Raw genomic sequence first — 56,748 nt, 5'->3', positions numbered from 1 at the left:
CCGGCCAAGCCGTTCCCGCAAGTAGGCCTGAACATCCAGTCCGATCCAGCCGGCGTCCATGTTTGCTGCCGACCTGGCCACTCCGTGTTGGACTATCGAGGGGATGGCGACGCCGACAGCAGGGGCGCTATGGCCGAGGCTTTCGGATTCGAGCTCGTCGATGAGCTGGTCCAGCGTGTTTGCGACTGCATCAACCGTGCCGCAGGCAGGTGTCCGGAGGCGACGGACGCCGCCAACCGGGGTGCCGCTGCCCATGTTGATGATTGCGCCCTTGATCCACGTCCCGCCGACATCGATGCCGATCCCGAAATCCAGTCCGGACGGCACGTCCGTGGCATCGCTCGAGGGTCCTGTCATCACGCTTCCTGGAGCCAGGCCGTGGCTGCTCCCGGCAGGGAACCTGCCGTGAGCGGCGAACTGGAGACCAGTACCTTGCCGGCGGGCAGTTCGAAGGCTTCCGTGCCGAAGTTCGTTACGGAGGTCCAGCCGTTGGGGCGCCGGAAGGCCAGGACGTCAGGCCGGCCGGTTTCCAGCCATTCCAGCGCTTCGGTGGTCCGCAGCCGTGACCGCAGGGCCAGCGCCCTGCGGTAGAGGGACAGGGTCGACTCTTCCCGGGCCTCCTGGGCTTCCACTGAGTAGCCTGCGAACCATTCCGGTTGCGGCAGGTGGGCACCGCCGCTCCCGAAACCGAACGAGGTGCCCGAGCCTGTCCAGGGCAGCGGCACGCGGCAGCCGTCGCGGCCGATTTCCACGCCTTTGTTGCGGAAGAAGGCCGGGTCCTGGCGTTCTGCGTCGGGGATTTCGCTGCCGACTTCCTGCAGGCCCAGTTCCTCGCCCTGGTAGAGGTACGCGGAGCCTGGAAGGGCGAACATCAGCAATGAGGCGGCTCGGGCGCGGCGCAGGCCGAGTTCCACGTCGACGTCTTCCTGCCTGCCGCCGGCCAGCAGCCACTGCTTGCCTGCCTCGCCGGCCATGATCCCGCCCTCGGCCGAAGGTCCGGAGACCGGCAGCCCGTAGCGTGTGGCGTGCCGGACGACGTCGTGGTTGGAGAACACCCACGTGGAGGAAGCGCCGGAAGCCTGGGCCTCGGCGAGGTTCTTGGTGATGATCTTCCGGTACTGGGCGCCGTCAAAGTCTGCCTGCAGCAGGTCGAAATTGAAGGCCTGGCCGAGGCCCTCCGGGCTGGCGTAGCGTGCCCGGCGGTCTGCGTGGACCCAGGCTTCGGCAACAGCGGTGCGCGGCGGGTTGTACTCGTTGAAGAGCTTGCGCCACTCGGCATAGATCTCGTGGACTTCGTCGCGGTCCCAGTACGGATGCGCACCCGCAAGGTACAGCGCTTCGCCCTGGGTTTCGAGGTCTGCCTTGGTGGGCAGGGACTCTTCGAGGTTCTTGGTCAGGGCATGGGCGACGTCAATGCGGAAACCGTCCACTCCCCGGTCGGACCAGAAGCGCAAGGTCTTCAGGAAGTCTTCGCGAACCTCGCGGTTGTCCCAGTTGAAGTCCGGCTGTTCCTTGGCGAAGATGTGCATGTACCACTGCCCTGGAGTTCCGTCGGGTTCTGTGATGCGGTCCCAGGCGGGACCGCCGAACACGGAGTCCCAGTCTGACGGCGGAAGTTCACCGTTGTCGCCGAGTCCGTCGCGGAAGATGTAGCGGTCGCGGGCGGGGGATCCCTTCGGGGAGGCGAGGGCTTCCTGGAACCACTCGTGGCGGTTCGAGGAGTGGTTGGGCACGATGTCCACGATCAGCTTGATGCCGGCGGAGTGCAGGGCGGAGGCCATGTCGTTGAAGTCCTCGAGAGTGCCGAGCCGCGGGTCAACGTCACGGTAGTCGTCCACGTCATAGCCGCCGTCGGCGAGGGCTGAAGGGTAGAACGGGCTCAGCCAGACCGCATCGATTCCCAGGGCCTTCAGGTAAGGGACCTTGGCGGTGATGCCGTTGATGTCACCGATACCGTCGCCGTTGGAGTCGGCGAAGCTGCGGGGGTAGACCTGGTAGACCGAGGCCTGGCGCCACCAGTCGGGGTCGGTCATCTGTTTGGGCCCGGTGCTGGTTGCCTTGGTGGCGATAGAGGGCAAGACTTGGTCCTTTACTTTTGTGTCTGTGGTCGGTTGGGCCGCTGGGGTCACTTGACTGCGCCCTGGGTCAGGCCGGACATTACCCAGCGCTGGGTAAAGAGGTAGACGACGATCGCCGGCGCCATCGCCATCAGGTACGACGCGAAGGCGACGTTGTAGCTGTTGCTGAACTGCGTCTGGAAGATCTTCTGCAGCACCGGGATTGTCTGCAGTTCCGGGTCGGAAATGATGAGTGACGGCATCATGAAGTCGTTCCATGACGCGATGAAGGCGAAGATGCCCACCGTTGCGCTCATCGGCCCGAGTAGGGGGAAGATGAGCTTCCAGAACACCTGCCACGTGCCGGCGCCGTCAATGCGCATGCTTTCCTCCAGCTCCAGCGGGATGGAGCGCAGGAAGGCCGTAAAAAGCATCGTGTTGAACGCCAGGGCAAAGACGATGTGCAGGATCGCAACGCCGAGTGGATTGTCCAGTCCGATAAGGCCCGTGAGCTGGATCTGCGGCAGCGCCACCACGGGGAACGGGATGAACATCGCCGCGAGCAGGTAGAAGAAGGACCAGCGGAAGAGCCGGCGGTCCCAGTTGCGGACGATCGCGTAGGCTGCCAGCGCCGACACGATGATTTCCCCCGCAACGGCGGTCACGGACACGAACACCGAGATTCCGAAGCCGCGCGGGAAGTTCGTGAGCGTCCATGCCTGGACGAAACTGTCGAAGGTCAGGGGGCTCGGCAGCGAGAAGGCGTTGCCGTCCACCGCCTGGCCGGTGGTTTTGAACGCCATGCTGATGGTGACGTACAACGGGACGAGCACGCTGAGCGTGCAGACGATAAGGACGATGGTCGCAGGCCAGTTGCTGCGTTCTTTGACGGCGCGGATCGGATGTTTCTTCCCGGCGGCCGCGGGTCCTGCTGTGATGGTGCTGGGTGCGCTGCTCATGCTGCGACCCCTCCTTTGCCACGAGTGAAGCGAAGCTGGATGAGTGCGATGACGATGCTGATGAGGAAGAAGATCACGGCATTGGCCATCTGGTACGCGTAGTCGCCGCCTTCGAAGCCGCGGAAGATCGACATCGCGACGCTGCGTGTGGCGACTCCGGGGCCGCCGTCGGTAAGGCCAACGATGATGTCGTAGGCGTTGAGGTAGTTCTTGAAGCCAAGGACCATATTGATCACCGCATACCCGGCGACGAGCGGCAGGGTGATGTGCCGCAGGTTGTGCCAGGGCGAAGCTCCGTCGATGGAGCTTGCCTCGTAGACCTCGGCAGGAACCGTGAGAAGCCCTGCGATGTAAATCAGCATCGCACTCGGAATGGACTGCCACGCCGCGACGAAGACGATCGCCAGCCACGCCAGATCGGGGTTGGCGAGGATGCTCGTCGCCAGCGGTTCGATTCCCATGCTTTGGCCCACAAGCGGCAGCGAGTTCGAGAAGAGGTACTGGAAGACGAACGCGATGACGATGCCCGAGATCACCATGGGGATAACGAATATTGTGCGCAGTGCAGCGCGGAAGCGGACACGGGACGTGAGTCCCAGCGCCAGGAGGAAGGCCACGGCGTTGACGGCGATGACGGTCACGAGCGCAAAGGCGAGCGTGAAGCCGTAGGCGCTGAGGACCCCTTCATCCTGGAAAACCGCTATGAAGTTCCGGATGCCGATGAAGTCGAAGTCGCCGAAGCCGACGGAGTTCGTGAAGCTGTAGACGAATCCGAGTACAGCAGGCAGCGTGACGGCGAGGGTGAAAATCGCCAGCGCCGGGAACAGGAAGAAGTAGTAGATCGGATCGGGGCGGCGCTTTCGCGCAACCGTCGCTCTGGTCGCTGCCGGGGCCGTCACCACCGCTCTAGTGGAAGGCTTAGTCGTCGATGACATGAATGGTCCTCGTTTCGTGCATTAGAACGGAAGTGGTGGTCACGCGCGGAAAGCCAGGCGCGCCCAGTCGGCGTCAAGCCGGCGCAGCGTGCTCTCGACGTCGGCGCCGCCGATGATCGACTGAAGATAGTTCGCGGCGGGAATGGAGTTCGGAATGAACTGTGAGGCTCCCATGTAGAAGCGGCCGTCGTCGTAGTACTTCTGCATCTCAACGATCCGGGGATCAGTCACCGCTGGCGCGTCCTTGGTGGTGCCGAAGCCCAGGAATTCGGCGTTGTAGGAGTTCTGGATCTCCGGCTCCATGAGGTATTGAAGGAAGTCGCGGGCACCCTCCTGGGCGTTGGCGACTTCGGGAACCCAGAGCGAAAGGTCGATGTTAACGCGGACCTTCAGGTCGGCGGGGTCGCCGGTCATCGGCAGCGGAAAGGTGCCGAGATCCACATCTGTGCCGGCCTTTTCAATCTCTCCGAAGGCCCAGGGCCCCTGGAAGTACATCGCTGCCTGCCCCTGCGCCATGGCAGTGTTGCCGTCCCCGTAGCCGCGGCTGGACGCATCGGGGTTGACGTACGACGTCAGCTGGACCATGCGCTTCACTGGCTCAAGCAGCGTTTTCTGGAACGACACCTCGGAATCCGGTCCGACCTTCTCGCCGATCCGGTGCATTGCCTTGTAGAAGTCGCGCACGTCGACCATGCCGCCGACCGTGTAGTCGAACAGGCCCTGGGCAATCGTCCAGGGGTCGCGGAAAGTGCCGTAGATCGGTGTGATGCCGGCTGCCTTGAGCACCTCGCATACCTCGATCAGTTCATCCCAGGTTGTCGGGACGGACAGCCCGTTCTGCTCGAAGATGCGGCGGTTGTAGATGACTGAGGCAGCCATGACCGAGTAGGGGATGACGCTCGTACGGCCCGGGTAGGTGGGATACCAGTTCGTAAGGTCGAGGACGTCGTCCCGGATGGAAGCTGCTGCCGGAAGATCCGAAAGGTCCGAGAGTGCCCCGCGCTCCATGAACCTGGCCATCTCAAGGTTGTAGTTGAGGCAACCGAGATCCGGCGGACTGCTGCGCACAAAGCTGGCAGAAAGATTTGTCGCCATGTCATGCAGGACGCGGACCTGGTCCTGCGACGAAGAAAACTTTGCCGCCAGATCGCGGAAGTATGGGACAGCTTCAGGTTTGGACTGGTGGAACGTGACGGTGGGGCGTGTGCCTCCCGGTGCACAACCGGCCAGGGCGAAAGCGGCCAACGCGCCCCCGGAGGCGGCAAGGAAGGTGCGACGGGAGACTCGCGTCCCGGCGGACGTCAAAGGTGGCAACATCGGCTCCTAAGTCGAATTTATTTGGATCTTATATTTAGGTCCTATATGAGGATGAGGGATGCGGGCGATATCGTCAAGGGATGAATACGACGTCGGCGAGCTCAACGCAGCTGTTGCGGCAAATCAACTCCGATGCACTGCTTCGCTTCGCCCTCGAGGAACAGGTGTTCACAGCCGGGGAGGCCATGGCCGCGACCGGGTTGACACGCGCCACGGTACTCGGCGTCTGTGACGGTCTGGTCGACATTGGCTGGCTTGAGGAAGTGGAGGACGGGCAGTCCGATGGCCGTACTCATAAAGGCCGGCCGGCCCGCCGCTACCAAGTGCGTGAGGCTGCCGGCGTCGTTGTTGGGCTGGACGCGGGGGAGTCCTACTTCACAGCCATCGTCGCCGACCTGCGCGGCCGCGAGCTGAACACGCGTCGGCAAAGTATGGACTCGCATGCGCTGGGGCGTGCCGGCCGCGGTGCGAGTGCACGAGAGATGATCCGTCTGACCCTCCACGACATCGGACGCACCCTCGACGACGTTTTACTCACCGTCGTCGGCGTTCCCGCGCCGATCGACGCTTATGGCATGTCCCCTGAAGGCGACTTCTGGCATCTGATGAATTCCGGCTTCGCCTCCCATCTGACGGGCATGGTCATCGTCGAGAATGACGCCAACCTCGCCGCTATTGCCGAACGCGCCCACGACCCCTCAGCTAATCAAGCAACGTTGCTGACAGGCGAGCGATTCGGCGCCGGCCTGATCGTCGATGGGCACTTGCTGCGAGGACCGCGGGGCGGCGCAGGCGAGATGCGATTCCTCGACACTCTTACCGCCGGCAAGTTCGTGCCCGATGAAGGGGGCACGGACGGGTTTGGCGCACTTGCGCGGAAATGGGCACGTTCGCGCGTTCACTCATACGAGGGCAAAACCATGCTGCGGCATATCCCCGAGGGGGAAATCACCGCGGAGGACGTATTCCAGGCAGCCCGCGAGGGAGATCCGTTCGCAGCGGACATCATCGCCCGGCTCGGCGACCGACTGGCGCGGATTGCGGTTGTGCTCTCCAGCCTCCTGGACGTTGAACGCGTCATCATCGCAGGAGGGATTTCACGGGCTATCGAACCTGTCCTCGAACACGCACGCAGCCTGCTGCCCACGGATTCGGACCTGCCGCTGCCGGAACTCGTTGCGAGCACATTGGGAGCAGAGGTGGTGGTCAAAGGCGCCATCGAGTCCGCTTTGACACGGATCAAGCACGAACCTGGCGCGTTCCTCCCGCGGCCGCCCGTTCCTGAAGAGCTGCGGGGCAAACTCCGTTGAAACCGGTAGGCCGACGGCGGGAGGGGACCTTGGCCCTTTATCAACGGAGGCCCTGGAGGAACACTAAAAGAAGGGACGACGGCGGCACTGAGGTGAGTGCCGTCGTCGCCCCTTCCTTGAAGACCGTCAGCTGACGGTGTAGGACACTGGCCCTAATGCACTTTGGCGTCGACCGAGTCCAGTTCCGCCGGAGCCGCCGGAGCCGCTGGAACAGCCGGACCTGACGACGGGTGCGCCGCAACCGCGGCGGCATGCTCCGCCAGCACCCCCGTCTGGTGCCGGATTTTCAGCCGGTACAGCAGGGCCCCGCCGCCGGCGACCGCTGCCACAAAGAGCACCCCGCCCCACTGCAGGTACCACTCGAACGGCGGCACCGAGTTGTAGATCTCCTGGCGCGGCCACACCAGGTTTACCGTCATGGCACCGCCCCAGAGGACCGCCAGGATGTTCACGGGCAGTCCCCACTTGCCCAGGCTGAAGCCGGGCTCGGAGCCGTCGCTAGCCAACGGCCATTTCTTCAGGAACCGGTTGCGCAGCAGGGGAACGGTGACCAGCAGGTAGGACAGGTAGATCAGGACGATGCTGATGCTGGACATGATGGTGAAGATTGCCGGCTGCATCACGTTGACCAGCAGCGGGATGACGGCCATAATGCCGATCACGATGGCAGCGACAGTGGGGGTCCGGCGGACCGGACACACCTTGCCGAGCTGCCGGCTGAACGGCAGGTTGTTGTCCCGCGCCATGGCGAACATCATCCGGATCGCGGCGGCGTGGACGGCCAGGGTGCAGACCACCACGGCCACCACGATGCAGGCGAGGAAGGCCTTGCCGAAGGGGCCCCCGAGGACGGAGAGCACCAGGTACTGCAGCCCGCCGTCGGCGGCCCCGAGCTTGGGGTCGGCCAGGTCCGGAGCGGCGAGGATGCCAAAGAGCAGGATCAGCCCGCCCAGCACGAAGGACGCCGTGATGGCGCGCAGGATGGCCTTGGGTGCCGTGCGTTTGGGGTCCTTGGTTTCCTCGCCCAGGGAGCTGGCGGTGTCGAAGCCGTACATCACGTAGCCGGAGGCCATGGCGCCGATCAGGAACACGCCGAAGAAGCCGAGGTCGTGGCCTTCCCCGAAGCCTGCGGTGTCGAAGAAGACCTCAGGCCCCCGCACCACGTGCCACCCCAGGGCGAGGATCAGCAGCACGGCCGCGATCAGCTCCACGAAGACGCCGATGCTGTTGATCCTGGTCATCAGCTTCACGCCGAAAGCGTTGATCATGGTGGAAATGCCGATCATGATGCTCGCCAGCAGCACGCCGTTGAGGGCGAAGTCGTAGGTGCCGGTTCCGTCTCCGATGAGCTGGAAGCCGGACCAAAGTTGCGGCAGGGTGAGCTGCAGCGCCAGGGCCACGGCGCCGAGCGCCACGATGGACGAGATGAGCAGCAGCCAGCCGGCCAGCCAGGACCAGGTCCCGGAGGCCAGCCGCTTGGCCCAGTTGTACACCGACCCCGCCACCGGGTACCGGCCAGCCAGTTCGGCGAAGCACAGTGCCACCATCAGCTGGCCGGCGAAGACTAGGGGCCAGGACCACGCGTATGCCGGGCCGGCCATGGAAAAGCCAAAGTAGAACAGTTGAAATACGCCGGTGAGGATGGAGATGTAGCTGACCCCTGCCGCGAAGCTGGCAAACTTGCCGATGCTCCGGTCCAGGGTCTGCGTGTAGCCAAACTCGTCCATGCCGCTTGAATCAATACTCTTGCTGGGTTCCGCCATGTGGACTCCTAAATCAGAAAAGCACGATAGTGATGACCGGCCGGCTGTGGCGCATGGAAGGTTGATGCCCTGCCGCCGGAACCTTGCCGCTTAGGCGAGGGACGCGGTGAGCTCCATTTCTTCCATGGTCATGGTGTCGCCGGCCCGGCCGGCGCGGATGAGGTCCGCACAGCGTTCGCCGATCATCATGACGGTGATGTTGGGGTTGACGGTGACGTGTTCCGGCATGACCGACGCATCGGCCACGCGCAAGCCGGTGACGCCCTTGACCCGTAGCTCGGGATCGAGCGGTGACATGTCGTCGTCGGCCGGGCCCATCCGGACGGTGCCCACCGGGTGGTACACCGTGTTGTGGGTCTTGCGGATGTAATCCTGCAGTTCTTCATCCGTCTGCGCCTCGATGCCGGGCGAGAGTTCCCTGCCGGTCCATTCCGCCATGGCGGGCTGGGCGGCAATTTCACGGGCCTTGCGGATGCCGGCCACCATGACGCGCATGTCGTGGCCGTCGGGGTCCGTGAAGTAGCGCGGGTCCACCATGGGCTTGTCGCGGAAATCCCGGCTGCGCAGCCGGACGGTGCCGCGCGAACGGGCGTGCGTGACGTTCGGGGTGAGGCTGAAGCCGTTCTCCGTGGTGGGGTAGCCGTGCCGCAGGGTGTTCATGTCGAACGGGACAGAGCCGTAGTGCATCATCAGGTCCGGGCGGTCCAGGCCGTCCTCGGTGGGGGTGAAGATGCCGATCTCCCACCACTGGGTGGAGGTCTGCACCATCGACTGCTTCGCCTCGAACTGCACCACGCCTTCGGGGTGGTCCTGCAGATGCTCGCCCACACCGGGGGAGTCCACCAGGACCTCGATCCCGTGCTGCGCGAGGTGTGCTGCCGGGCCGATGCCCGAGAGCATCAGCAGCTTGGGCGAATCGATGGCGCCGGTGGACACGATGACCTCGCGGTGTGCGGCGAGCCGGTGCGTCCGGCCGAAGGCAGAATCCACCACGTCCACCCCGGTGCAGCGCTTGTCCGCGTCGAAGACCAGCTGGCGGGCGCGGAGGCCGGTCAGCAGGGTGAAGTTTTCGCGCTCCATGATGGGGTGGATGTAGGAGACCGAGCTGGAGGACCGGGTGCCGTCCGCGCGGCGGTTGATCTGGAAGAAGTTGGCGCCGTTGACCACGGTGGTCCCGGTGTTGAATTTGGCGCGGGGAATGCCGGCCTGTTCACAGGCATCGAGGAGAGCGACGCCGGCAGGATCCACCGGGGGCACGTTCATCAGGTGCACGGGGCCGGAGTCCCCGTGGTGGGGCGCGTCCGGCCCGGCGTCCTCATTGGTCTCCAGCCGCTTGTACAGCGGCCAGGCGGTGTGGGCGTTCCAGCCGGCGGCGCCGTACTTGGACTCCCACTCGTCCAGGTCTTCACGCGGGGCCCAGAAGGCGATGCAGGAGTTGTGGCTGGAGCAGCCGCCCATGACTTTGGCGCGGGCGTGGCGCATAAAGGAGTTGCCGTTCTCCTGCGGTTCCACCGGGTAGTCCCAGTCGTAGCCGGATTCGAGCAGCTCCATCCAGCGGTCCAGCTGCAGGATTTCGGGCAGGTTGCGGTCATCCGGTCCGGCCTCCACGAGGGCCACGGTCACGTCCGGATCCTCGCTCAGCCGGGCGGCAACAGCGGCTCCGGCGGATCCGCCGCCGATCACGACGTAGTCGAACCCGCGCTCGCTGAGGTCCTCGATGTTGTCGTAGTGCATCTAGTTCTCCTTGCCGTGGTCCGCGAACCAGCCGGTCACCTGGGGGCTGGTGTTCTGGTAGATGTGCTTGGCTTCCTGGTACTCTGCGAGGCCGGTGGGGCCCAGCTCGCGGCCGACGCCGGACTGGCCGAAGCCGCCCCACTCCGCCTGCGGAAGGTAGGGGTGGTAGTCGTTGATCCAGACCGTTCCGTGCCGCAGCCGGGATGCAACGCGCTGTGCCTTTCCGGCGTCCTGGGTCCAGACGGCGCCGGCAAGCCCGTAGATGGTGTCGTTGGCGGTGGCCACGGCTTCGTCCTCCGTGCCGAAAGTCTCCACGGTCACCACCGGGCCGAACGCCTCATCGATGACCACGGACATGCCCCTTGCCACGCGGTCCAGGACGGTGGGCTGGTAGTAGAAGCCGCCGTCGTACTTTTCCCCGGCCGGCGCCGCGCCGCCGCACCGCAACCGCGCTCCTTCCTGGATGCCGCGCTGGACGTAGGCGTGGACCTTGTCCCGGTGGGCCGCGGAGATCAGCGGCCCGGTTTCTGCAGCCTCGTCGAACGGGCCGCCCAGCCTGATGTCCTGTGCCCGCCGGACCAGCTCGTCCACGAAGCGCTCCGCGATGGATTCCTCCACCACCAGCCTCGCCCCCGCCGAGCAGACCTGCCCGGAGTGGACGAAGGCGCCATTCAGGGCGTTGTCGACGGCGGCGTCGAAATCCGCGTCCGCGAACACGACGTTGGGGTTCTTGCCGCCCAGCTCCAGTGCCGCCTTTTTGACAGTGCCGGCGGCGGCCGCGGCGATGCGCTTGCCGGTTTCCAGGCCGCCGGTAAAGGAAACGAGGTCGACGGCGGGATGTTCCGAGAGCGGTGCGCCCGCCTCCGCGCCGGGTCCGGTGACAAGGTTGGCGACGCCGTCCGGCAGGCCGAGGTCCTGCAGCAGCTGCATGGCCAGGATGGCGGTGGACGGGGTCAGCTCGGAGGGCTTGAGGACAAAGGTGCAGCCGGCGGCCAGGGCTGGTGCAATCTTCCACGCGGCCTGGAGCAGCGGGTAGTTCCAGGGAGTGATGAGGCCGCAGACGCCTACGGGCTCGTAGACGATTCTGCTGGCGACGGCCGGGTCCCCGGCGTCCACCACGCGGCCGGACTGCTGCCCGGCGAGCCGGCCGAAGTATTCGAAGCAGGCGGCGACGTCGTCCATGTCGATGCGGCTTTCGGCGATCCGCTTCCCGGTGTCCAGTGACTCGGCGCGGGCGAACTTTTCCCGCCGCTCACGGAGTTCCTCGGCAACCTTGAGCAGGAAGGAGCCGCGCTCGGGCGCCGGAACACTTGACCAGACTCCGGAGTCGAAGGCCGCCCGGGCCGCAGCGATGGCCCGTTCAGTGTCTTCCCGGCCGGCCTCGGAGGCTGTGGCGGCCAGTTCACCGTCGGCGGGGTTGTGGATTTGGCGCACTGCGCCGGACGCTGCCGGTTCCCACACGCCGTTGATGAAGAGGGTGGATGCTGTCTCGTCGTTGGACGGTGTGGCGTAAGTCATACGGAGGACAGTAGCGGAGGTTGAACGACTGTTCAATACCTATCTTGAACAAACGTTCAAGATTACGGAGAAGGGGGAAGCCGCCGGGACGGGATGTTCTTTACTGCCCCTGACGCGCGTCCTGGCTGCTCGCATCGCCCGGCGGTGCGAAGGCGATCTGCTCCGTGCGTGCGATGCTCCGCTGGATGGATTCCTTGTCCACGCCAAGAAGCGACGTCAACCACATGCCGTTTTGTATGACCACAATGTCGGATGACCGCGCGCGGCATTCCTCCCAGGAGAGCCCTGGCAGGGCGTTGGACACCAATGCCGCCAGGCCGTCGATATAGCGGTCGAAGGCGGCAGCATTGATCTGCGCATAGTCCTCGTCTGCCTGCGCGAGGGCCCAAAGGTGCAGGCGCAGGGACAGGTAGCGTGTGGTCAGCAGGTCGGCCCCTGCTACCCGCCGCAGGGACTTGCGCAGCTGCTCGTCCGGGGGAGACGAGGGATCCTGCGCAACCAGCAGGAGGTCGTGCTCGTCCACCCGGCGCAGGGCCGCGCGGATCAGGCTTGTCTTGTCGTCGTAGTAGTAGTTCACCAGGCCCAGGGCCACCCCGGCTTCGCGCGCCACCGCACGCATGCTCACCCCGGAAATGCCGTGGCGGGACAGCAGGTCAAGCGCTGCTTCGAGGATGCGGGACTGCCTGTCAGTCTGTTCGCCATTGTTCACTGTGGTTGTCCCCATCTGGCCAGACTATTGCCAAACCCGTCACGAGTGCACTTTCGGGTTCAAGCCGCGGGGCAGGGCCTGGGTCCTTCCTGGAATCCGGCGTGTGCGTTACAGCTGTTCCGCGATCTCATCGCCGGTGCCGATGGGTTGGTGGGACGTACCCCGGCCGCAGCTACCAGCTCACGATGAAGGCGGCAGACGGCTCCTCGATCAGCGCCAACTTCAAGTTGAAGCAGCGCCAGCAGCACCGGCGCCCAAGGACGTGCGCCGCACAGAAGGGGCCCGGTCACCAGACCGGGCCCCTTCTCTGTCTGCGGTGTGGGCTAGCCCAGCGCCTTGATAACTTCCTTGGCCACGTCCTCGCTGGACTGCGGGTTCTGGCCCGTGATCAGGTTGCCGTCCCGCACAACATTGGACGTCCAGGCGGCAGCGTTTTCGATGACCGCACCCTTGTCCCTTAGCGCGTCCTCCACCAGCCACGGCGTGTTCTCACCGGTGCCGCCGCCCAGTTCCTCCTCATTGCTGAACACCGTGAGGCGACGCCCCGCGAAAACGAAAGCGCCGCCGTCGTCCGTTGCGCTGAGCAGCCCGGCGGGACCGTGGCAGAAGGGCGCGATGACCTTGCCCTCCCTGTCCGCGGCGGCCAGCAGCCGGCCGAGGTCGGCGTCCTTGTACAGGTCGGCCATGGGCCCGTGCCCGCCCGGCAAGACCACGGCGTCGTAGGAGGAGAGGTCGACGTCGGCAAGCACCAGCGGGCGCGAGAGCTCGCCGTCGATCTTGGCCAGGTAGTCGCGGAAGCCCTCTGCGCGCCTTTCGCCGCCCGCGGACTCCGCGGCGAGGCTCACCTGGTCCACCGTGGGCCTGGCGCCCCCGGGGGTGGCGATGGGGACGCTGTGGCCGGCGTCCACCAGGGCCTGGTGTGCCACCACCAGTTCCTCCGCCCAGAACCCGGTGGGGTGTTCGCTGCCGTCCTTCATGGTGAGGGAATCGGCGGCCGATACAACCATCAGAATGCTTGCCATAATGCTGCTCCTGTCCGCGCTTCCCTACTCGCCCGCCGCTTCAAGTTCAGCGTAGGTGTCCTCGTCCAGCGTGACACCGGCCGCGGCCAGGTTTTCCTCCAGGTGCTTCACGGACCCGGTGCCCGGGATCGGCATCATCACGGGGGAGCGGCGCAGCAGCCAGGCCAGTGCCACCTGTGATGTGGTGGCACCCAAACGCGTGGCGGCCTCGTCCAGCGGCCCTCCCGGCTGCGCAAGCTCACCTGCGGAAATGGGAGCCCACGGAATGAAGCCGATGCCGTTCTCCTCCGAGTAGCGCAGGACGTCCTCGGAGCTCCGGTCCGTCAGGTTGTACCGGTTCTGGACAGTGGAGACGGTGAAGTGCTTGCCGGCCGCCTCAAGCTCCGCCACGCTGACCTGCGAGAGGCCCAGCGCCCGGACCTTCCCCTCATCCTGGAGCTCGCGGAGCACACCGAACTGCTCATCGGCGTCCACCTTGGGATCGATCCGGTGCAGCTGGAGCAGGTCCAGGGTGTCCACCTTCAGCTTCCGCAGGCTCAGTTCTGCCTGCTGGCGCAGGTATTCGGGGCGGCCCACGGGGATCCACTTGCCGGGCCCGGTGCGGGTGAAGCCCACCTTCGTGGCGATCTTCAGTCCGTCGTTGTACGGGTACAGCGCCTCGGCCAGGATTTCCTCGCTGATGTTGGGGCCGTAGGAATCTGCGGTATCGATGAAGTCAACGCCGAGTTCGACGGCGCGGCGCACCACCTCCACGGCGGCCCGGCGGTCCGCGGGTTCGCCCCAGACGCCGTCACCCACGATGCGCATGGCACCGAAGCCGAGCCGGTGCACGGTTCCCAGGTCCTTCAAATCGATCGTTTCGGACAGTTCCAACTGGTTCGTTGTCTCTAGGCTCATAGGGGCGGCAACATCCTAAGTTTGCTGAGTATTCCGCAGGTTCCAGAAATAAGCCGGGCGCCGCCGCCGTTATGCCTTTCGTGCCCGCCCGCGACCCGGCGGGCACATTCCTGCGAAACATTCCCGAAAGGCCGGCACTTACCGTGACTCTTCCCCTCTCCATCCTTGACCTGGCAACCATCGGCAAGGGCCAGACGGCGGCGGAGAGCTTCGCGGGCAGCGTGGCCATGGCGCAAAGCGCTGAAAAGCTCGGGTACCGGCGCGTCTGGTACGCCGAGCACCACAACATGTCCTCCATCGCGTCCTCCGCCACCAGCGTGCTCATTGCCCACGTGGCCGCCCACACCGAAAGCATCCGGCTGGGTGCCGGCGGCGTCATGCTGCCCAACCACTCGCCGCTGACCATCGCGGAACAGTTCGGCACCCTGGAAACCCTGCACCCCGGCCGCATCGACCTCGGACTGGGCCGCGCCCCCGGCAGCGACCAGAACACCATGCGCGCACTGCGGCGTGACCCCATGTCCGCGGACAGCTTCCCGCAGGACGTGCTGGAACTCCAGGGCTACCTCACCGGCCCCACCCGCATCCAGGGCGTTGAAGCAACGCCCGGCAAGGGCACCAACGTGCCGCTGTACATCCTGGGATCCTCCCTCTTCGGCGCGCGCCTCGCCGCCCAGCTGGGACTGCCGTACGCCTTTGCCTCCCACTTTGCGCCGAACGCCCTGCAGGATGCCGTGGCCCTGTACCGCCGCGAGTTCAAGCCCTCCGCCCAGCTGGATGCCCCGCACGTCATTGCCGGCGTCAACGTCATCGCCGCGGATTCCGCCTCCGAGGCGCAGGCCATGCTGCAGGCCACCAAGCGTGCCCGCGTGTCCCTGTTCTTCGGCGGCGGCCGCGAGTTCACCGACGACGAAGCGGACATGATCCTCGACTCCCCGCAGGGCCAGCACGTCAGCCAGATGATGATCTACTCCGCGGTGGGCACTCCCGACGTCGTCCTCGATTACCTGGACGGTTTCGGCCGGCACGCCGACGCCGACGAACTCATCGTGGCCCACCAGAGCACTGGCACCGAGGCGCGGCTGCGCTCCGTGGAACTCCTGGCCGAGGCTGCCGGGCTGGTCCGGGTGTAGCGGGCGGGGTCCTGCGCGTCACGCCCAGCACCCTTTTGGGGAGGCACGACGGCGGGTTCCCCGGTTCCGCGGGGCAGGCACCGGCGTCGTGGTCCAAGAAGCTGCCCTGCGTGACGCTGCCCTGCGTGAGCGCGGCGCGGTCCGTCGGACTTTTACACATACGCAATAAAGAGGACTTTCGGGGGAAACTGCCGGGGCTGACCATGGGAACTGCCCCCTCGGGAATTACTGGGATTCCCGGGAGGGGCACCAACCGGTAGTCCGCGGGCGATCCAGCGGCTGTAGTCCCGGCCTGGTCCGGCCTCAAAGGGGTACCCGCATGCCTACGCCGTTGAACCAAAGCGTGGCGGATTCCGCACTGCTCACCCGGTCCCTTCCGCTGGACATGCTCCGCGCCTTCATCCAGTCGGATGCGGCGGACAACGGCCTGACGCCTGCGCTGCTGGCCGAGCTGAAAGTGCTGGCGCGTGTTCCGGGATTGCTGGTGGCCTGCAACTACGGCGGGACCCTGTGCGACGCCGAAGGGATCTCCACCGAGATCCTGCCCCTGGGCAATGCGGCGATAGCTTTGCGCGCCTTGGCTGCCCTGCCGAATACCCACGCCGCCATCATTTCGGGGCGCTCGCTCCGCGACCTTGCGGCGGTGTCGCGGCTGCCCGTTGAGGTTCACCTGATTGGTTCGCATGGCGCGGAGTCGGACATGGGCTTCGCACACGCGCAGACCCTGGCCACCGAGTCGGTCCTGCAGAAGGTCAACGCGGCGCTCAACGAGGCCGTGGGATTCCAGAAAGGCATTTGGATTGAACGCAAACCCGTGGCCGTTTCCGTCCACACCCGCCCGGCGCCGCCGGACGTGGTGGAGTCCGTGACGGAAACCGCCCGGGAGATTGCCCGCGCCCACGGGCTGTTCTTCATTGTGGACGGTTCCGTGCTGGACCTGTCCGTCGTGGAACCGTCCAAGGCCGAGGCACTGGAAAACCTCCGGTCACGGCTCGGGGCAAGCGCCGCCATGTTCGCCGGGGACGCCTACAGTGACGAGCTGGCCATCGCCACCCTGCGCGGGCCGGACCTCGGACTTAAGGTCGGTCAGGGGCAGACCGCTGCGGCCCACCGCGTCCGCGATCCGGAAGCCTTCGCCCGGGTCCTGGCCCTCCTCTTCGAGCTGCGGCGGGCCTGGCTGTTCGGCGAGGACGCGGTGGGCCTTGAGCGGCACACGATGATCGGCAACGGATCCTCCACCGCGCTGCTGACGCCGGACGCGAAGGTCTGCTGGATGAGCCATCCGCTGCCGGATTCCGGATCACTTTTCGCCCACATCCTCGGCGGAGACGCGGCCGGCCACTTTTCCGTGGAGCCGGTCAAGGCCTCCCAGGTGCTGGGGCAGCGGTACGTGGACAGCACCATGATTGTTGAGACCCGGTGGGCGGACGTCACGGTCACGGACTACCTTGAGCCTGCGCCGGACGGCATCACCAGTCTGGTCCGGGTGCTGACCGGCCATGGAGCCGCCCGGATTACTTTCGCTCCCCGGCCGGACTACGCCAATGCCCCGTTCAGCATGGAGGCCCGCGGCGGGGAACTGCATGTGGTGGGGACCTCGGAGCCCATCATCCTGTTCGCGCCTGGCATCACCTTCAGCATCACCTCGGACGGGCGCCATGCCACGGCCACGGCGGCGGTGAACCTGCAGGACGGCCCGGTGGTGCTCAACCTGCGCTGCGGCGATACCGAACCGCAGCCCGCGGACCCCGGCGGGGAGACGGAGAGGCGGGCCGGAGTGGCCCTGCACGCACGCCAGTGGGTGCAGAGACTTGTCCTGCCGTCCGTCAAACCCTCCCTGGTGCGGCGGTCGGCCCTGGTGCTCCGCGCCCTGGTCCATGAACCCACCGGCGCCGTCCTCGCAGCCCCCACCACGTCACTGCCGGAGGGGATCGGCGGCACAAGGAACTGGGACTACCGGTACTGCTGGCTGCGGGACGGGTCCATGACGGTTAACGCGCTGGTGGACCTCGGCTCCACGGCGGAGGCCGCGGGCTTCCTGGCATGGCTGGGCCGGATCCTCGAACATGCACCCGGCCCCGAGTGGCTGCACCCCCTGTACTCGGTGACCGGCGCGCCGCTCTCCACGGAGGCCGTCGTCGACAGCCTCCCGGGGTACGCGGGCTCCCGTCCGGTCAGGATCGGCAACGCCGCGGACCACCAGGTCCAGCTGGACGTTTTTGGCCCGGTTGCCGAACTGATCCACGCCCTGAGCGAGCGGGAGGGTGCGCTCGCTGAGGGCCACTGGGACCTGATGGTCCAGATGGCCTCGGCCGTCCAGGCCCGCTGGCACGAACCGGACCACGGCATCTGGGAGGCCAGGCGCGCAGCGCGCCACCACGTCTATTCCAAGGTGATGTGCTGGGTGACGCTGGACCGGGCGCTGCGGACGGCCGCCCGCCACGGCCGGGAGCCGGACCCGGCCTGGGCTCCCCTGGCGGGCACCATCCGCGCGGAGGTGCTGCGCGAGGGCTGGGACGAGTCGGCGAGGTCCTACACCGTGGCCTACGACAGCCCGGACCTCGACGCCGCCGTCCTGCACATCGGGCTCTCCGGCCTGCTGGACGTTTCGGACCAGCGCTTCCTGGACACCGTCACCGCCGTGGAGCGGGAACTGCGCGTGGGTCCCACCGTCTTCAGGTACAGGTACGACGACGGCCTGCCGGGCCTGGAGGGCGGGTTCCACATCTGCACCACCTGGCTGATCGAAGCGTATGTGGCCGTGGGCCGCATCGATGAGGCCTGGGACCTGTTCGACCAGCTGGTGAACCTTTTCGGTCCCACCGGGCTGCTGCCGGAGGAGTACGATCCCGGCACGGAGACACACCTGGGGAACCATCCGCAGGCGTACTCGCACCTGGGCTTCATCCGCTGCGCGCGGCTCCTGGACGCACACCAGGGCAGGCGATAGCGGGCCCCGGTCGTGGGTACCTAGAGTGGTAGCAGGGACCCAAGACTGAAACGAGACTCATGAAGACCGCGCGCGCCCAGGGGGTGGGGTTCCGCTCTGAACGGGGCCCCATTCTCATTGCCCTGATGCTGTCCACCGGCCTGGTGGCCATCGATTCCACCATCGTGGCCACCGCCGTCCCGTCGATCGTCCGGGACGTGGGCGGGTTTGAGTCCTTCCCCTGGCTGTTTTCCGCGTACCTGCTGGCCCAGGCCGTCTCGGTGCCCATCTACGGCAAACTGTCCGACATGCTGGGCCGCAAGCCCATCATCCTGGCGGGAATTGGGCTTTTCCTGCTTGGGTCCGTCCTCTGCGGCATCGCCTGGAGCATGCCCGCACTCATAGCGTTCCGCGCCCTGCAGGGCCTCGGTGCGGGCGCCGTCCTGCCGGTCTCCATCACCATCGCCGGGGACATCTACTCGCTGGAGGAGCGGGCCAAGGTCCAGGGCTACCTGGCCAGCGTCTGGGCTGTCTCCTCCGTGGTGGGCCCGAGCCTCGGCGGGATCTTCTCCTCGCTGGGGATCTGGCGCGGAATCTTCCTGGTCAACATTCCGCTGTGCCTCCTTGCCGGGTGGATGCTGCTCAGGACCCTGCACGAAAATGTTGAACGCGCCAAGCACCGGGTGGACTACGCCGGGGCGGCCCTGCTGGCGGTTTCGCTGGGCCTGCTGATCCTTGGTGCCCTCCAGGGCGGCCAGGGCTGGGCATGGAATTCCCCGGTCAGCATCGGCCTCTTTGTTGCGGGCGCAGCGCTGTTGGCGGTGTTCCTGGCGGTGGAACGGCGGGCGGCGGAGCCGGTCCTGCCGTCCTGGGTGGTTTCGCGCAGGCTTTTGGGCACCACCACGCTGGTGTCCTTCGGCGTCGGGGCGGTGATGATCGGGCTGACCTCCTATGTGCCCACGTTCCTGGAAGGTGCGCTGGGAACCTCACCCCTTATCGCAGGCCTGGCGCTCGCGGCCCTGACCCTCGGCTGGCCCCTCAGTGCTTCACAGGCGGGCCGGTTCTACCTGCGAATCGGCTTCAAGGCCACGGCGTTGATCGGGATCTCCGTGACCGTGGCGGGACTCCTGGTCCTGGCCCTTACGGCCGCCACACCCAGCGTGGCTCTAGTGGCCGCCAGCTGTTTCGTCGTGGGGCTCGGCCTGGGGCTGGTTGCCACTCCCACCCTGATCTCTGCCCAGTCCAGCGTTGAGTGGAATGAGCGCGGCGTGGTCACCAGCACCAACATGTTCGCGCGGTCCATTGGGAGCGCGCTGGGTGTGGCCGTCTTCGGTGCGGTGGCCAACGCGGTCTACGCCACCACGGCCGGGGAAGGCGCGGCACCCGCAGTCGTGGCTGCGTCCGGTGCCGTGTTCCTGGCCGCGCTGGTGGGCGGCATCCTCACGGTGGCGGCCGTGCTGGCCATGCCGGCGGTGGGGGCGGGCGCCTCCGGAAAGGACGACGACGGCGGCACGGACGGGGAGCCGGCCCTCGCCGAAGCAGAGGACAAGACGCGGTAGGCGCATTTAGCGGGAAGCACGGAAGATCTCCGGCGCGGGACGGGTGCCTGTGGCGAGGTCGGCGAGGATGCGGCCAATCACGGGGGTGAACTTGAACCCGTGCCCGGAGAACCCGGCGCCGATCACCACGGGGCCGATCCGGTCCAGGATAAAGTCCTCGTCCGGGGTGGTGGTGTAGGTGCAGCTGATGGCCTCGAAGGAATCGGCGTCTACCCCGGGCAGCCACGTCCGCGCGTAGTCCTGCAGGGCGGCGAGCTGCCGGGGTTCGGGCTGGAAGGAGCGCTGGTCAGGATCAACGGGCGGTCCCACTCCGTGCCAGCCCGCCTTGATCCCCTCGCCGGGCGTCTCCATGCCGTACACGGGGGAATACCAGCCCCGGTAGTCCGCCCCGGTGCCGGGGTAGTGGTTGAAGCCGGGCCACACTGCGCCCGCGTCCGCCACCCGGAAGTGTGCCGGCTGCTCCTGCGTGACCCGCAGCCTGGGAATCCGCAGCCCGGTACCGGGGCTGTTGCTGAACACCCGGCCCAGGAGCTTCTCCGTCCAGCCGCCGGCCGTGACCACCACCTGCGCGGCGGTGACCTCCTCGATGCCGGCGGCGGACTCCAAGCCCAGCCGGACGCCGTCGTCCATCACCTGCAGGTCCACCACCTTGGTGTGGTGCCGGATCTCGGCACCGCGGGCTGCGGCGAGGCGCTGTAATGCAGGAAGCGCTGCTTCAGGGTTGAGCTGGCCGCCGTCGGGCATGTGCAGTGCCTGCTGGTCGAAACGGATGCCGCGCCAGCGCTCCCGGGCCGCGGCCGGGGACAGGAGCTCCGCCCGGATGCCCGCCTGCGTCAATGCCTCGGCGGTGTCCGGAAGCCGGGGGTCCGGTCCGTGGTTCACAACCCCCGTCCGCGCCAGCAGCGTCTCGCCGCTTTCCTGCTCAAGCTCATCCCACAGCGCCAGCCCCTCTGCCAGCATGGCCACGTATTCGGGACGGTGGTAACCGGGGTTCAGGTTGCGGGTGGTGCCGTGCGAGGCCCCGATCCTGTGCCCCGGCCCGAACTGCTCCACCAAAGTCACATGCCGGCCCCGGCGGGACAGCGCCCACGCGGCGGCCGAGCCCATGGCGCCGCCGCCGATCACCACGGTGTCCAGAACAGTATTCATCAGCCCTCCACGACTCGGGTCAGGTCAGCAGCAATGCCACGCCGATCATCGCCGGCACGGCCACAACGGTGGTAATCAGCACGGTGTCTTTCGCCACGGTGAGGCCGGTCTTGTACCGGCTGGCAGCCACAAAGACATTCTGCGCTGTAGGCAGGGCAGCGGTGACCACCACGGCGAACAGGACGTGGCCTTCAAGCCCCAGCCCGAACCGTGCAAAAAGATATGCCAGCGCGGGCTGGACGGCCAGTTTGAAGCCGCTGGCCAGCAGCGTGTCCAGGCGCCGGCCTTCCGAGGCTTGGAGCGGCCGGGTGCCGTTCAGGCTCATGCCAAACGCGATCAGCATGGCCGGAATCGCCGCGCCACCGATCAGGTGGATGGGCTCCATCACCAGTTGCGGGACCTGCCAGCCTGTCCCGGCCACGGCCAGGCCCAGCGCGGAACCCACGATCATGGGATTCCGGAGGATCATTACGATGAAGTTCAGCGGCGTGGTGCGGTGGGAGCTGGTGCTTGAATCCAGGAGCATCAGGAACAGCGGCGTGAAGAAGGCGAGCTGGAAGATGAGCAGCGGTGCCACGTAGCTTGCGTCGCCCAGGACGTACACCGCGATGGGGATGCCCAGGTTGGCGGAGTTCACCAGTGAGGCCGCCATGGAGGACATCAGGGACTCGGGCAGCGGGCGTTTGAGCCAGAACCGGGCGATGGCAAAGAAAATGGCCGCGGTGGCCACTGCCGAGACCGCAGCAACCAGCAGCGGCGCCGCGAAAACCTCTGCGAGGCGGGCCTTGCTCAGCGTTTCGAAGAGCAGGGCGGGGCTGGCCACGAAAAAGGTGAGGGAGCTGAGGACCTGCCGGGCGTTGTCACCCAGGATCTTCTGCCGGCCCACGAACCAGCCCACCAGGATGATGCACCAGACCACAAAAAACCCGGCGAGTACCCCTAGCAAGAGACAATCCGCAGGGAATCAGCCCGGGCCGTGCGGGGGAGCCGTCTGCCGGAAAGCACCCTCCGGTTACAGGGTGGCGTTGTTAAGCGCGAAAGGGGGCCGCATCATCCCCGGAGTGAGGCCCTCGGCCGGGTCATTGCCCAGCTGGATCACCCGGTTGTTTTCATCCACGTGGACCACCCGCGGTTCATAGGCCTTGGCCTCTTCGGTGGTCATCTGGGCGTAGGTAATCAGGATGACGACGTCGTTCTCGTGCATGAGGTGCGCCGCTGCACCATTGATGCCGATCACGCCGGAGCCGCGCTCGCCGGCGATGGTGTAAGTCTCAAGCCGCGAGCCGTTGGTCACGTCCACGATGGAGACGAGCTCGCCGGGAAGGATGTCGGCGGCCTCGAGCAGGTCCAGGTCAACGGTGACCGAACCTACGTAGTGCAGGTCGGCGTGCGTGACGGTGGCCCGGTGGATTTTGGACTTGAACATTGTGCGATTCATAACGGCATCAGTCTAGCGTTGGGGGCCCGTCGGCGCAGTGATGCAGGGAACAGTGACGCAGGGACGGCTCCTGCGCAGTGCCCGAGCCCCGTCGCTACGCTGGGCGGCGCCAATTTTGGAAGGACACAGCACGACGGCGGCTGGTCACCCGGCGTCCTGCTGTGCCACGGCCGCTGCAGTGGCCGCCAGGGTCTCCCGGGCTGCGAGGATCGCGGGCCGCTGGGCGCTGGAACGGCGGACGGAGGTGAACACCGTGCGGTGCGGCTTGCCCGGCAGGTCAAGGAGCCGGGCGGTGGTGCCGCGCCCCGTCCACACCAGGTCCGGCATCAGCGCCACCGCGTTCCCGGACTCGATGAGGCGGATCTGGGCCTGGAGGTCGGCGGTTTCAAAACGCACGTCGGGCTCGAACCCCGCGCTCCGGCAGGCCTGCTCGGCCCAGTGGCGGGACGCCGCCCCCCGTGGTTCCATGACCCAGGCGAGTTCCGCGGTGTCCTCGATCGAGGAGATGGCGGGGCCGCCGTCGGACGCGGGGGGAACGGCGAGCCGGATGGCGTCGGTAGTGAGCTTGACGCGGTCCAGTTCGGGATAGCGCGGGGCGGCGTGGCCGGGGTACTGCTCGGCGATGACCAGGTCGAAGTCGCGTGCCCACGTCTCGTGCAGCGCCGTTTCCGGCTCACGCTGGATCATCTCGATGCGCACTTCGGGATACGCGCCGGCCATGCGGGTGAGGGTCTCGGGCATGAGCGCCAGCGCGGCCGACTGGAACACGGCGATCCGCACTGTCCCGGTCACGGTGGTCAGGGAAGCCGCAAGGTCCGCCTCGGCCTGTTCCATGGTTTCGAGCAGCTGCGCGGTGTGGGCCACCAGGACCTCCGCCTGCGGGGTGAGCTGCACCCGCCGCCCGGTCTTCCGCAGCAGCTCAACCCCCACTTCCTTCTCCAGCAGCGCGAGCTGCTGGGACACCGACGACGGGCTGTACTGGAGTGCGTCTGCCACCTCCGCCAGCGTCCCCCGGATGCTCAGTTCCCGGAGCAGGCGAAGCCGGCGAACATCAAGCATAAGGAAATCCTTACCGAAACTAATGAATATAGGTTAGAAGTAGTCACTTTATCTAACGCAACCCCGCTTGCATACTGTTGAGACCGAGTTACCCCCGTCACAAGCGATTTTTCGCGCGCCGTGACGGGGAAGCACCCCAAGCAGGAGTTCCTGATGAGCAGTAGAGACATGACCCAGTCGATCATGCGGCGCAAGCCCATTGACGACATTGAAGAAGAGAACAAACACAGTGGCCTCTTTAAGTCACTCGGGCTTTGGCAGCTGACGGCAATCGGCGTTGGCGGCATTATCGGCGTCGGCATCTTCTCCCTCGCGGGGCTGGTGGCCGCCGGTAGCGAAACCGCACCCGGGGTGGGGCCCGCGGTGCTGATTTCCTTCCTGGTGGCAGGCCTCGCCTCGGCGGCGGCGGCGCTCTCCTACGCCGAGTTTGCGGGCATGATTCCGCGCGCCGGTTCCGCCTACACCTACGGGTACGTGGCCTTGGGCGAGATCATCGGCTGGTTCATCGGCTGGGACCTGCTGCTGGAGTACATCGCCATCGTGGCTGTGGTGGCCATCGGCATCTCCGGCTACTTTGACGCCTTCCTCTCCGGCATCGGCATCCATATGCCTGTTTGGATGACCTCGACGGCGGATGAAGGCAAGGGCGGCATCGTCAACCTCCCTGCCATCCTGGTCTGCCTGCTGGTCACCTGGATCCTCTCCCGAGGCACCAAGGCGTTCGGCCGGTTCGAACTGGTGGCTGTGGCCGTCAAGGTCATCCTGATCCTCTTCATCATCGGCCTTGGCGTCTTCTACATCGACACCAACAACTACAACCCGTTCATGCCGAGCGGCTTCGGTCCCGTGCTGGCCGGCGCAGCCACGGTCTTCTTCGCAGTTTTCGGCTACGACGCCATGAGCACCGCGGCCGAGGAAGCCACCGACGGCAAAAAGCACATGCCCAAGGCCATCATCCTGTCCCTCATCATCGCCATGCTGCTCTACGTGGCCGCCACCCTGGTGCTGACCGGCATGCAGAATTACAAGGACATCGATCCCAAAGCCGGCTTCGCGTCAGCCTTCACCGGCGTGGGCCTTCCGGTCATCGCCACGATCATCTCGGTGTTTGCTGTGCTGTCCATCCTCACCGTGATGCTGACATTCCTCCTGGGCGTCACCCGCGTATGGTTCGCCATGAGCCGCGACGGGCTGCTTCCCGGCTGGTTCGCCAAGACGGACCGCCACGGAACGCCCCAGCGGGTCACATGGATCGCCGGCGTTGCCTCAGCGTTCCTGGCCGGGGTATTCCCCATCAAGGAAGTCGCGGACCTCACCAACATCGGCATCCTTGCCGCGTTCGTCGTCGTCTGCTTCTCCGTGATCATCTTCCGCTACAAGAAGCCGGACGCTCCGCGCACCTTCCGCTTGCCGCTGATGCCGGTCATCCCCGCATTCGGCGTCCTGGCCTCCGCGTTCCTGATGTTCCAGCTGCACTGGGAGACCTGGGTGCGGTTCGGCGTCTGGCTGGTCATCGGCCTGGCCATCTACTTCTTCTATGGCAAGAAGAACTCCCTGATGAACCCCAACAGCCCCCGGCATGAGGAGATTGTGGAGATGCACCGGCCCGTCGGCTGACGCTCTCTCACTTAACGTCGCCCGAACCGGGACGCTCTCTCACTTAACGTCGCCCGAACCGGGACGCTCTCTCACTTAACGTCGCCCGAACCGGGACGCTCTCTCACTTAACGTCGCCCGAACCGGGACGCTCTCTCACTTAACGTCGCCCAAACACGGACGCTCTATCACCTTCCTGTGGAGGGTGATAGAGCGTCGCCGTTTTTCCCGCATTAAGTGAGAGAGGGTTGCCCCGAAACGCGCAGGAAGTGAGAGAGGGTGCGTGGAGTTTCCGACCGGTCCGGCGGCGGGAAGAAGAGTTGGTTTTTCTAACCTGTATTGCTTAGAAAAGATCGCTTTATCTTATGTGATTGGAAGCTCATACTGGTTGCTAAGACCTCCTTGAACCCCAGAAAGATCGGGAAAACAATGACCCACGTTGCAATGGAACCCGCAGCCGCCGCCGGAACTGCGCCGCAGACCGTCGACGTCGATGTGCCGCAGGCCAAGGCCCTGGCAACCGACGCCGTGGCGCTGGTCCGCCACTGGCTGACCGAGGCATCGAAGGTGCCCGTGGACGCTTCCGCCCAGCAGCTCGCCGGCGTCCTGAAGGACCCCAACGGCCTGGAATTCACCGTTGGCTTCGTGGACGGCGTGGTCCGCCCCGAGGACCTGAACGTTGCCGCCCGCAACCTCGCCGCACTGGCGCCCAAGGTCCCCGCGTTCCTGCCCTGGTATATGCGCAGCGCCGTAGCATTGGGCGGAACCATGGCTCCGGTCATGCCGCAGGTGGTCATCCCCATTGCCCGCAAGGTCCTGCGCGAAATGGTGGGCCACCTGATCGTTGACGCCACCGACGCCAAGCTCGGCCCCGCGATCGCCAAGATCCGCAAGGACGGCATCAAGCTCAACGTCAACCTCCTCGGCGAAGCCGTACTGGGCGAGCACGAGGCCTCCCGCCGGCTCGAGGGCACGCACACCCTGCTGGCACGCCCCGACGTCGACTACGTCTCCATCAAGGTCTCCTCCACGGTGGCCCCGCACTCGCCGTGGGCCTTCGACGAGGCCGTTGCACACGTCGTCGAGAAGCTCACCCCGCTATTCGAGCGCGCAGCGTCATTTCCCAAGGCCAAGTTCATCAACCTGGACATGGAGGAGTACAAGGACCTGGACATGACCATCGCGGTCTTCACCAGGATCCTGGACAAGCCCGAGTTCAAGGACCTGGAAGCGGGCATTGTGCTCCAGGCCTACCTCCCGGATGCCCTGTCCGCGATGATCCGGCTGCAGGACTGGGCGGCTGAAAGGCGTGCCCACGGCGGCGCCGCCATCAAGGTGCGCGTGGTCAAGGGCGCAAACCTGCCAATGGAGCAGGTGGAATCCTCCCTGCACGACTGGCCGCTGGCAACCTGGGGCAGCAAGCAGGACTCGGACACCAGCTACAAGAGCGTCATCAACTACTCCCTGCACCCCGAGCGGATCAAGAACATCCGGATCGGCGTAGCCGGCCACAACCTGTTCGACATCGCCTTCGCCTGGCTCCTTGCCAAGCAGCGCGGCATCGCGGATACCGCACGGCAGAGCATCGAGTTCGAGATGCTCCTGGGTATGGCCCAGGGCCAGGCCGAAGCCGTCAAGAAGGACGTCGGCTCCCTGCTGCTCTACACGCCGGTGGTGCACCCGGCCGAGTTCGACGTCGCCATTGCCTACCTGATCCGCCGCCTCGAAGAGGGCGCCAGCCAGGACAACTTCATGTCCGCCGTGTTCGAGCTGGACAAGAACGAAGCCCTGTTCGAGCGCGAGAAGCAGCGCTTCCTCGCCTCGCTCGCCGAACTGGACAACCGTGTCCCGGCGCCCAACCGAAAGCAGAACCGGAGCCTGCCGCCCGTCCCCAGGCCGCACGACCACTTCGAGAACACCCCGGACACTGACCCGTCCCTGCCCGCCAACCGCGACTGGGGCCGGGCCATCCTGGACCGCGTCCCGTCCTCCACCCTGGGCAACGCCTCCGTGAAAGCAGCCTTCATCAATGACGAGGCAACCTTGAACGGCGCCATCCAGGCCGCCGTGGAGAAAGGCAAGGCCTGGGGCGCACTCTCCGGTGCCGAGCGTGCAGAAATCCTGCACCGCGCCGGCGACGTCCTGGAGGCGCGCCGCGCCGACCTGCTTGAGGTCATGGCCAGCGAAACCGGCAAGACCATCGACCAGGGCGACCCCGAGGTCAGCGAAGCCGTGGACTTTGCCCACTACTACGCCGAGTCCGCACGCAAGCTGGACGAGGTCGACGGCGCCACGTTCGTCCCGGCAAAGCTCACCGTCGTAACCCCGCCCTGGAACTTCCCGGTGGCCATCCCCGCCGGGTCCACCCTCGCGGCACTCGCCGCCGGCTCCGCCGTCGTGATCAAGCCCGCCAAGCAGGCCGCCCGCAGCGGCGCCGTCATGATCGAAGCGCTCTGGGAGGCGGGCGTCCCCAAGGACGTCCTGACCATGGTGCAGCTGGGCGAGCGGGAACTGGGCAAGCAGCTCATCAGCCACCCGGCCGTTGACCGCGTGATCCTCACCGGCGGCTACGAGACCGCCGAACTGTTCCGGTCCTTCCGCCAGGCTCTGCCGCTGCTGGCCGAGACCAGCGGCAAGAACGCCATCATCGTCACCCCCAGCGCGGACCTGGACCTGGCCGCAAAGGACGTTGCCTACTCGGCGTTCGGCCACGCCGGCCAGAAGTGCTCGGCCGCGTCGCTGGTGATCCTGGTGGGTTCGGTCGCCAAGTCCAAGCGGTTCCACAACCAGCTCATCGACGCCGTGACCTCCCTCAAGGTGGGCTACCCCGAGGACCCCACCAGCCAGATGGGCCCGATCATCGAACCGGCCAAGGGCAAGCTCCTCAACGCCCTCACCACCCTGGGCGAGGGCGAGAACTGGGCCGTGGAACCGAAAAAGCTGGACAACACCGGCCGGCTCTGGAGCCCGGGCGTGCGCTACGGCGTCAAGCGCGGCTCCTACTTCCACCTGACCGAATTCTTCGGACCCGTCCTGGGCGTGATGACCGCCGACACCCTTGAAGAAGCCATCGCCATCCAGAACCAGATCGAGTACGGCCTCACCGCAGGCCTGCACTCCCTGAACTCCGAGGAACTGGGCGTCTGGCTGGACAGCATCCAGGCCGGAAACCTGTATGTGAACCGCGGCATCACCGGCGCCATCGTGCAGCGCCAGCCGTTCGGCGGCTGGAAGAAGTCCGCCGTTGGCGCAGGTACCAAGGCCGGCGGGCCCAACTACCTGGCAGGGCTCGGTGATTGGGCGCCCGCCACGGCCTCGGCGAATGCCGCTGCCACCCACCCCGGCGTGCGGCGGATCCTCAACGCTGCCGGCGCTGTCCTGCAGCCCGCCGAGCTCGAGTCCGTGCAGCGGGCCCTGGCGTCCGACGCCCAGGCGTGGACCGAGGAGTTCGGCACAGCTAAGGATGTCTCCGGACTCAGCGCGGAGCGCAACATCTTCCGCTACCGCAGCCTGCCCGTGACGGTCCGGCTGTCTGAAGGCGCGCCGCTGGGCCATCTGGTCCGGACAGTGGCAGCGGGTGTGCTGGCGGGTTCGGCACTCACGGTTTCCTCCGCCGTCGAACTTCCCGCCCAGCTGCGCCCGGTGCTCACCGCGCTGGACATCGAAGTAGCAGTGGAGTCCGACGCCGAATGGCTGGCTTCCGCGGGCCGGCTCGCCGCGGCGGGGAAGCTTTCCGGCGCACGCGTCCGCCTGATCGGCGGCGACGCGGCAGGCCTTGCCAAGGCCACGGGCGGCCGTCCGGACCTGGCAATTTACGCGCACCCGGTCACCGAAGCCGGCCGCGTGGAACTGCTGCCCTTCCTGCACGAGCAGGCCGTCAGCATCACCGCCCACCGGTTCGGAACTCCCAACCACCTCTCCGACGCCCTGATCTAGGCGCCCTTTTCCAGACGCCCCGCTCGAGGAGTCTGCCGGCGTAACCTTTCGGCACAAAGAGGGCCGGACGTTCACCTTTGCGGTGGCCGTCCGGCCCTCTTTGCCCTGCGGAAGCTAGCCCAGGTACCACCCGGGCGGCGTCCACGTGACTGGAACACTGTGGGCGGAGAAATCCTCGCAGCGGGTGCAGGTGTAGGCGACTTCGCCCAGGGTGCCTACCGAACCGTCGCGCCGGTAGGTGGGCGGAATGTAAGACTCAAGGTAGACAAACTCGTCAGTGCGGCACCTGTCACAGTTAGGTTTGCCGACGTAACCGGTGTCGGTGGTGGCAATGCCTGCACCGAGCCTGGAATTGCGGGTTCCAAGCTGGCGCGCAGGGGCGTGTGAGTGGGCTTGGGCCGGACTGTAATGGGGGTTCTTGGCTGTCGTCATTGGCTGCCTGTCCCGAGCCGGAATCCTGGCATGCAGGAGCGGCCTCGTGTTTGTATGACGGCCGGCTGCTTGACCCTGGAAAATTCAGCATAAGGGATGCAGCCTTCCGCAATCAATGGAAACAGCGGCATGGCTTCGCCAGGGGGGACATCTTGGAGCGTTATGCTGGTCGGTTAATGGTCCGGCCCACAATTGACTGCGTCAGGGCGTCAATGACCTCGGCATTGGCCAGGGGGTTGCGGATCAGGGTGAAGTCCACGTCGCCCACCGCGGGCAAGTCGAAGCGCCGGGTGATGATCTTCAAGTCCTCCGGGACGAGCGACGACGGCATGACAGCGACGCCGATCCCCGCCCGGACCGCCGCCAGCACGCCGCTGATTTGCCGGGTTGTGCAGGTGATCCGCCAGGTCCTGCCGTGGGATTCGAGGGCGTCGATTGCCAGTTTCCGGCTCAGGCTGGGGGAGGGGTAGGCGATGAGCGGGACAGGCGCTGCCGGGTCCAGCGTGGTCTGCTCCAGGCCCACCCAGGAAAAGGAATCGTGCTGCACCACCGTTCCGTCCTTGGCTCCGGCCACCCATTTCACGAACACAAGGTCCAGTTGCCCCGCGTTGAGCTTCCGGTACAGCTGGTCGCTTTGGCCCACCGCGAGTTCCAGGTTGATCTGCGGGTAGATCTGGCGGAACTCCCGCAGGATCCGCGGCAGGCCCGTAATGGCAAGGTCGTCAGCAGTGCCGAACCGCAGCCGTCCCCGCATTGCAGACCCGGAAAAGTACCGTGAAGCGGAGTCATGCGCAGCCAGGATGTTCCGCGCGAACCCCGCCATGGCGTCCCCGTTGTCAGTGAGCCGGACGTCCCGCGTATCCCTGCTGACCAGGACCCTTTTGGCGGCCGCCTCCAGCTTGCGGACGTGCTGGCTGACCGTGGGCTGCGCCAGGCCGAGCCGCTCGGCGGCCTTGGTGAAACTGAGTGTTTCCGCCACGGCCAGGAAAGAGCGCAGCTGGGCTGGGTCGAACACGATGGACTCCGGTGGCGTCGGTGCGGGCGGGGACGTATTGCGCTCTGCAATAGGACTTATAGGGACAATGCGTCTCCATAATCCGTGCCTCCAGCCTAGCGTTAAGGACATCCCGGACCGCACGCACTGTGAGGACACACCTGTGGCACCCCCACCGCCTTCATCGGCAACCGTCACCCAGCCCGTCATCGACACCGCATACTCCGCCCCGCCGGACAGCCAAACCCATGCCAATCAGACCCAGCCCGTCGCCGTCGTCAGTGAACGCCTGCCATGGAAGCACACGTTCATTTCCCTGAGCGTTCCCAACTTCCGCATCTTCGCGATCGGCCACTTCATCGCCGTCGTCGCCGTCTGGATGCAGCGGATCGCCCAGGACTGGCTGGTGCTGGAGCTCTCCGGCTCCGTGACCGCGGTTGGCATCACCGTGGCGCTGCAGTTCCTGCCGTCCCTGCTCCTCGGGCCGTGGGGAGGGATGATCGCGGACCGGTTCGCCAAGCGGAAGATCCTGATCCTGTGCCAGGGCATGGCCGCGGTCCTGGCCGCCGCGCTGGCAGTCCTTGCCCTCAGCGGCGCCATTGAGGTGTGGCACGTTTACGTGATTGCACTGGTGCTTGGCCTGGTGACCGTGCTCGACCAGCCGGCACGCCAGGTCTTCGTCAACGAACTCGTAGGGCCGAAGTACCTGCGCAACGCCATCAGCGTCAACTCCACCACCTTCCAGCTGGGCGGCCTGATCGGCCCCGCCCTGGCCGGATGGCTGCTGACGGCCGTGGGGGCGGGATGGGCCTTTGCCGGCAACGCCTTCGCCTGTTGCACCACCGTGGCCATGCTGCTCATCCTGCGCAAGGACCAGTTGTTCCTCAGCGCGCCCGCACCGAAGAGCAAGGGAATGCTGCGCGAGGGGCTGCGGTACGCGCTGGGAAAGCCCACCATCTACTGGCCCTGGCTGATGGCCGGCTTTATCGCGGTCTTCGCCATGGGGCTGCCGGTGGTGCTCGCGGCCTACGCGGACCACGTCTTCAACGTTGGTGCCGGCGGCTACGGCCTCCTCAACGCCCTCGTGGCGCTTGGCGCGCTGGCCGGGGCTGTGGCGTCCACGCGGCGGCGCCAGCTCCGGCTCCGGTCCGTGGTGTTCTGCGCCGGAATGTACGGCGCCATGCTCTGCCTGGCCGCCCTGGCCCCGTCCATGCCGGTGTTCGGCGCGGTGATGGTGCTGTCCGGGTTCTGGTGCCTCATGTTCCTCACCGGGTCCAACCAGCTGGTCCAGGTCAGCTCCAATATGGGCATCAGGGGCAGGGTGATGAGCCTGTACATCATGGTGCTGATCGGCGGCCAGGCCATTGGCGGCCCCATGCTCGGCTGGATCGCCGAACATGCCGATCCGCATGTGGCGCTGCTGGTCTCCGGCGGGGTGCCGGCCCTCGCGGCGGTGACCGTCGCACTGATCCTGGCGCGCAAGGGCTCGCTGCTGCTGAGGGTGGACCTCAGGGACCGCCGGCAGCCTGTGAGGATTGTCCGGCGGGCGGCGGCGTAGCCCGCGGCTACAGCGCCAGGTGCGGGTACGCCTCTTCACGCTTCTGGAATTCGAGCACGTCCTTGTTGCGGACCACGCCGTCACGGATCTCGATGGCACGGGAGATGGTTTCGTTGCCGTCCCACGCCTCGGGGCCGCTGATGACAGTTTCGAGGAACGGCAGCAGGGCCTGGCTGATTTCCCAGCTGGCGGAGTTCCAGAGGTAGGACGGGCTGTGGTCGACTGCGTAGTAGTTGATGTGGCCGCCCACCGTGAACATGGGGTCGGCGAAGGTGGTGGACCGGGCCCAGCTGAATCCCATTCCCTCGTCGCATGACACGTCCACAATGAGGCTGCCCGGGTTGAAGGCCGCGAGGTCCTCCGTGCGCAGGTAGGTCAGCGGGTTGTTGGGGTCCTGCAGGGTGCAGTTGACCACGATGTCGCTTTCGGCCAGGAACGGCGCCAGCGGCACCCGGCCCCGTTCGGTGATCACCTGGCTGAGGAAAGGTGCTTCGGCGTCGTGATCGAACTGGACGATGTTGACCGAGTGGATGGGGGCGCCGACGGCGGCCACTCCCCGGTTGGTCAGCACCTGGACGTCGTGGATCCCGTGGGCGTTCAAGGCCGTAACAGCGCCGCGTGCCGTAGCGCCGAAACCGATGACTGTGGCACTGAGCCGGCGTCCGTAGTCGCCGGTTGAGCCGGTCAGTGCCAGTGCGTGGAGCACCGAGCAATACCCTGCGAGCTCGTTGTTCTTGTGGAAGACGTGCAGCCCGAAACCGCCGTCACTGGCCCAGTGGTTCATGGCCTCGAAAGCTATCAGCGTGAGCTTCTTGTCAATGGCCAGCTGCGTTATGGCACGGTCCTGGACACAGTGCGGCCAGCCCCAGAGGACCTGGCCGTCCCGCAGGTCGGACAAATCCTCCGCTTGCGGCTTCGGCAGGAGGACGACGTCGGCCTCCGCCAGGAGCGTCTCCCTGCCGGCCATCCTGCCCACCAGGGTGGCGAGGTGCGCATCCGAAACGCCGAAGCGTTCACCGTAGCCGTGCTCAAGGATGATGTGCTCGCGGACCTCCGGCGCAATGCGCTCAAAGTGGAGCGGGTGAATGGGGAGCCTGCGCTCGTCCGGCTTTTTCGTTGATGCCAGTACGCCCAGGGCCAGTTTCTTCTCCGGGCCCATCACTTCTTTTTGGCGGCCTTGTTGGACGTGATGTCCAGGGAGCTGGCGGGGGCGGAAGCGGCCTTCTTGTCTGCGCGCTTTTCCTTGATGGACTTGCCGGATTTTTTCGATGCTGTTTGACGCGGGGACTTGTCAGCCATGTATTGCTCCTGTAGCGGAACCGAAGAGGTTCCTGACTTCTGACGATACACGCAGGCACCTAATGGGCCCGGCGGGCGCTGGCGGCCCCGCTGACAACATGGAGCGGCTGACGGGAATCGAACCCGCGTATCAAGCTTGGGAAGCTAGCGCTCTACCATTGAGCTACAGCCGCAATGCCCCGCCGAAGAGGGGCAGAACATAGCTTAGCGCAGATGTCTGCCCGCCCCGCCCATTCAGGGCGCCGGAGCCCCGTGTCCTGGCCGGCCCGCGCGTCATCCAGTAACTCTTCAATAACGTCCCCGGCCCTGGCTAGGTGGGCGCGCGGAGCGCTGGCTAACCTGAACCGGTAGCTGCGGTGCCGGGGGGCGCAGCTGCTGCGGCCAGCCCACGTTTACACAGGAAGATCCCCATGGCATTTGCGGAGCACGAGGTCCTGATCAGTCGTGACGCCATGGCCGTGTATCTGTACCTGCTGGATGCCACCAATCTTCCGCTATGGTGCGACTCGGTCCGCAGCGTCACGCTGCTGCAGGGCGCTTCTGCCGCCAAGGGCGCGGTTTACCGGATGATGGTGGCCGGGCGGTCCGGACTGAGCATTCCGGCGGAACTGGAAATCACCAAGGCCAGGCCTGGCGCGGAGATCGAGTTCCATGTAATCTCCGGACCCGCGCACCGCTCGGGCGGGTATTACCTCAGCACGGAATCCGGGGGGACGCGGGTGCGGTTCGCCCTCGAAGCCCGGGCGGAGGGGCCCGTCGGATTCCTGAACCTGCCGGGCTTCCTGAATAGGCTCGGCTTCCTCAACAGGATGCTTCAACGGAACGTCCGCTCCGAAGTGGCCCAGCTGGAACGCCTCAAGGGTGTCCTGGAGCTCCAGCCGGCCATCTAGCACCTACTGCGCCAGCCGTTGTCCGGTCCAGGGTCCGGGGATGTTCGACGGCGCCGCGAGGCTTCCAGAGGCCAGGTCCCAGTACTGGACAACGTCCGCTGCCCGGCGCAGCGCCAGCCCCGTGGAGTTCAGCCCGGTGACGTCCCTCAGTGCCCTGATGCCTGTCACGTCTCCCCAGCCGGTGGCGACCGTAGGCCTTGTTTCGGCGCGCAGCGCGGGGGTGCCCCAGCCGCGGTGGAGCTGGACCGATCCGTCAGCACGCAGCGCGAGGACATCCTGGAACCCGTCGGCGTCGTAATCCACCATGGACAGCTTCCGGGCGGCGCCAACAGAGCCCACGAAGGCGCGCTCCGCGAGGTCGCCCAGGCCCTTGTTCGGATACAGGAAGAGACTCCCGGCTCCGTCCAGGGCAAGAAGCTGCGGCATCCGGTTGTTGGCGCACCAGCCACCCACGGCAAGGGTGAGGGACTCCCATCCCCCGTTCCCGAGGGTGGCAGCGGCCTGGAATCCGCCTGTGGCGTTGCCCCGGCTCAGGGTCACGGTGCCGTTGGTCCACTGGGTCAGGAGGTCATAGGTGCCGTCCCGGTCCCAGTCGGTAACAAAAACGTCCTTGGCACCCGCGAAGCCTGAACCGATGACCCTGGCTGCGGCGAAGGTGCGCGCGCCGGTGGCAGCGCGGGCAAGGAGCTGTCCCGCGGAGTCCACGGTCACGAGGTCCCCCGGCCCCTTGATCGCGGCGGCGGAGAGGTCAAGCGTGGGCGGCATATGTTTGACGGGCGCATCGCATACGCTCGGTGCTGCCGGCGGGAAAGCATTGCCCGACCCGGTGCCGCCGGGAGCGTCGAGGGTGCCGGCTGGAAGAGTGGTGTAGCCGAAGAAGTTCACCACTCCCCAGATTTTGTACGTGCGGTCCGTGTACGAGATGCCGGCGCCCATGACGTTGAAGCGCGGATCGAGCAGCATGGCGTTATGGCCGGCGGAGCTCTTCCACCATTCCACGAGTAGTGCGGCATCGCGGTCAGTGCGGATGGCGATGACCTCGCCGGCGCCGTTGTTCGGGCTGAGGGCACGCGGGTCGGTCCAGAAACTGGCGCGGTGCTCAATCACCTCGCGGGACGCGATGCTGTCCGACCATTCCTGCGCCAGCCCGGCCACTGTTGGGTGGTACTTCACCGGATTAAGGCCCCTGGACGCCCGGTACTCATTGATCTTGGTGAAGACTGTGAGAACCGCTGCCGCATTGCTGTCCGGAACCAGGGCCTCCGTCGAAGGCAAGGCCGTGGCTGACTCGGGAGCCGCCAAGCGGGAGGGCGCCGGTGAGGCCAGTTCTTCATCCGGGGCCCAGAGCGGCGGAATCCATGGGACCTCGGGAGCCGGCTCCGCGGTGGCCGTACTCGGGGAGGGTACCGCGAGGGCATCAGCTGACGGTGCGGCGGGTGCGGGCTCCGGCGCCAGTGTGACGTCGGCGCCCGCGGGTGACGCCGGACGGATGCCGGGTTCCACGGCGGGGGTGAGCCCCGACGCGGCCGGGCCCTCACCCGTGGAGGCCCCGGCGTCGTCGTTCACGGTGGCCGGGCCCAGGACGACGCTGGACGGGCCCGCCGCTCCAGTAGTCACACCAGGCGAAAGCGGCAGGGGCGGCGTGCCGGCCCCCGAGGAGACCAGCGCCAAAGCGCAGAGCGCGCCAATAAAAGCGGGCGCCACCAATCTATTCACAACAACCCCAGCTCTGTTGGGCCATCCGGGAGACCATCCGGCGCCTGAATCACTGAGGCAACATTAGCCCCAGCAGACGCCAGCAACAACGAAAGAATGCAGTTGTGGATAACGGGTACTGATAAGCCATGCGGTAATTTGGGACGGTGCTGATCTCTGACCGCGATATTCGTGCCGAAATAGACTCCCAGCGGATCGTGCTTGAGCCGTACGAACCGGCGATGGTCCAGCCGTCCTCCGTGGACGTGAGGATCGACAAATTCTTCCGCCTGTTCGATAACCACAAGTACGCACACATTGACCCGGCGGAGGAACAGCCGGAACTCACCCGCCTGGTGGAGGTGGAGCAGAACGAGCCGTTCATCCTGCATCCGGGCGAGTTCGTGCTGGGTTCCACCTATGAAACCGTCACGCTGCCGGACGACATCGCCGCCCGGCTGGAGGGCAAGTCCTCCCTGGGCCGGCTGGGGCTGCTGACGCACTCCACCGCGGGCTTCATTGACCCCGGCTTTTCAGGCCACGTCACCCTGGAGCTTTCCAACATGGCCACGCTGCCCATCAAACTGTGGCCCGGCATGAAGATTGGCCAGCTGTGCTTCTTCCGGCTGTCCTCCTCGGCGGAGCATCCCTACGGCTCGGGCCAGTACGGCAACCGCTACCAGGGCCAGCGCGGCCCCACGGCGAGCCGCAGCCACCTGAACTTCCACCGCACGTCCATTTAGGTGCGCACGGCTCCCATCAAGCCCGCGTACCTAGGCTTTGGCGGCCACGCTCCGAGGGTGCAGCAGGGGCCTTACCAGCGGCTCAACATACCGGGCAGCCAGCGGACCAATGACGGCCATGAGCAGGACGTACGCAGTGGCAAGGGCCGCCAGTTCATCCGAAACCGCTCCTGACGCCACTGCCAGCCCGGCGATGACGATGGAGAACTCGCCGCGCGCAATGAGCGTGGCGCCGGCACGAAACCGTCCGGGCCTGGCAATGCCTGCACGCTTGGCTGCCCAGATTCCGGTGGCCATCTTGGTGACCGCGGTGATGACAGCCAGCACCAGGGCCCAGCCGAGCACCGGCGGAATGGATGAAGGATCGGTGTTGAGCCCGAAAGCCACGAAGAAGATGGCTGCGAAGAGGTCCCGGAGCGGTTCCAGGATGCGGGTGGCATTGTGGGCCGTTGCCCCTGAGATGGCGATGCCGAGCATGAAGGCGCCCACCGCCGCGGAAACCTGCATGGCCGAGGCCAGGCCTGCCACCAGCAGCGCGGCGCCCAGCACGTTCAGGAGGAACACCTCCGAGTTCTCGCTATGGACGGCCTTCGACACGTGATGCCCGTGGCGCAATGCCACCATCAGCACCACGCTCACAACGGCAAGGGCAATACCCACCGTGGTGAGGCCGCCAATGAAGCTGACCCCGGCAAGGATGGTGGTCAGGACCGGAAGATAGATGGCCATAGCCAGGTCCTCGAACACCAGGATGGACAGGACCACCGGCGTTTCCCGGTTGCCCAGCCGGCCCAGGTCCGTGATGACCTTGGCAGCGATCCCCGACGAGGAGATGTAGGTGACGCCGCCCATCACCATGGCGCCGACTCCGCCCCAGCCGAGCAGGTAGGCGAGGGCCGCCCCGGGCAGGAAGTTGAGCACCAGGTCCAGGACGCCGGCCTGCCAGGAGCGCCGCAGGCCAGTGAACAGCTCCGCTGCCGTATATTCCAGCCCGAGCATAAGCAGCAGCAGGATCACGCCGATTTCCCCGGAGAGATGGGCGAACTCCTGCATCCCCTCCAGCTTGACGATCCCGCCGGCCCCGAAGGCCAGCCCGCCCAGGAGGTAAAGGGGGATGGGTGACATTCCGATCCGGCCGGCCAGCCTGGCCAGAAGGCCGAGGCAGAACACAACGGCCCCCAGTTCAACGAGGGTCAGGGCCAGCGGATCCACGGCGTTTATCCGTTACGCAGGATATCGGCTGCTGCGTCGAGACCTTCCTGGGTGCCTACAGCCACCAGCAGGTCGCCTGTGTGAAGGACGACGTCGGGTCCAGGCGAGGGGAGCACCTCGCCTTCGCGCATGATGGCCACGATGGAGACGCCGCACCTGGTACGGATGCAGGCCTTGCCCATGGGCTGGTTCTGGAACGGGGAGTCTGGAGCGATGGAGAACTGCCGGGTCACAATTCCCGGAACGTCCTTGTGCTCTTCCGTCAGCTTCATGGCCAGGTGCTGCCCGCCGAGGAGATTGCCGAGGGTTGCGGCCTCTTCGCTGGTAAGGGGTATGGATGCCTGGCAGGTATCGGGATCGTCCCAGGCGGAAACAATGAGTTCCGTCTGGCCCTCACGCAGCTCCACCACGCCGATCCGGCGGCCGGAGGCAGTCATGAAATCCTTGCGCCGGCCCAAGCCGGGAAGGTCGGTTTCGTCCACGTTCATGCTCCCAGCCTAGTCTCCCCAGGCCCCGGTTGGTGTGGGGGCGGACACAGGACCGGGAGGTATCGCAGGACCAGCCGGCACGCCGTGAAACCGCTGGCACCTAGGTGGCCGGAACCACCGCGATGGGGGCCTTGTCCGGGGACTTGACCGGCAGCAGGACCAGCAGCCCGGCCAGGAGAACCACCATGATGCCCAGGATGCCCCAGCGCTGCGCCTCGCCCTGCGCCACGAACGGAGTGGCCGCCGCGATGCTCAAGGTGAAGAGCGCCGGCGCCAGGAAGCTGACGGCGCGGCCTGTGGTGGCGTAGAGGCCGAAGAGCTCGCCGGATTCCCCGTGCGGGGCGAGCCGGGCCAGGTAGGCCCGTGATGAGGACTGGGCGGGCCCCACGAACAGGCAAAGGAAGAGCCCGAATACCCAGAAGGTGGTGCTGCCGGCCCAGGCCATGCCCAGGAACACGTAGTCGCCGTTTCCGAGCACAAGGATGACCGTGCCGGCAACCAGGAGGCCCGCCAGCGATCCAATGATCACCCGCTTGGGGCCGATCCGGTCGTCCAGGAACCCGCCGATGACCGCGCCCACGGCCGCCACCACGTTCCCGAAGATGGCGAAGAAAATCACCTCGGACAGCTCAAAGCCGAAGGTGCCCGCGGCGATGATCCCGCCGAAGGTGAAGACGGCGGCCAGGCCGTCACGGAACACGGCGCTGGCCAGCAGGAAGTAGATGGTGTGCGGGCTGGTGGCATAGATGGCCTTGATCCGCCGGACCAGCAGGCCGTAGCTGGCCAGGAAGCCCAGCCGCCGTGCCTGGGTGGCGCGGGGGAGTTCGGGAACGGCGAACAGCACGGGAAGGGCGAAGATGAAGAACCAGAGCGCTGAAAAGACTGCCACCAGGCGGATGTTCAAGCTGTCCTGCGTGGACGCCCCGAACCAGTCAAAGCGGGGCTGGACGAACAGCTGGAGCACGATCAGCAGGGCCACGATGCCGCCGAGGTAGCCCGCGCCCCAACCGAAGCCGCTGACCTTGCCGATGTTCCGTGGCGTGGAGATCTGCGCGAGCATGGCGTTGTAGTTGACGCCGGCGAACTCGAAGAACACGTTGCCCAGCGCAATGAGGGTCACGCCCAGCAGCAGGAATTCCGGCTGCGGGAACACGAAGAAACACAGCGCCGTGAGGATGGCGACGGCGGCCGTGTTGACTCCCAGCCACAGCTTGCGCCGGCCGCCGGCGTCTGAGCGCTGGCCGGTGACCGGTGCCAGCAGTGCGATGGCCAGGCCTGCGACTGCCAGCGCACCTCCGAGGACCGCCGAGGCCCGGTCTTCGCCGCCAAAGGCGTTGGAGGTGAGGTAGACGGTGAAAACGAACGTCGTCATCACCGCGTTGAAGGCCGCCGATCCCCAGTCCCAGGACGCCCATGCCAAGATGCGGCCCTTGCTGGTGGCCCGGGTCCCGGATTCAAGTTCCGAGGACGGCTGCGTGGCCCCGGGAGCGCTGGCGCTGTTCATACGATGCATCGTATCCGCCTGTGGCGTACAGGACGCGGACCGAACTCCGGGCGCCGGTGTCGGCGGGCGGCAGGCCGGCAAAGACGGGGAAAGCGGCACCGAAGCCTTGATAAACTGAGCCTTCCCGGACCTAACGAATGAACCGCCTGCTCCAACTCTTGACAATCGAATCCCTGACGAACGCGGAGATACCAGTGATCACAGTCCTTGCCGTGCATTTTTCGGTGGCTGTCCTCGCACCTCTCCTGTTCAGGGCGTGGGGCCGCAACGCGTTCTACGCACTGGCCGCCGTTCCTGCGGCCTCCTTCGTTTGGCTGCTGCTGCAGCACGGGCCTATCTATTCCGGAACGGGACACGTCAGCGAAGCAGTCCCCTGGATTCCCGGACTCAAGCTTGAGCTTGCCTTCCGGATGGACGCACTGGCCTGGGTCATGTCGCTGCTGGTGCTGGGTGTGGGTTCCCTTGTCCTGGTCTATTGCGCCCGGTATTTCAAGAAGAAGGACCAGGACCTTGGCGCTTTCGGTGCGCAGCTCCTGGCCTTTGCCGGCGCCATGTTCGGGCTGGTGGTTGCCGATGACCTGCTGCTGCTGTTCATCTTCTGGGAACTCACCACCATCCTGTCCTACCTCCTGATCGGATTCGCGCGGACCAGGCTGGCCGCACGGCGGTCCGCATTGCAGGCGCTGATTGTCACCACGGCCGGCGGGCTTGCCATGCTGGTGGGCCTGATTATGTTGGGTCACGCGGCAGGAACGTACCGCATCTCCGGCATCCTGGACCAGGCGCCCGCCCTCACCGGCGGAGGCTCCGGCTCCCTGGTGACCGCCGCCGTCGTGCTCATCCTGGTGGGCGCCATCACCAAGTCCGCCCTGGTGCCCTTCCACTTCTGGCTTCCCGGCGCCATGGCGGCGCCGACCCCCGTCAGCGCCTACCTGCACGCCGCGGCGATGGTCAAAGCCGGCGTCTACCTGGTGGCCCGGCTCGCCCCCGGCTTTTCCGAGACGGCCTACTGGCAGCCCGTGGTGCTGGGACTTGGCCTGGCCACCATGCTGGTGGGCGGCTACCGGGCGCTGCGGCAGACCGACATCAAGCTCATCCTGGCCCACGGCACCGTCAGCCAGCTGGGCTTCCTCACCATGGTGGTGGGCCTTGGTACACCGGATGCCGCGCTCGCGGGCCTGGCGATGCTCCTTGCGCACGGCCTGTTCAAGGCCACACTCTTCCTGGTGGTGGGCATCATCGACCATCAGTCGGGGACACGTGATGTCCGGAAGCTGTCCGGGGTGTTCCGGAGTTCGCGTGCGCTTGGGGTGGTGGCCGCCATTGGTGCCGCGTCCATGGCGGGAGTCCCGCTGTTGGCCGGCTTCGTGGCCAAGGAATCGGTGCTCGAGGCCTTTGTCCACCACGCCAGTGACCCGGCTGCCGGGCCGTGGGGCATGGTGGTCCTTGCGGGCCTGGTGCTGGGTTCCGTCCTCACCTTCGCCTACAGTGCGCGCTTCATGTGGGGGGCTTTCGCCGTCAAGGCAGGGGTGGAGCCCACGCCCTTCAAAGCCATCAGGCCGTCCTTCCTGGCCGCGCCGGCCATCCTCAGCCTCATGACCACCGCCTACGGGCTGTGGCCGGCGCCCGTAGATGCGTGGATCCAGCCGTACGCCGCCCTCTTTGCGTCCACCGCGTCCGACGCCGGGTCAGCCGCTGGGCAGGCCGGCCACCTGGCGCTGTGGCATGGTTTCACTCCTGCGCTGGGCCTGACGGCGCTTACCTTCGCACTCGGCCTGGCGATGTACCTTGGCCGCAACGCGGTCGCGAGGGCGCAGTCCCTGGTGCCGCCTTGGGTGGACGGGGACAAGGCATACCAGAACACCATCGGTGCGCTGGATGACGCGGCGGTGTGGATTACCGGCCGCACCCAGCGCGGTTCGCTGTACTACTACCTGGCCGTCATTCTCAGCGTCGCGTTCGTTCTTCCCCTGTCCGCCATCGTGATGGCCGGCAAGCCGTTGCCGGACGGAATCTACCTTGTGGATCCCGGGTCCCCGCTCCAGCTCGTGGTGGGTGCCGGCATCGTGATCGGCGCGCTGGCCGCGGTGAAGGCCAACAAGCGGTTCCTGGCGGTCCTGATGGTTTCCGTGACCGGGTACGGCATTGCCCTGATGTTCGCGCTGCAGGGTGCCCCGGACCTTGCCCTGACGCAGATGCTGGTGGAAACCATCATCCTGGTGGCCTTCGTCCTGGCGATGCGCAGCCTGCCGGCCGAGCTCCGGGACCGCACCGGCGGCAAGTACCGGGTGGTGCGCGTGGTCATCGGCCTGGGCTTCGGTGCCACCATGGTGTTCGCCGCGATCTACGCCATGGGTGCACGGATCGCCACCCCCGTTTCCCTGGAGTTCCCGCGCCTGGCCTACGAGGGCGGCGGCGGACTCAACATCGTCAACGTGACCCTGGTGGACATCCGGGCCTGGGACACGTTCGGTGAAATCACGGTCCTGGCGCTGGCCGCCACCGGCGTGGCGAGCCTGATCTTCGTCCGCGGCCGCGGCGACCGGATCCTGAAGTCCGCCACGGTGGCCGAGGGCACCGTGGGCCGCCACCGCGGCGTCGATCCCGGCACCCGGGACGCGGCAGCCCTGGCCGTCAGCCGGAAGTTCGCCGCGTCCGCGCGGGATGCGTGGATCGTTGCCGGCCGGACCCTGGCACCGGAGCGCCGGTCCATTATCTTCGAGGTGGTCACCCGGCTGATCTTCCACTCGATGATCATCTTCTCGCTCTACCTCCTGCTGGCCGGCCACAACCTGCCCGGCGGCGGATTTGCCGGCGGCCTCACGGCGGGCCTGGCCCTGACCATCCGGTACCTGGCCGGGGGACGGTTCGAGCTTCGCGAAGCCACACCGGTGAGCGCAGGTGCACTGCTGGGCATCGGGCTCGCCGTGGCCGCGGCTTCGGGCGCGGTGCCGCTGCTGCTGGGCGGCCAGGTCTTCCAGACCGCCATCATCGAACTGTGGCTCCCGGTTTTCGGCGACATCAAGTTCGTCACCTCCACCATCTTCGATATCGGTGTGTACATCGTGGTGGTGGGCCTGGTCCTGGACGTCCTGCGCAGCCTCGGAGCCGAGATCGACGAACACTTCGAAGAGCGGTCCGCGGCTGCAGGAGGAATGCCGGCCGAAGGGCAGGACTCCACCCTGGAGGCACCCGCACCAGCTCCCGACTGGGAGCAGGAGCCCGAAGGCATGGCTCCCGAGACCACCGCAAGGGGCCAAGCATGAGCGTGAACCTGACCCTCCTGATCATCATGGGAGCCCTGTACGCCTGCGGCATCTACCTGATCCTGGAACGCAGCCTGACGCGCGTCCTCCTGGGCCTGATGCTTCTGGCCAATGCAACCAACCTCCTGATCCTGGCCACGGGAGGGTACGCGGGGCCCGCGCCGCTGTACTCAAAGGACATTGCGGCCGGGGACTACAGCGATCCGCTTCCGCAGGCGCTGATCCTCACGTCCATCGTCATCTCCTTTGCCGTCACCGCCTTTATGCTCGGCATCATCTACCGCACCTGGGTTTTGGCCCGCCGGGATGAGATCCAGGCCGACATCGAGGACCTCAGGGTTGCGGAAACACCAAGCTTCGACGCCGAGGACGACGCCGAGGTCCCCGCAGAGACGTCCGAGTTCCCGCTGGCCACCGTCCTGGCCGGCGGCCGCGAAATACCCGCGGAGCAGGCAGCAGCGGAAGAAAAGCCGGGCTCGGAAAACATCACCGCCGGCCCGGAAGGAGGCGGAAAGTGAACCTCGCAAGCCTCGCGCCGCTCGCCGTCATACTTCCCATCGTGGGTGCCGCCCTGACCTTCCTGCTGATCCGCCACTCACGGGCCCAGCGGGTGGTCAGCATCCTCCTGCTGTCCCTCACGCTCCTGCTCGAATGCCTCCTGCTGGCCTCCGTGTGGGACGGCGGCACGGCTGCGGTGAGCATCGGCGGCTGGCTGCCGCCGTGGGGCATCGTGCTGGTGGTGGATCAGTTCTCGTCCCTGATGCTGGTGGTCTCCTCGGCGGTGAGCCTGGCCGTGCTGGTCTACGCCACTGGGCAGGGCATGGCCGACGGCGACCAGGACGCGCCCGTCTCGATCTTCCACCCCACATACCTGATCCTGGTGGCCGGCGTGTCCAACGCGTTCCTTTCCGGGGACCTCTTCAACCTCTATGTCGGCTTCGAGATCCTGCTGACGGCAAGCTACGTGCTGATGACCCTGGGCGGCACGGGGCCCCGCATCCGGGCGGGCGTCACCTACGTGGTGGTGTCCGTGGTGTCGTCGGTGCTGTTCCTGATCTCGATCGCCATGGTCTACGGGGCCACCGGAACCGTCAACATGGCCGATCTTGCCATGAAGCTCGGCGAGCTGGACCAAGGCACCAGAACCCTCCTGCACGTGATGCTGCTGGTGGCGTTCGGCATCAAGGCGGCCGTGTTCCCGCTGTCCTTCTGGCTGCCCGACTCCTACCCCACGGCGCCGGCGCCGGTCACCGCAGTGTTCGCCGGCCTGCTCACCAAAGTGGGCGTCTACGCCATGGTCCGGACCGAGACGCTGCTCTTTCCCGGGGACTCCCTTAACACTCCGTTAATGGTGGCCGCGCTGCTGACCATGGTGGTGGGGATCCTGGGTGCCCTGGCGCAGAGCGACATCAAACGTCTGCTCTCCTTCACCCTGGTGAGCCACATCGGGTACATGGTGTTCGGCCTGGCCATGTCCTCGACGGCAGGGCTGGGGGCGGCGGTCTTCTACGTGGCGCACCACATCACCATCCAGACCAGCCTCTTCCTGGTGACGGGGCTGATCGAACGCCGCGGCGGGAGCTCCTCGGTGGACCGGCTGGGCGGCCTCGCCAAGCTGTCGCCCCTGCTGGCATTGCTGTTCTTCATCCCCGCAATGAACCTGGCCGGGATTCCGCCCTTCTCAGGATTCCTGGGGAAGGTGGGTCTCATGCAGGCCGGGATTGAACTGGGGACGCCGCTGGCGTACGTGCTGGTGATCGGCGGGGTGCTTACCAGCCTGCTGACCCTGCTTGCCGTGGCGAGGGTGTGGAACCGCGCGTTCTGGCGCCGGCCCTCGGACGCCGAACACCCGGATCCCGTGCTGCTTGCGCCGGCCGCCGGGCGGGCCGACGGCCCTGGCGCCAAACGGAACACCGTCACACTGCTGCCGCGCACCATGGTGGGCTCGACAGTGGGGCTGGTGGTCCTTGGCGTTGCCCTGACGGTTTTCGCGGGGCCGCTGTTCACGGTCTCTGACCAGGCTGCGCGCGACATGCTGGACCGGACCTCCTACATCCACGCTGTCCTGGGCGGAGGCGTCGACGTCCCGATGGTTGCCACGCCGGGAGGGGGAAAATGAGCCGCCGCCGGATTTCCCTCCGCCAGGAGCTGCCGCTCCTGGTCTGGCTGGTCATTGTCTGGGGTGCCCTGTGGCAGGACTTCAGCCCCGGCAACCTCCTGTTCGGGGCGTTGCTGGCCGTGGCGGTCGCGCGGCTGTTCTACCTTCCACCGGTGGAACTGAGCGGCCGGTTCAACATCCTGTACGCCGTTCCCTTCGCGCTCGTCTTCCTGGCCAAGGTGGTGGCTGCCAGCGCGCAGCTCCTGTACCTTGCCATCGCCAAGGGGCCAAAGGTGACCAACGCCGTCGTCGCCGTCCCGCTCCGCAGCCGCCAGGACCTCATGGTCACGGCCACGGGGCACGTGATTTCCCTGATTCCGGGCTCGCTGGTGGTGGAGGTGGACCGCTCCACGTCCACCCTCTACCTGCATGCCCTCAACATCAGTTCCCCGCAGGAAGTCGAAAACCTTAAAAATGAGGTGCGGTCCATCGAAGCGGGGCTGATCAGGATCATGGGCACCAAGGAAGAACTCGAAACCGTGCGAATGGAGGCGGACGCATGATGCAGACCGTCCTGGCTGTTACTGCCGTAATCTTCTCGGTGGCCGCCGCCGGTGCCATCATCAGGATCTCCAGGGGACCTTCACTGCTGGACCGGGTGCTGGCCACGGACGTCCTGTTGGCCATCCTGGGCGGTGCCCTGTGCGTGGACATGGCCGTCAACAGGCACCTGAACAACCTGATGCTGGTGGTGGCCACTTCCATCATCGGCTTTATCGGGTCCGTGACGGTGGCAAGGTTCGTGGCGGACCGGAGGGAGCAGTCCAATGAGTCCTGACTCCACTGGCCTGGATGCCTGGGTGGATGTGCTGTCCGCTGTGTTCATGATCGTCGGGGCCGTCATGTCGCTCGGCGCGGCCATCGGCTTGCTTCGCTTTCCCGACCTGCTCAGCCGCATGCATGCCGCTACCAAGCCGCAGGTGCTGGGGCTGTTCCTGCTCCTGGCGTCCATCGGACTCCAGTTGCGCACCTGGTGGGTGTGGCCCTTACTGCTGGTCGCGTGGATTTTCCAGCTGCTCACCGTGCCCGTTTCAGCACACATGGTGGGCCGGGCCGGCTACCGCACCAAGCACCTCCACCGCGAGCTCCTCACCTCCGATGAGCTTGAGGCCGTGGTGCAAAAAGCCGCCGCCAAAACCGCCCGTGAGGAGGGTTCCGGCGACGGCTGAACACCGTTCGGCGTGCTGCTAGACGATGTCCTGGCTCTTGGCGAACCGGGTGATGGCGCGCTGGGTGCCACGGTTTGCCAGGACCTGGATGATGGTGCTCACCGAGGCAGAGATCAGGGCGAACGTCAGAGCCGAGTGAAGGCTCGTGGGGACGTCCTCGTGCTTGCCGGTGGGGGGCTTCCGGCCGGTGGTCTTTTCCCAGATGGCGTTGACGAGCTTGGTGCCGACAAAGCCTGCGCCGAGGCTCACGCCAGTGCCGAGCAGCTTGATGAAAAGGTTCATTCCTAGTACTCCTTGCGGGCGGAAAACGGGCTGTCCCTAGCCTAACCGGCGATTGCGGCCGGCCGGTGCAGGCGCTGCTCAGGTTGCCGGGGGTTCCGTCCGGAACTTGACCATCTTGTGCGTCCCATCGCAATAGGGCTTGATGGCTGACGCCCCGCAGCGGCACAGTGCCACGGTTTTCCGTTCACGCGGCAACGGTTCCCCGGAGGGCGTGACGATCTCGAAGTCGCCGCGCACAATCAGCGGACCGTCGGGGCACACCACGATGGAGCTCTCGGCCGGTTCCTGGTTCATGCGAGCTCCTGTTTTAGGTTGCCGGGGGTGATGGACGGCGGCGGGGAACTTGCGCCGCTCATGCTGCTGCCGGCACTGCCGCCCTTAGTGAGGTCCCGCCGTTCTCCCAAGACTGCAGGAGATGGGCGGACAGCCTGCCGTCCAGCGCCATGGCTGCCGTGGCACCGAACAATACATCTCCAAGAAGTCCTGGTTCGGCTTCCACCAGGCCGCCGGCCAGGTCGCGGCCGGCGATCTGCTCGTGGACGGCGTCTGCTTCCACGTGTTCATCGAAATAGTGGGTGACGGCGGCATCGAAACCATGCCGCCGGAAGCCGCTGCCGTATAGGCGGTTGGGCTGGGAGGAGGTCATCTCATAGATGGCCAGGTGCCCGGTGATGGCACCCCGCAACCGGCGGTTAAGCCCGAACAGGGACATCAGGTTCACTGCGGCGAGGGAGACGGCCGGGACGGAATCGACGTAGGCGCCGTATTCGTCCGCCATCCCCAGGCCCCGCAGGGTGCGGGCGAAAAGTGCGCTGTGCATCCGTTCGGGACGTCCGCCGCCGTACTCATCCGCCTGGATTTCCACCAGCGCGGCCTTGGGGCGCCCGGCGAGCCGGGGAATGGCAAAGGTATGGGGATCGGCCTCCTTCAGCTGGTAGATGGACTTATGGATCAGGAATTCCTTGAGCTGATCCAGGCTGGCCTTCTTCGCCACGTACCGGGAGAGGCTGGGGCCGGTATCTCGGGCTGCGAGGCCGAACAGGACATCGGCCACAGCGTCGCTGGTGGGACGCGAGGCCGCGGGAAGCTCCAGTTCGCCGGCTGCTTCACGGGCGGCCCGCCTGAGCGCGGCCTCGAACGGCTTTTCCAGCAGCTGGCGGACCTGGATCAGTCCCGGCGCCCATTCCCACTCATCGCTGACGCCTGCGAGCCCGGTGTAGTGGAGCTCGTAGAGGCAGAAGAGCGTCAGCTGGAGGTCGTCATCGCCGATGATGTCCGGGGTGGCGGCCAACTGGCTGCTGACCGCCCGGTGCAGTCCCGCGGCGCGGTCATCGGCAGTTCCGTCGTCGGCGGTTCGGCCGTCGGGGCGGGTGCCAATGGAGCAGGGTACCTCCGTGAGAAGGGCGAACAAGGCGGCGCTGGCGGGACCGCGCGCTTCAGGGATTTTCATAGTGCTCCTTCAGGTCCGGCGTTGGTGCCGGTTCCGCGACGTCGTTGCTGGGGCTTCCGGGCCGGTTGCTGCTATCGCTGCTGGCAACGCCTGCGGGGACAGCGGGGCCTCGGGCAGCCAGGGTGATGGCCAGCGCAATCATGGCCAGGCCGAGGGCCAGGTGCAGCCAGTCGTCCGCGTTGTTCGCAGGGAGGAAGTTGGCAGGCGTGGTGTCACCCGCCAGGAAGCCGTACAGCCAGAGGAGCAGATAGGTCACGCCGCCGTAGATAAGGAAGTTCCTGGCTTGGGGATGCGTCCGCGCCATCAGGACCCCTGCAAGCCCGAAGACCAGGTGTACCGCGTTAAGGAGCACGGACACCTGGAAGACGCCCAGCAGCAGCGCCCCTGAACCAGGTCCGGCAAGGCCCAACGAGCCATAGTTGGAGGTAACGCCGGGGATGAAGCCCAAGATGCCCAACAGGAAGAAGACCGTTCCAATTCCGAGGGCGGCATTTTGCAGGCGTGTTCGGGGGCCCGTCAGGCGGGTGCTGGCTGCCATGTCCTGTTCTCCTCAAAACCCGGGAGACAACATAGTAAGCATGATTACTAAATAAATGCTAAGCAGCCTTTGTGTTTCTGCTGCCGGGTGGACGTGCGTCCAGCGTGCGGGTCACTCCGCCAGCATTGGCATCAGTCCGCTCCCGCGGAGCGGAGGATTTCACGCAGGGCCTCGACCACCAGGTCGTGATCCTGCACCTGGGGAAGCCCCGAAACCGTAACAGTGGCCACGGCGCCCACTCCGGTGACGTACAGCGGGAAGGAGCCGCCGTGCGCGGCGTACCGGCGCTGGTCGAACCAGCCCTGGTCCTCGATCCGGCCGCCGCGAAGCCGGCCGCGCAATCCCACCAGCAGTGAGGGGATCTCGTACCGTGCAGCAGTGCGCTGCTTCGCCCGGATCCAGTGATCGTTATCCGGCGTCGCACCGGGCAGTGCCGCATGGAACAGCACCTGCCCGCCCTTGGTGATGTCAATCGCGATAGGCAGCCCGCGCTCCTTGCCCAGCTCCACCAGGAGCAGTCCCAGGTTCAGGGAGTCGTCGAGGGAGAAGCCTGGAAACTGCAGTTCCCGGACTTCGCCTTCAATCCGGGCGATCAGTGCCGCCAGCGATCCCTCCGGCTGGATGGCATCGGAATCCGGGTCGAAGTCGGTCACATGCGGGGGATTGGCAGCCATGGCCCACAATCTACCCCCGCCGCGGTGTAAACTGGCAACGCCCAACAGGGTATTTCTGCAACGAATCATTTCAAGCAAAAGCAACATTCAACGACAGGGGAGCGCCGCCGTCGGGCATCACTGGCAATGCCAGGATCCGCAGGTGGGCGCTGAGAGTGCGGGCAGCCGCAGACCCTCGAACCTGATCCGGTTAGTACCGGCGCAAGGGAGTCGAGTTCTCGAAGTGCGCGCAGCGGCAGCATAGCCGGCGGCCGCGTCCACTTTCCCCTCCTGTTCCTCAGGAGGATCACATGGCAACAACAGCAGTCAAGAAGACCAGCAGCAAGTCCTGGCGCGTCGTGGACATCGTGGTGGCGGCCCTCATCGCCATTGCCGGCGGCGTCATTTTCTGGGCATGGTCCCAGGGCGCGGCCGCAGTGTCCGGCCCCATGAACGCCACCTACCCGCCACTGACCGGCCTGATCGCCGGCGGCTGGATGATCCCGGCCGTGCTGGGCATGCTCATCATTCGCAAGCCCGGCGCCGCGCTGTTCTGCGAGACGGTAGCCGCCACCGGTGAGCTGCTCATGGGGTCCCAGTACGGGGCTTCCGTGCTGTTCTCCGGCTTCGTCCAGGGCCTCGGCGCGGAAATCATTTTCGCGATCTTCGTATACCGGAAGTTCAACCTGCCCGTGGCACTGCTGGCCGGTGCCGCCGCCGGTTTCTTCTGCGGCCTCAACGACTCCTTCGCGCCGTGGGGCTGGAACATCGCCTACTCCGGCGGGGACAAGCTGGTGTACATCGTCTTCACCGCCATCTCCGGCGCCATTATCGCCGGCGCCCTGTCATGGATCGCCACCCGCGGGCTGGCCAGGACCGGGGTCCTGAGCTCGTTCGCGTCGCGGAAGGCAGCAACGGAGCCTGTCTTCTCCTGATGTCCGCACCTTCCCGCCAGGGCGCGCCCACCGCAGTGCGTCCCGCCGCCGTCACGGCCCGCGGCTGGGGCTGGCGGCATGCCGGGCGCGCCAAGCCGGCGGTCCATGCCCTCGACCTGGACATCCGTCCGGGAGAGCGGGTGCTGCTTTTGGGGCCTTCCGGCGCCGGCAAGTCCACCCTCCTCCATGCTTTGGCGGGGGTCCTGGGGGATGTGGACGACGACGGCGGCGCGGCCGGCGATTCCGACGAGTCGGGTTCGCTGCTGGTTGACGGAGCCTCCCCCCGCGAGCAGCGCGGGCGCGCCGGCCTCATGCAGCAGGACCCCGAAACGCAGGTGGTCCTGTCCCGCGTGGGTGACGACGCCGCCTTCGGCGCCGAGAACCTCGCCGTGCCCCGCCACGCCATCTGGAGCCGCGTGCACGAGGCGCTGGACGACGTCGGACTTTCCCACCTCCCGCTGGACCATCCAACGTCGGTACTCTCCGGCGGGCAGAAGCAGCGGCTGGCGCTCGCGGGCATCCTTGCCATGCGTCCCGGTCTCATCCTGCTGGACGAGCCGACGGCGAACCTGGACCCGGCCGGCGTGCTGGAGGTCCGCGACGCCGTGGCGCGGTGCCTGGACAAAACCGGCGCCACGCTGGTGGTGGTGGAGCACCGGGTGTCCGTGTGGAAGGACCTGGTGGACCGGATTGTGGTGCTGCAGCCCGGCACCGACGCGAAGGAGGCCGTGCTGCTGGACGGCCCGCCGGACCAAGTGCTCAGGGAAGCCCGGAGCATGCTGATTGCTGCCGGGGTGTGGGTGCCCGGCTATGTCCCGGACACCCGGCTGCGTGCGGCGGATCCAGCCCGGGGGACGGGTGGCCTCCTGCTCGCTGCCGAGGAGCTGGCGGTGTCCCGTGAACGGGCGGGGCGCAGCGGCTTCCGGAAGGTGCCGCCGGTACCCGTGCAGGCGGATATTTCCGCCCAGGTCCGTGCCGGGCAGGCCTTGGCGGTGACGGGGCCGAACGGGGCAGGGAAGTCCACGCTTGCCCTGACGCTCGCCGGGCTTCTCGAACCCGTGGCCGGGAAGGTTTCGGCCACGCTGGACCTGAGCCGCGGCGCCGGAATAGACCCGTACAAGTGGAAAGCCGAGCAGCTCATCGAGCGGATCGGCACCGTGTTCCAGGAACCCGAGCACCAGTTCGTCACCGGGAAGGTGCTGGACGAACTGATGTTTGGCCCACGGCACCTTGGCCATGGCGGGGAGCGCGTGGACGAGCTGCTGGAGCGCCTGCGGCTCACCCACCTTGTGGACGCCAACCCCTACACGCTTTCGGGCGGGGAGAAGCGGCGGCTGTCCGTGGCGACGGTCCTGGCTGCGCATCCCCAGGTGCTGGTCCTGGACGAGCCTACGTTCGGCCAGGATGCCAACACGTGGGCGGAGCTGGCATCCTTCCTGTCCGAGCTGCTGGACGGCGGCACCGCCGTGGTCTCCGTGACCCATGACGCCGAGTTCACGGCCGCGCTGGGCGGAACGGAACTGCGGATGGCTCCGGCGGAAACGGCGGCACCATGAGGCAGGAGCTGAACCTGCGCGGCAACAATGCGCTGCTGGCCAGGGCCAACCCCCTCAGCAAGTTCGCCGCCGTCTTCCTCATCACGGCCGTGCTGGCACTCTCCATCGACTGGGTGTCCGCATCGGTGGCGCTGGCCTTTGAAGTCCTGCTGTTTCCCCTGGCCGGCCTGACGCCCGCCCTGCTGTGGCAGCGCGGCTGGCCGCTGATCCTCGCCGCCGCAGTGGGAGGCTGGAGCACCTCCATCCTGGCGCCGGACAGCGGAAAGACGCTGATCGACGTCGGCATCTGGACCATGAGCGAAGGGTCCCTGGAGCTGGGCGTGGGCTTCACGCTGCGGGGGCTGGCGATTGCCCTGCCGGCAGTGCTGCTGATGAGCTGCACCGACCCCACAGACCTCGCTGATGCGCTGGCGCAGAAGGCGCGCCTCCCGCACCGGTTCGTGCTGGGAACCCTCGCCGCCATGCGGCTGGTGGGCCTGATGGCCGAAGAATGGCAGACCATCGGGATGGCCCGCCGCGCGCGGGGGGTGGGTTCCCGCGGCAGTGCCCTGCAGCGCGTGAAGGCGACGCTGGGGCAGAGCTTCGGGCTGCTGGTCCAGGCGATCCGCCGGGCCTCGAGGCTCGCGGTGACCATGGAAGCCCGCGGCTTTGGCGGCGGCCGCCGGACGTGGGCCCGCGAATCGACCTACAGCGTGTTGGATGCGTGGGTTCTTGCCGGCGGTGTGGTGATGGCGGCAACAGCGGTTTTTGCCGCCGTCTCCCTGGGCACCTGGAACATGGTGTGGCTGGGGAACTGACAGCCGGCCAGGCCTACGGGCACGAAGAGTCGTAGTCGGAACCCCTCGATACAAACTGGGTCAACTCCACCTCGCCGCCGCCGGTGAGGGGCGCAGACGCACTGGCCATCGCTGCTCCTTACGCGTTCCGGGATCCTGCCGGCCAGCTCGGGAGTGAGTAAAGGTTGCTCGACCCGCTGACAGTTCTGTCCGGTTGGCGTCCTTGTCCGTGTACGACCAGCTGTTTTCGGTCTCCACATCCAGCCAAGGAGCGATTGCACTCCCTCTCCCGGGGAGGGCGCCGCGTACGCTGGCGAGCCGCAGATGAGGAGCTGGGCCGCGAGTAACAGTGCCGCCATTCCTGGCACGCTCCGAGTGCTCCGGGCCGGAAATGCCCCGCTACCTGGCATGGGCGGTGCTGGTGTTCGGCGCATACTGCCTCCCTTGCCGTTGGACCAGCGTCAGTCTCCCGCCCTTGAAGGGCTCGGTCAAGGAATCCGACGCCCTTCGATCGCATCGTTCGGGTAAACGCTCTTCGGTGGCTGCTGATTAGGCCGGATAACCGGGGCGCTTAACTCATTTATGATATAAACTTGAGTATGACGCAGGAAACCGCTGAACACGTTGCCGCCATGTTGAGGGATGCCCGGGCCGAGAAGGGCTGGACCCAAGGACAGTTGGCTGCCGAGCTGGGGACGAGCCAGAGCGCCGTTGCCCGCATGGAACAGGGCAAGCAGAACCTGAGCCTGAAAATGATCCAGCGCCTTGAAGCGATCTTCGACAGGAGCATCGTGAACGTGGGCAAGCCGCAGATGACCCACCTGCGCGTTGAAGGCGGGCGCACCCTTTCGGGTTCGGTGGACGTCAACAGCAGCAAGAACGCCGGAGTGGCTTTGCTGTGCGCCAGCCTCATCAACCGGGGAACCACCATTCTTCGCCGCCTTGCACGCATCGAAGAAGTGAACAGGATCGTTGAAGTCCTGACCAGCATCGGTGTGGAATGCACCTGGCTCAACGACACCGACCTGCGGCTCCGCCGCCCGGCGGTCCTGGACCTGGGCGCGATGGACGTTGACGCCGCACGCCGCACGCGGAGCGTCATCATGTTGCTGGGACCCCTGCTCGCTGAGTCAGCCAGGTACAAGCTTCCGTATGCGGGCGGCTGTGATCTTGGTACCCGGACGGTGGAGCCGCACATGCAGGCACTGCGCCAGTTCGGACTCTCGGTGGAAGCGACGGCGGGCTTCTACGAGGTGCAGGCCCCGTCCGCGGACACCCGGGACCGCTCCTTTGTCCTGACTGAGCGCGGCGACACCGTCACCGAGAACGCCATCATGGCCGCAGCCCACCGCGAAGGCACCACTGTTATCCGGAATGCCAGCCCCAATTACATGGTGCAGGACCTCTGCTTCTACCTGGAGATGCTGGGGGTGGTTATCGAGGGGGTGGGGACCACCACCCTGAAGATCACCGGGCGACCATCAATCGATGCCGAGATTGAGTACTTCCCGTCGGAGGATCCCATCGAGGCCATGAGCCTGATTACCGCCGGGATTGTCACCAACTCGGAGGTGACCATCCGGCGCGTGCCGATCGAGTTCATGGAAATCGAGTTGGCAACCCTGGGGCAAATGGGGCAGCAGTTGGAGATCTCGGGCGAATACACGGCCCGCAACGGCCGGACCCGGCTGGTGGACGTCACCACCAAGCCTTCCGAGTTGCGTGCTCCGGAGGACAAGATCCATCCGATGCCGTTCCCCGGGCTAAACATCGACAACCTGCCCTTCTTTGCGGTCATCGCGGCGAACGCCCATGGCCAGACCATGATCCACGACTGGGTGTACGAAAACCGCGCCATCTACCTGACCGAGCTGAACCGGCTGGGCGCCCAGGTGCAGCTCCTTGACCCGCACCGGATCTACGTCAACGGCCCCACCAGGTGGCGCGCCGCCGAGGTTGGCTGTCCGCCAGCGCTCCGCCCGGCAGCGTGCCTGCTGTTGGCGATGCTTGCCGCGCGGGGAGTGTCCGAGTTGCGGAACATCTATGTCATCGAGCGCGGCTACGAGGACCTGGCGGAACGGCTCAACACCATCGGGGCGAAAGTGGAATACTTCCAGGACTAACCATTCACGCTTCGTCATGAAGTGCTGTTGACCCTCAATTTCGTCCCTGTTGTCGGAGAATGTCGGTATGCGAACTTTCGGCGTCGAGGAAGAGCTCCTGATCGTTGATCCGGAGAGCGGGGAGCCGCTTGCCCTGGCGGACGCGCTGCTGTCCGGCCGCCGAATGGCCGCCGACGACGCCCCGGACGACCCCCGCCTTCTGGAGACGGAAGACAAAACCGTTTACGACGACGACGAAATGGGCCTGAGCGCCGAGCTCAAGCTGGAACAGATCGAAACCCAGACCCGGCCCTGCCTGGAGTACCGTGAACTCCTGGAACAGATCCGCGCCGGGCGGGCACTGGCGGATAAGGCAGCCCAGAAAAACCATGCCCGGGTGGCAGCCCTGGCCACCTCGCCGCTGGGCTTGGCCAGCCACACCACTCCGGACCCCCGCTACGCGCGGATGCTTGAGCGCTTTGGCCTGACCGCCCAGGAGCAGCTGACGTGCGGCTTCCATGTGCACACCTACATTGAGTCGCACGACGAAGGCGTGGCCGTCCTGGACCGTATCCGTGACAAGCTCGCCGTCCTTACCGCCTTGAGTGCCAATTCACCTTTCTGGAACGGCATCCAGACCGGCTTTGAGAGCTACCGGACCCAGGCCTGGAACCGGTGGCCGACGGCCGGGCCCACGGGTATCTATGGCACTTACTCCGCGTACCGACGGGTGGTCACGCGGCTCCTGGACAGCGGGGTCATGCTGGATGAGGGCATGTTGTATTTTGACGCCCGGCTCTCCCGCAACCATCCCACGGTGGAAGTCCGCGTAGCCGATGTGTGCCTCCGCGCTGAGGACGCCGCACTTATTGCTGTCCTGGTGCGCGCCTTGGTGGAGACTGCGAGCCGGGAGTGGCAGGACGGCGTCGATCCTGCCCCCGTGCCCACGGTGCTTTTGCGCATGGCATCCTGGCAGGCGAGCAGTGCGGGCCTGTGCGGGGAACTGCTTGACTTTGGCACGTTCCGTCCGGCGAGGGCTGCTGACGTGGTGCGCTCGCTGGTGGACTACGTCGCCCCGGTACTGCAGGAACAGGGCGAACTTGCCCTGGCCCGGCAAGGGGTGGAGGACATCATTGCGCGCGGTACAGGAGCTGCCGAACAGCGGAGGGTCCGGGACAAAGTCCTGTCCGTGTCGCAAGGCGGAGACCTTGGCTTCGATGCAGTGGTAAAGCACGCAGTTGACGTGACCATGCGCGGCGGGCTGGATCTTTCAAAGGTGGACGAAGCCCCGGAACTGCTGCGCGTCAGGCAGTCCTAGCGGCACGAAGCCGGCAGCACGCGGCTTAGCACACACAGCACAGCCGAACATGGCTTTAGGGAACGTGCGTCCCTGCACAGCCCTGGCGCTAGGGGACTGCGAGGGATTCCATGAGCCAGAGGTGCCAGTCCGGAAACGGGTCCTGGGGGAGTTCGTCTTCGGAGGGGCCGGGATCTTCCGGGACCTCCAAGGCCGCCAAATCAACATCTGCCCTCGGCTCCAGGTCCTCCGGCAGTGCAAAGCACGCAGGTATCTCAAAGCTTTCGGGCACACTGAGGTACGCAGGAACCTCAAAGTACTCAGGAACCTCAAAGTACTCAGGCACCTCAAAGAAGTCAGGCACCTCAAAGAAGTCAGGCACCTCAAAGTACGCGGGCACTTCAAAGTACTCAGGCAGGTTGAAGCACGAAGGCCCATATAAGTCTTGGATCTTCGGATCGGCCCCGGCAGTGGCCCCGGCAGTGGCATTCGGCAGTTCAGAATTCCGAAGTTCGGCATGCCCTTCCGGCCACTTGGGTGGTTCCCAGTCCTGGTGTTCGGTTTTGTAGGTCCGGCCGGTGGGTGAGGTCCAGCCGGGTGGTTCGGTTTTCGTTGCCGGGGTGGGTTTCCAGGCGCTGGTGTGCCGGAGCCTGTGGTGTTTCGGGCAGGGCTGTCCGAGGTTCGATACGCCGGTGGTGCCGCCTTTGTGCCAGGCGAGGAGGTGGTCGGCT

Annotated in this window: 48 protein-coding genes, 1 tRNA gene, 1 pseudogene and 1 riboswitch (1 of these 51 only partly in view); of the genes and pseudogenes, 20 read left to right on the top strand and 30 right to left on the bottom strand. The window is 66.2% G+C overall.

From position 1 onward, the window contains the following. The 5 genes from ppgK to Q9R30_RS16890 form a co-directional block, all read right to left on the bottom strand. On the bottom strand, positions 1–357 hold the beginning of the coding sequence (ppgK, locus tag Q9R30_RS16910) for a polyphosphate--glucose phosphotransferase (RefSeq protein ID WP_311218320.1). The gene continues 441 nt to the left of window position 1, outside the view; 357 of the gene's 798 nt are visible here — the first part of the coding sequence; its start codon is at positions 355–357; its stop codon lies beyond the left edge, outside the window. After that, the gene (locus tag Q9R30_RS16905; RefSeq protein WP_311218326.1) at positions 357–2,033 is read right to left on the bottom strand and encodes an alpha-amylase family glycosyl hydrolase; all 1,677 of its coding nucleotides are present in this window, start codon (positions 2,031–2,033) and stop codon (positions 357–359) included. Before Q9R30_RS16905 ends, ppgK begins: the two co-directional genes overlap by 1 nt. A gap of 92 nt (positions 2,034–2,125) precedes the next feature. Continuing rightward, positions 2,126–3,016: a carbohydrate ABC transporter permease gene (locus tag Q9R30_RS16900; RefSeq protein WP_104999369.1), complete on the bottom strand. Its 891-nt coding sequence runs from the start codon at positions 3,014–3,016 to the stop codon at positions 2,126–2,128. Further along, positions 3,013–3,951 (bottom strand): sugar ABC transporter permease, encoded by a 939-nt coding sequence (locus Q9R30_RS16895; RefSeq protein ID WP_311218319.1) that lies wholly within the window; start codon positions 3,949–3,951, stop codon positions 3,013–3,015. Before Q9R30_RS16895 ends, Q9R30_RS16900 begins: the two co-directional genes overlap by 4 nt. A gap of 39 nt (positions 3,952–3,990) precedes the next feature. Next, on the bottom strand, positions 3,991–5,268 hold the full coding sequence (locus tag Q9R30_RS16890) for an ABC transporter substrate-binding protein (RefSeq protein WP_199775292.1): 1,278 nt from the start codon (positions 5,266–5,268) through the stop codon (positions 3,991–3,993). An 80-nt stretch (positions 5,269–5,348) separates the two neighbouring features. Between Q9R30_RS16890 and Q9R30_RS16885 the strand changes: the two genes are divergently transcribed. Next, positions 5,349–6,578 (top strand): ROK family protein, encoded by a 1,230-nt coding sequence (locus Q9R30_RS16885; RefSeq protein ID WP_311218318.1) that lies wholly within the window; start codon positions 5,349–5,351, stop codon positions 6,576–6,578. Between the two features lie 152 nt (positions 6,579–6,730). On the opposite strand, the gene Q9R30_RS16880 is transcribed toward Q9R30_RS16885, so the two are convergent. The 6 genes from Q9R30_RS16880 to Q9R30_RS16855 all read right to left on the bottom strand — a co-directional run bounded on the left by Q9R30_RS16880 (position 6,731) and on the right by Q9R30_RS16855 (position 14,221). Beyond that, complete coding sequence (locus tag Q9R30_RS16880) at positions 6,731–8,341, bottom strand: APC family permease (protein WP_311218317.1); 1,611 nt, start codon at positions 8,339–8,341, stop codon at positions 6,731–6,733. Between the two features lie 90 nt (positions 8,342–8,431). Beyond that, entirely contained in the window at positions 8,432–10,075 is a 1,644-nt protein-coding gene (locus Q9R30_RS16875; protein WP_311218316.1) for a GMC oxidoreductase, read from the bottom strand. Beyond that, positions 10,076–11,593 carry an aldehyde dehydrogenase family protein gene (locus Q9R30_RS16870; RefSeq protein WP_311218315.1) on the bottom strand — a complete coding sequence of 506 codons (1,518 nt, stop codon included), beginning with the start codon at positions 11,591–11,593 and terminating at the stop codon, positions 10,076–10,078. A 100-nt stretch (positions 11,594–11,693) separates the two neighbouring features. Next, the gene (locus Q9R30_RS16865; protein WP_311218314.1) at positions 11,694–12,317 is read right to left on the bottom strand and encodes a TetR/AcrR family transcriptional regulator; all 624 of its coding nucleotides are present in this window, start codon (positions 12,315–12,317) and stop codon (positions 11,694–11,696) included. A 308-nt stretch (positions 12,318–12,625) separates the two neighbouring features. Continuing rightward, positions 12,626–13,324, bottom strand: coding sequence for a type 1 glutamine amidotransferase domain-containing protein (locus tag Q9R30_RS16860; protein WP_311218313.1), 699 nt, complete (start codon positions 13,322–13,324; stop codon positions 12,626–12,628). A gap of 24 nt (positions 13,325–13,348) precedes the next feature. After that, positions 13,349–14,221: an aldo/keto reductase gene (locus Q9R30_RS16855; RefSeq protein ID WP_311218312.1), complete on the bottom strand. Its 873-nt coding sequence runs from the start codon at positions 14,219–14,221 to the stop codon at positions 13,349–13,351. A gap of 143 nt (positions 14,222–14,364) precedes the next feature. Here Q9R30_RS16855 and Q9R30_RS16850 point away from each other — a divergent pair, with 143 nt between their 5' ends. The 3 genes from Q9R30_RS16850 (at position 14,365) to Q9R30_RS16840 (ending at position 19,842) form a co-directional block, all read left to right on the top strand. Continuing rightward, complete coding sequence (locus Q9R30_RS16850) at positions 14,365–15,354, top strand: LLM class flavin-dependent oxidoreductase (protein ID WP_311218311.1); 990 nt, start codon at positions 14,365–14,367, stop codon at positions 15,352–15,354. A 319-nt stretch (positions 15,355–15,673) separates the two neighbouring features. Continuing rightward, a complete protein-coding gene (locus Q9R30_RS16845) occupies positions 15,674–18,304 on the top strand; it encodes a trehalase-like domain-containing protein (protein ID WP_311218310.1) in 2,631 nt (876 codons plus the stop codon). Between the two features lie 59 nt (positions 18,305–18,363). Beyond that, the gene (locus Q9R30_RS16840) at positions 18,364–19,842 is read left to right on the top strand and encodes an MFS transporter (protein WP_311218309.1); all 1,479 of its coding nucleotides are present in this window, start codon (positions 18,364–18,366) and stop codon (positions 19,840–19,842) included. Between the two features lie 6 nt (positions 19,843–19,848). Here Q9R30_RS16840 and Q9R30_RS16835 read toward each other — a convergent pair whose 3' ends face one another. From Q9R30_RS16835 to Q9R30_RS16820, 4 genes are all read right to left on the bottom strand, one after another. Next, the gene (locus Q9R30_RS16835; RefSeq protein ID WP_311218308.1) at positions 19,849–20,991 is read right to left on the bottom strand and encodes an FAD-dependent oxidoreductase; all 1,143 of its coding nucleotides are present in this window, start codon (positions 20,989–20,991) and stop codon (positions 19,849–19,851) included. A gap of 19 nt (positions 20,992–21,010) precedes the next feature. Next, on the bottom strand, positions 21,011–21,937 hold the full coding sequence (locus tag Q9R30_RS16830) for an AEC family transporter (RefSeq protein ID WP_311218307.1): 927 nt from the start codon (positions 21,935–21,937) through the stop codon (positions 21,011–21,013). A 66-nt stretch (positions 21,938–22,003) separates the two neighbouring features. Further along, positions 22,004–22,429, bottom strand: a complete 426-nt coding sequence (panD, locus tag Q9R30_RS16825; RefSeq protein WP_197432448.1) for an aspartate 1-decarboxylase — start codon at positions 22,427–22,429, stop codon at positions 22,004–22,006. Positions 22,430–22,573: 144 nt separating this feature from the next. After that, positions 22,574–23,488 carry a LysR substrate-binding domain-containing protein gene (locus tag Q9R30_RS16820; protein ID WP_104999355.1) on the bottom strand — a complete coding sequence of 305 codons (915 nt, stop codon included), beginning with the start codon at positions 23,486–23,488 and terminating at the stop codon, positions 22,574–22,576. Positions 23,489–23,641: 153 nt separating this feature from the next. Here Q9R30_RS16820 and Q9R30_RS16815 point away from each other — a divergent pair, with 153 nt between their 5' ends. Both Q9R30_RS16815 and Q9R30_RS16810 read left to right on the top strand, forming a co-directional pair. Then, positions 23,642–25,105, top strand: a complete 1,464-nt coding sequence (locus Q9R30_RS16815; RefSeq protein ID WP_104999354.1) for an amino acid permease — start codon at positions 23,642–23,644, stop codon at positions 25,103–25,105. A gap of 408 nt (positions 25,106–25,513) precedes the next feature. Next, a complete protein-coding gene (locus tag Q9R30_RS16810) occupies positions 25,514–29,020 on the top strand; it encodes a bifunctional proline dehydrogenase/L-glutamate gamma-semialdehyde dehydrogenase (protein ID WP_311218306.1) in 3,507 nt (1,168 codons plus the stop codon). Positions 29,021–29,134: 114 nt separating this feature from the next. On the opposite strand, the gene Q9R30_RS16805 is transcribed toward Q9R30_RS16810, so the two are convergent. Continuing rightward, the gene (locus Q9R30_RS16805) at positions 29,135–29,452 is read right to left on the bottom strand and encodes a hypothetical protein (RefSeq protein ID WP_104999353.1); all 318 of its coding nucleotides are present in this window, start codon (positions 29,450–29,452) and stop codon (positions 29,135–29,137) included. Positions 29,453–29,612: 160 nt separating this feature from the next. Beyond that, complete coding sequence (locus tag Q9R30_RS16800) at positions 29,613–30,467, bottom strand: LysR substrate-binding domain-containing protein (RefSeq protein WP_311218305.1); 855 nt, start codon at positions 30,465–30,467, stop codon at positions 29,613–29,615. Between the two features lie 142 nt (positions 30,468–30,609). Between Q9R30_RS16800 and Q9R30_RS16795 the strand changes: the two genes are divergently transcribed. Then, complete coding sequence (locus Q9R30_RS16795) at positions 30,610–32,004, top strand: MFS transporter (protein WP_311218304.1); 1,395 nt, start codon at positions 30,610–30,612, stop codon at positions 32,002–32,004. Positions 32,005–32,011: 7 nt separating this feature from the next. Here Q9R30_RS16795 and Q9R30_RS16790 read toward each other — a convergent pair whose 3' ends face one another. The 3 genes from Q9R30_RS16790 to Q9R30_RS16780 all read right to left on the bottom strand — a co-directional run bounded on the left by Q9R30_RS16790 (position 32,012) and on the right by Q9R30_RS16780 (position 33,476). Then, positions 32,012–33,163, bottom strand: coding sequence for a N(5)-(carboxyethyl)ornithine synthase (locus Q9R30_RS16790; protein WP_104999350.1), 1,152 nt, complete (start codon positions 33,161–33,163; stop codon positions 32,012–32,014). Further along, positions 33,163–33,303: a hypothetical protein gene (locus tag Q9R30_RS16785; RefSeq protein ID WP_199775289.1), complete on the bottom strand. Its 141-nt coding sequence runs from the start codon at positions 33,301–33,303 to the stop codon at positions 33,163–33,165. The genes Q9R30_RS16790 and Q9R30_RS16785 overlap by 1 nt, the downstream gene beginning before the upstream one ends. A gap of 99 nt (positions 33,304–33,402) precedes the next feature. After that, positions 33,403–33,476, bottom strand: a tRNA-Gly gene (locus tag Q9R30_RS16780). 237 nt (positions 33,477–33,713) lie between these two features. Here Q9R30_RS16780 and Q9R30_RS16775 point away from each other — a divergent pair. Next, positions 33,714–34,193 (top strand): SRPBCC family protein, encoded by a 480-nt coding sequence (locus tag Q9R30_RS16775; protein ID WP_311218303.1) that lies wholly within the window; start codon positions 33,714–33,716, stop codon positions 34,191–34,193. A 3-nt stretch (positions 34,194–34,196) separates the two neighbouring features. Here the strand turns inward: Q9R30_RS16775 and Q9R30_RS16770 are convergent, their stop codons facing one another. Beyond that, positions 34,197–35,858, bottom strand: a complete 1,662-nt coding sequence (locus tag Q9R30_RS16770) for a CAP domain-containing protein (RefSeq protein ID WP_396136739.1) — start codon at positions 35,856–35,858, stop codon at positions 34,197–34,199. A 197-nt stretch (positions 35,859–36,055) separates the two neighbouring features. On the opposite strand from Q9R30_RS16770, the gene dcd reads away from it, so the two are divergent. Next, entirely contained in the window at positions 36,056–36,631 is a 576-nt protein-coding gene (dcd, locus tag Q9R30_RS16765) for a dCTP deaminase (protein WP_104999347.1), read from the top strand. A gap of 30 nt (positions 36,632–36,661) precedes the next feature. On the opposite strand, the gene Q9R30_RS16760 is transcribed toward dcd, so the two are convergent. From Q9R30_RS16760 to Q9R30_RS16750, 3 genes are all read right to left on the bottom strand, one after another. Continuing rightward, positions 36,662–37,843, bottom strand: coding sequence for a cation:proton antiporter (locus tag Q9R30_RS16760; protein WP_311218301.1), 1,182 nt, complete (start codon positions 37,841–37,843; stop codon positions 36,662–36,664). 5 nt (positions 37,844–37,848) lie between these two features. After that, positions 37,849–38,331: a cation:proton antiporter regulatory subunit gene (locus Q9R30_RS16755; protein ID WP_104999345.1), complete on the bottom strand. Its 483-nt coding sequence runs from the start codon at positions 38,329–38,331 to the stop codon at positions 37,849–37,851. Positions 38,332–38,431: 100 nt separating this feature from the next. Next, positions 38,432–39,835 (bottom strand): MFS transporter, encoded by a 1,404-nt coding sequence (locus tag Q9R30_RS16750; protein ID WP_311218300.1) that lies wholly within the window; start codon positions 39,833–39,835, stop codon positions 38,432–38,434. A gap of 194 nt (positions 39,836–40,029) precedes the next feature. Between Q9R30_RS16750 and Q9R30_RS16745 the strand changes: the two genes are divergently transcribed. Genes Q9R30_RS16745 through mnhG form a run of 6 tightly spaced genes read left to right on the top strand, consistent with a single transcriptional unit; the run spans position 40,030 to position 46,428 of the window. Next, complete coding sequence (locus Q9R30_RS16745; RefSeq protein WP_311218299.1) at positions 40,030–43,101, top strand: Na+/H+ antiporter subunit A; 3,072 nt, start codon at positions 40,030–40,032, stop codon at positions 43,099–43,101. Next, positions 43,098–43,619 carry a Na(+)/H(+) antiporter subunit C gene (locus tag Q9R30_RS16740; RefSeq protein ID WP_104999343.1) on the top strand — a complete coding sequence of 174 codons (522 nt, stop codon included), beginning with the start codon at positions 43,098–43,100 and terminating at the stop codon, positions 43,617–43,619. Before Q9R30_RS16745 ends, Q9R30_RS16740 begins: the two co-directional genes overlap by 4 nt. Then, positions 43,616–45,220 (top strand): Na+/H+ antiporter subunit D, encoded by a 1,605-nt coding sequence (locus Q9R30_RS16735; RefSeq protein ID WP_104999342.1) that lies wholly within the window; start codon positions 43,616–43,618, stop codon positions 45,218–45,220. Before Q9R30_RS16740 ends, Q9R30_RS16735 begins: the two co-directional genes overlap by 4 nt. After that, entirely contained in the window at positions 45,217–45,762 is a 546-nt protein-coding gene (locus tag Q9R30_RS16730) for a Na+/H+ antiporter subunit E (RefSeq protein WP_311218298.1), read from the top strand. The genes Q9R30_RS16735 and Q9R30_RS16730 overlap by 4 nt, the downstream gene beginning before the upstream one ends. Beyond that, positions 45,759–46,037, top strand: a complete 279-nt coding sequence (locus Q9R30_RS16725) for a monovalent cation/H+ antiporter complex subunit F (protein WP_311218297.1) — start codon at positions 45,759–45,761, stop codon at positions 46,035–46,037. Before Q9R30_RS16730 ends, Q9R30_RS16725 begins: the two co-directional genes overlap by 4 nt. Next, entirely contained in the window at positions 46,027–46,428 is a 402-nt protein-coding gene (mnhG, locus tag Q9R30_RS16720; protein WP_311218296.1) for a monovalent cation/H(+) antiporter subunit G, read from the top strand. The genes Q9R30_RS16725 and mnhG overlap by 11 nt, the downstream gene beginning before the upstream one ends. A gap of 18 nt (positions 46,429–46,446) precedes the next feature. Here mnhG and Q9R30_RS16715 read toward each other — a convergent pair whose 3' ends face one another. The 5 genes from Q9R30_RS16715 to Q9R30_RS16695 all read right to left on the bottom strand — a co-directional run bounded on the left by Q9R30_RS16715 (position 46,447) and on the right by Q9R30_RS16695 (position 49,372). Continuing rightward, positions 46,447–46,710 (bottom strand): DUF4235 domain-containing protein, encoded by a 264-nt coding sequence (locus tag Q9R30_RS16715; RefSeq protein WP_104999338.1) that lies wholly within the window; start codon positions 46,708–46,710, stop codon positions 46,447–46,449. Positions 46,711–46,788: 78 nt separating this feature from the next. Continuing rightward, a complete protein-coding gene (locus Q9R30_RS16710; RefSeq protein ID WP_104999337.1) occupies positions 46,789–47,004 on the bottom strand; it encodes a CDGSH iron-sulfur domain-containing protein in 216 nt (71 codons plus the stop codon). A 58-nt stretch (positions 47,005–47,062) separates the two neighbouring features. Next, a complete protein-coding gene (locus tag Q9R30_RS16705) occupies positions 47,063–48,160 on the bottom strand; it encodes an iron-containing redox enzyme family protein (RefSeq protein ID WP_311218295.1) in 1,098 nt (365 codons plus the stop codon). Next, a complete protein-coding gene (locus Q9R30_RS16700; RefSeq protein ID WP_311218294.1) occupies positions 48,147–48,698 on the bottom strand; it encodes a DUF4383 domain-containing protein in 552 nt (183 codons plus the stop codon). Before Q9R30_RS16700 ends, Q9R30_RS16705 begins: the two co-directional genes overlap by 14 nt. A gap of 131 nt (positions 48,699–48,829) precedes the next feature. Then, on the bottom strand, positions 48,830–49,372 hold the full coding sequence (locus Q9R30_RS16695) for a heme-degrading domain-containing protein (protein ID WP_311218293.1): 543 nt from the start codon (positions 49,370–49,372) through the stop codon (positions 48,830–48,832). Between the two features lie 85 nt (positions 49,373–49,457). Further along, positions 49,458–49,598, top strand: a riboswitch (TPP riboswitch). A gap of 64 nt (positions 49,599–49,662) precedes the next feature. Here Q9R30_RS16695 and Q9R30_RS16690 point away from each other — a divergent pair. From Q9R30_RS16690 to Q9R30_RS16670, 5 genes are all read left to right on the top strand, one after another. After that, positions 49,663–50,286 (top strand): ECF transporter S component, encoded by a 624-nt coding sequence (locus Q9R30_RS16690; RefSeq protein WP_311218292.1) that lies wholly within the window; start codon positions 49,663–49,665, stop codon positions 50,284–50,286. After that, complete coding sequence (locus tag Q9R30_RS16685) at positions 50,286–51,842, top strand: ATP-binding cassette domain-containing protein (RefSeq protein ID WP_311218291.1); 1,557 nt, start codon at positions 50,286–50,288, stop codon at positions 51,840–51,842. The genes Q9R30_RS16690 and Q9R30_RS16685 overlap by 1 nt, the downstream gene beginning before the upstream one ends. After that, a complete protein-coding gene (locus tag Q9R30_RS16680; protein WP_311218290.1) occupies positions 51,839–52,639 on the top strand; it encodes an energy-coupling factor transporter transmembrane component T in 801 nt (266 codons plus the stop codon). Before Q9R30_RS16685 ends, Q9R30_RS16680 begins: the two co-directional genes overlap by 4 nt. A gap of 578 nt (positions 52,640–53,217) precedes the next feature. Then, entirely contained in the window at positions 53,218–54,741 is a 1,524-nt protein-coding gene (locus Q9R30_RS16675; RefSeq protein ID WP_104999330.1) for a UDP-N-acetylglucosamine 1-carboxyvinyltransferase, read from the top strand. 67 nt (positions 54,742–54,808) lie between these two features. Beyond that, positions 54,809–56,038, top strand: a complete 1,230-nt coding sequence (locus Q9R30_RS16670; RefSeq protein ID WP_311218289.1) for a glutamate--cysteine ligase — start codon at positions 54,809–54,811, stop codon at positions 56,036–56,038. 88 nt (positions 56,039–56,126) lie between these two features. On the opposite strand, the pseudogene Q9R30_RS16665 reads toward Q9R30_RS16670, so the two are convergent. Then, positions 56,127–56,748: pseudogene (locus Q9R30_RS16665) on the bottom strand (HNH endonuclease signature motif containing protein); the annotation flags it as partial.

Source organism: Arthrobacter sp. AB6, from assembly GCF_031844545.1.
Taxonomy (GTDB): Bacteria; Actinomycetota; Actinomycetes; order Actinomycetales; family Micrococcaceae; genus Arthrobacter.
This window is presented reverse-complemented; position numbering and strand designations above follow the sequence as displayed.

Excerpts from the sequence above, each read along its gene's own strand:
- Q9R30_RS16865 (WP_311218314.1), bottom strand. The coding sequence starts at position 12,317 with ATGGGGACAACCACAGTGAACAATGGCGAACAGACTGACAGGCAGTCC.
- Q9R30_RS16805 (WP_104999353.1), bottom strand. The coding sequence starts at position 29,452 with ATGACGACAGCCAAGAACCCCCATTACAGTCCGGCCCAAGCCCACTCA.
- Q9R30_RS16710 (WP_104999337.1), bottom strand. The coding sequence starts at position 47,004 with ATGAACCAGGAACCGGCCGAGAGCTCCATCGTGGTGTGCCCCGACGGT.
- Q9R30_RS16700 (WP_311218294.1), bottom strand. The coding sequence starts at position 48,698 with ATGGCAGCCAGCACCCGCCTGACGGGCCCCCGAACACGCCTGCAAAAT.
- Q9R30_RS16840 (WP_311218309.1), top strand. The coding sequence starts at position 18,364 with ATGAAGACCGCGCGCGCCCAGGGGGTGGGGTTCCGCTCTGAACGGGGC.
- Q9R30_RS16730 (WP_311218298.1), top strand. The coding sequence starts at position 45,217 with ATGAGCCGCCGCCGGATTTCCCTCCGCCAGGAGCTGCCGCTCCTGGTC.
- panD (WP_197432448.1), bottom strand. The coding sequence starts at position 22,429 with ATGAATCGCACAATGTTCAAGTCCAAAATCCACCGGGCCACCGTCACG.
- Q9R30_RS16695 (WP_311218293.1), bottom strand. The coding sequence starts at position 49,372 with ATGGCTGCCAATCCCCCGCATGTGACCGACTTCGACCCGGATTCCGAT.
- Q9R30_RS16680 (WP_311218290.1), top strand. The coding sequence starts at position 51,839 with ATGAGGCAGGAGCTGAACCTGCGCGGCAACAATGCGCTGCTGGCCAGG.
- Q9R30_RS16815 (WP_104999354.1), top strand. The coding sequence starts at position 23,642 with ATGAGCAGTAGAGACATGACCCAGTCGATCATGCGGCGCAAGCCCATT.
- Q9R30_RS16900 (WP_104999369.1), bottom strand. The coding sequence starts at position 3,016 with ATGAGCAGCGCACCCAGCACCATCACAGCAGGACCCGCGGCCGCCGGG.
- Q9R30_RS16715 (WP_104999338.1), bottom strand. The coding sequence starts at position 46,710 with ATGAACCTTTTCATCAAGCTGCTCGGCACTGGCGTGAGCCTCGGCGCA.
- Q9R30_RS16895 (WP_311218319.1), bottom strand. The coding sequence starts at position 3,951 with ATGTCATCGACGACTAAGCCTTCCACTAGAGCGGTGGTGACGGCCCCG.
- Q9R30_RS16820 (WP_104999355.1), bottom strand. The coding sequence starts at position 23,488 with ATGCTTGATGTTCGCCGGCTTCGCCTGCTCCGGGAACTGAGCATCCGG.
- Q9R30_RS16870 (WP_311218315.1), bottom strand. The coding sequence starts at position 11,593 with ATGACTTACGCCACACCGTCCAACGACGAGACAGCATCCACCCTCTTC.
- Q9R30_RS16845 (WP_311218310.1), top strand. The coding sequence starts at position 15,674 with ATGCCTACGCCGTTGAACCAAAGCGTGGCGGATTCCGCACTGCTCACC.
- Q9R30_RS16860 (WP_311218313.1), bottom strand. The coding sequence starts at position 13,324 with ATGGCAAGCATTCTGATGGTTGTATCGGCCGCCGATTCCCTCACCATG.
- Q9R30_RS16705 (WP_311218295.1), bottom strand. The coding sequence starts at position 48,160 with ATGAAAATCCCTGAAGCGCGCGGTCCCGCCAGCGCCGCCTTGTTCGCC.
- Q9R30_RS16905 (WP_311218326.1), bottom strand. The coding sequence starts at position 2,033 with ATGACCGACCCCGACTGGTGGCGCCAGGCCTCGGTCTACCAGGTCTAC.
- Q9R30_RS16725 (WP_311218297.1), top strand. The coding sequence starts at position 45,759 with ATGATGCAGACCGTCCTGGCTGTTACTGCCGTAATCTTCTCGGTGGCC.
- Q9R30_RS16750 (WP_311218300.1), bottom strand. The coding sequence starts at position 39,835 with ATGAACAGCGCCAGCGCTCCCGGGGCCACGCAGCCGTCCTCGGAACTT.
- mnhG (WP_311218296.1), top strand. The coding sequence starts at position 46,027 with ATGAGTCCTGACTCCACTGGCCTGGATGCCTGGGTGGATGTGCTGTCC.
- Q9R30_RS16790 (WP_104999350.1), bottom strand. The coding sequence starts at position 33,163 with ATGGGCCCGGAGAAGAAACTGGCCCTGGGCGTACTGGCATCAACGAAA.
- Q9R30_RS16690 (WP_311218292.1), top strand. The coding sequence starts at position 49,663 with ATGGCAACAACAGCAGTCAAGAAGACCAGCAGCAAGTCCTGGCGCGTC.
- Q9R30_RS16835 (WP_311218308.1), bottom strand. The coding sequence starts at position 20,991 with ATGAATACTGTTCTGGACACCGTGGTGATCGGCGGCGGCGCCATGGGC.
- Q9R30_RS16685 (WP_311218291.1), top strand. The coding sequence starts at position 50,286 with ATGTCCGCACCTTCCCGCCAGGGCGCGCCCACCGCAGTGCGTCCCGCC.
- Q9R30_RS16880 (WP_311218317.1), bottom strand. The coding sequence starts at position 8,341 with ATGGCGGAACCCAGCAAGAGTATTGATTCAAGCGGCATGGACGAGTTT.
- Q9R30_RS16670 (WP_311218289.1), top strand. The coding sequence starts at position 54,809 with ATGCGAACTTTCGGCGTCGAGGAAGAGCTCCTGATCGTTGATCCGGAG.
- Q9R30_RS16890 (WP_199775292.1), bottom strand. The coding sequence starts at position 5,268 with ATGTTGCCACCTTTGACGTCCGCCGGGACGCGAGTCTCCCGTCGCACC.
- Q9R30_RS16775 (WP_311218303.1), top strand. The coding sequence starts at position 33,714 with ATGGCATTTGCGGAGCACGAGGTCCTGATCAGTCGTGACGCCATGGCC.
- Q9R30_RS16785 (WP_199775289.1), bottom strand. The coding sequence starts at position 33,303 with ATGGCTGACAAGTCCCCGCGTCAAACAGCATCGAAAAAATCCGGCAAG.
- Q9R30_RS16810 (WP_311218306.1), top strand. The coding sequence starts at position 25,514 with ATGACCCACGTTGCAATGGAACCCGCAGCCGCCGCCGGAACTGCGCCG.
- Q9R30_RS16755 (WP_104999345.1), bottom strand. The coding sequence starts at position 38,331 with ATGAACGTGGACGAAACCGACCTTCCCGGCTTGGGCCGGCGCAAGGAT.
- Q9R30_RS16740 (WP_104999343.1), top strand. The coding sequence starts at position 43,098 with ATGAGCGTGAACCTGACCCTCCTGATCATCATGGGAGCCCTGTACGCC.
- Q9R30_RS16675 (WP_104999330.1), top strand. The coding sequence starts at position 53,218 with ATGACGCAGGAAACCGCTGAACACGTTGCCGCCATGTTGAGGGATGCC.
- Q9R30_RS16855 (WP_311218312.1), bottom strand. The coding sequence starts at position 14,221 with ATGAGCCTAGAGACAACGAACCAGTTGGAACTGTCCGAAACGATCGAT.
- Q9R30_RS16885 (WP_311218318.1), top strand. The coding sequence starts at position 5,349 with ATGAATACGACGTCGGCGAGCTCAACGCAGCTGTTGCGGCAAATCAAC.
- Q9R30_RS16875 (WP_311218316.1), bottom strand. The coding sequence starts at position 10,075 with ATGCACTACGACAACATCGAGGACCTCAGCGAGCGCGGGTTCGACTAC.